The organism is Streptomyces soli (genome assembly GCF_003999195.1).
Taxonomy (GTDB): Bacteria; Actinomycetota; Actinomycetes; order Streptomycetales; family Streptomycetaceae; genus Actinacidiphila; species Actinacidiphila soli.
The window spans coordinates 1-54559 of the sequence record NZ_RJVR01000317.1 but is presented as its reverse complement, the minus strand read 5'-3'; the positions used below and the strand labels follow the sequence as shown (position 1 = coordinate 54559).

Genomic DNA, 54559 nt, shown 5'->3' with positions numbered 1-54559 from the left:
GCACCGATGGCGAGATCACTTCCAGGGAAGCGGCCAGGCCCGCCCCCCAGCCCCTCCTGGCGCGCGTGCGCCCCGTCAAGATCGGACTGCGCTGGAAGCTGAGCGCCGCGATCGCCGCGGTCTCCGCGCTGGTCGCGATCATGCTCAGCCTGGTCGTCCACAACGCGGCCCGCGCCAGCATGATCGACAATTCCCGTGATGTGCAGAACGAGCGCGTGCAGTTCGCCGAGCGGATCTACGAGTCCACCGGCCGGCTCACCATCAATGCCCGCCTCGACGACCCTGCGCTGCCCGCCCCGCTCAAGCACCTCGCCCAAAAGGGCAAGCGTGCCACCTACGTCCAGCAGACGAGCCACTCCCCCGTCATCTGGGCCGCGACCCCGGTCCCCGGGGGCCGGATCATCTCCCTGCACGCCGGCTTCGCCGACACCTTCTCCGTGCTGACGGACCTCGACCAGGCCCTGACCGCCGGCTCGGCCGCCGTGGTCGGCGGAAGCACGGCCCTGGGTGTCCTCATCGGTGGCCGGCTGTCGCGCCGGCTCCGCAAGGCCGCCGAGGCCGCCGGCCGGGTGGCCGACGGCGAAACCGATGTACGGGTCCGCGACGCCATCGGCGGCCGGGTGCGCGACGAGACCGACGAGCTGGCCCGGGCCATCGACGCCATGGCCGACGCCCTCGCCGGCCGCCTCGAAGCCGAGCGCCGCGTCACCGCCGACATCGCCCACGAGCTGCGGACTCCCGTCACCGGCCTGGTCACCGCCGCCGAGCTGCTGCCCCCGGGCCGCCCCTCGGAGCTCGTACACGACCGGGTCGCCGTCCTGCGCACCCTGATCGAGGACGTCCTGGAGGTCTCCCGCCTCGACGGCGCCGCCGAGCACGCGGACCTGCAGGACGTGGCGCTGGGTGAGTTCGTACGCCGCCGGGTCGTCGTGGCATCGCCGTCCGCGCATGTCGCCATCCGTGGGGACGCGGTCGTACGCACCGACCCGCGGCGCCTCGAACGCGTCCTGGCCAACCTGCTGGCCAACGCCGTCCGGCATGGCAAGCCGCCGATAGAGGTCACCGTCGACGGGCCGTCCGTCCAGGTCCGCGACTACGGCCCCGGCTTCCCGGACGACCTGCTCCGCGACGGCCCCAGCCGGTTCCGCACCGGCTCCGCCGACCGCGCGGGCAGTGGCCACGGCCTGGGCCTGACCATCGCGGTCGGCCAGACCCGCGTGCTCGGCGCCCGGCTCACCTTCCGCAACGCCCCGCCGCAGGATGGCGGCGGGGCGATCGCCGAGCTAGTCCTGCCGGGCGAGTAGCGAGTCGGCCGGCGGAGCCTCTTCCTCGGCCGGCTTCGGCAGGGCCCCGCGGAGCGGGATCTCCTTCACGAAGAACGACGCCGCGAAGCCCACGACGCTGACCGCCGCGCCCCACAGGAAGACGTTGTGCGTACCGGACGCGACCGCGTGCAGGTACGCGTCCTTCACCGCCGGCGGCAGCTTCGCCAGGCTGGCCATGTCCAGCTGCGCCGACCCCGAGGTCGCCGACGCGCCTGCCTGGCCGGACCGTGCCGTCATCGTGGCGCTGACCTGGTGCGTGAAGATCGCGCCGAAGAGCGAGACGCCGAACGAGCCACCGATGGTCCGGAAGAGGGTCGAGGACGACGAGCCCACGCCCATGTCCTTCATCTCGACGCTGTTCTGCGCGATCAGCATCGTGATCTGCATCAGGAAGCCCATGCCCGCGCCCAGCACGGCCATGTACAGCCCCGAGGTGAAGCGGGTGGTCCCGGTGTCCATCGTCGACAGCAGGTAGAGCCCGACGGTGATCAGCGCGCCGCCGACGATCGGGAAGACCTTGTAGCGGCCGGTCTGCGTCGTCACCCGTCCGGCGATCAGCGACACGACCATCATCGCCAGCAGCATCGGCAGGAGCAGCAGGCCGGAGTTCGTCGCCGACGCGCCCTGCACGATCTGCTGGAACAGCGGCAGGAAGGTCATCGACCCGAACATCACGAAGCCGACTTGGAAGCCGATCACCGAGATCAGCGAGAAGTTGCGGCTGCGGAAGATGTGCAGCGGCAGCACCGGCTCCGCCGCCCGCGTCTCGGCGTAGAGGAAGGCCGCGAGCGCGGCGACTCCGAGCACCAGCAGCCCGATGATCTGGGCCGAGCCCCAGGCGTACTGGTTGCCGCCCCAGGTGGTGAGCAGGACGAGCGAGGTGATGCCGACGGTCAACAGGGCGGCGCCGAGGTAGTCGATGCGGGCCTCGACCCGCTTCTTCGGCAGGTGCAGCACCGCTGAGATCATGAACAGGGCGACCGCGCCGAGCGGCAGGTTGATGTAGAAGCTCCAGCGCCAGCCCCAGTTGTCGGTGATCGTGCCACCGACCAGCGGGCCGCCGATCATCGCCACGGCCATCACGCCGGCGATCATGCCCTGGTACTTGCCGCGCTCCCGGGGCGGGATCAGGTCACCGATGATCGCCATCACACCGACCATCAGGCCGCCCGCGCCCAGGCCCTGGATGGCGCGGAAGACGATCAGCTGCCCCATGTCCTGCGCCATGCCGGACAGCGCCGAGCCGATCAGGAAGATCACGATCGACGACATGAAGATGCCCTTGCGGCCATACATGTCGCCGAGCTTTCCCCAGATCGGGGTCGAGGCGGCGGTCGCGAGGGTGTACGCGGTGACCACCCACGACAGGTGGTTCAGACCCCCCAGTTCACCGACGATGGTCGGCATCGCGGTGCCGACGATCATGTTGTCGAGCATCGCGAGCAACATCGCGATCATCAGCCCGAACAGCACCACCCGCACGCTGCGCTGCGGTGGCTGCTGTGTCGTCGCCATGTCCAGCTCCCCTTACTTGCCGACCGGCTAGTTGTTTTATTGTGTGACAGTAGGCAATCGCTAGCCGGTCGTCAAGTAAGTTAAAGTTTGCGCATGGCTACGCCGCATGTACGCAAGGGTGATACGCGACACCGCATCCAGGACGTCGCGCTGTCGCTCTTCGCCGAGCAGGGGTACGAGAAGACCTCCCTGCGCGAGATCGCCGAGCACCTCGACGTCACGAAGGCGGCCCTTTACTACCACTTCAAGACCAAAGAGGACATCCTCATCAGCATCGTTGACGACCTGGCCAGGCCCGTCGACGAGCTGATCGACTGGGCCGAGGGCCAGCCCCGCACTCTCGCCACCAAGCAGGAGATCCTGCGCCGCTACAGCGAAACCCTCTGGGGAGCGGCCGAGCTCTTCCGCTTCATGCAGGAGAACCAGGCCACGGTGCGCGAGCTCAGCATCGGCGAGACCTTCAAGTCAAAGATCCAGGCCCTGGGCGAGCTGCTCAAGGAGCCCGAGTACTCCATGACCGACCAGGTCCGCTGCATCACCGCGCTCTTCTCGATGCACGCCGGCATGTTCGCCATGCAGAGCATCGAGGGCGACCCCGACGACAAACGCGCCGCCATCCTCGAGGTCGCCCAGGGCCTCATCGCCGACGCCCACCGCGACGCCCACCGGGGTCAGACCGACACGCCCTGATGCCGCAGGAAGGGCAGCGCCGCTGGTAATTACCCAGGACCAACGGGCAATTCCCCCGGGACCAGGTCCCCGGCCCGGCAGGACCTGACGGCAGACAAAAAGGGGCTGCCCCGGACCGTACGAAACGGTCCGGGGCAGCCCCTTTGATCGGTGCCTGAGCGCTGGGCGCTTACGCTTCCTTGCTCAGGTTCGGGCCGGCGCCACCGGAGCCGGCGGCCGCGACCGGCGGAGCGTCGGCCACGGCGACCTTTTCCTCGCCGCGGAAGGTGAACTTGGCGGCATCGCCTTCACCCTCGGTGCCGACGACCACGATGTGGCCGGGACGGAGCTCGGAGAAGAGGATCTTCTCGGAGAGCGCGTCCTCGATCTCGCGCTGGATGGTCCGGCGCAGCGGCCGGGCGCCCAGCACGGGGTCGTAGCCCTTCTTGGCGAGCAGCGACTTGGCGTCGGAGCTGAGCTCGATGCCCATGTCCCGGTCCTTGAGCCGCTCGTCCACCCGGGCGATCATGAGGTCGACGATCTGGATGATGTCTTCCTCGGTGAGCTGGTGGAAGACGACGATGTCGTCGACACGGTTCAGGAACTCGGGGCGGAAGTGCTGCTTGAGCTCTTCGCCGACCTTGGCCTTCATCCGCTCGTACCCGGTCTTGACATCACCCGCGGCCGCGAAGCCGAGGTTGAAGCCCTTGGAGATGTCCCGGGTGCCGAGGTTGGTGGTCATGATGATGACCGTGTTCTTGAAGTCCACGACCCGGCCCTGGGAGTCGGTCAGGCGACCGTCCTCCAGGATCTGCAGCAGGCTGTTGAAGATATCCGGGTGGGCCTTCTCGACCTCGTCGAAGAGGACGACGGAGAAGGGCTTACGGCGCACCTTTTCGGTGAGCTGGCCACCCTCTTCGTAGCCGACGTATCCAGGCGGGGAGCCGAAGAGCCGGGAGACCGTGTGCTTCTCCGAGAACTCCGACATGTCGAGCTGGATGAGCGCGTCCTCGTCACCGAAGAGGAATTCGGCGAGCGTCTTGCTCAGCTCCGTCTTTCCGACGCCCGAGGGGCCGGCGAAGATGAACGAGCCACCGGGACGCTTCGGGTCCTTCAGACCGGCCCGCGTACGGCGGATGGCCTGGGAAAGGGCCTTGATGGCGTCCTTCTGGCCGATGACGCGCTTGTGGAGCTCGTCCTCCATGCGCAGGAGACGCGAGGACTCCTCTTCCGTGAGCTTGAAGACGGGGATTCCGGTCGCGGTCGCCAGGACCTCGGCGATCAGCTCGCCGTCGACCTCGGCGACGACGTCCATGTCGCCGGCCTTCCACTCCTTCTCCCGCTTGGTCTTCGCGGAAAGCAGCTGCTTCTCCTTGTCACGGAGAGAGGCTGCCTTCTCGAAGTCCTGGGAGTCGATCGCGGACTCCTTCTCCCGGCGCACGTCGGCGATCTTCTCGTCGAATTCGCGCAGGTCCGGCGGGGCGGTCATCCGGCGGATACGCATCCGGGAGCCGGCCTCGTCGATCAGGTCGATCGCCTTGTCCGGCAGGAAGCGGTCCGAGATGTACCGGTCGGCCAGGGTGGCGGCCTGGACGAGGGCCTCGTCGGTGATGGAGACGCGGTGGTGGGCCTCATAACGGTCCCGCAGACCCTTGAGGATCTCGATGGTGTGCGGGAGCGACGGCTCGGCGACCTGGATGGGCTGGAAGCGGCGCTCAAGGGCCGCGTCCTTCTCCAGGTGCTTGCGGTACTCGTCGAGCGTGGTGGCGCCGATGGTCTGCAGCTCGCCTCGCGCCAGCATGGGCTTGAGGATCGAGGCGGCGTCGATCGCGCCCTCGGCGGCGCCCGCACCCACGAGGGTGTGGAGCTCGTCGATGAACAGGATGATGTCGCCTCGGGTGCGGATCTCCTTGAGGACCTTCTTCAGGCGCTCCTCGAAGTCACCGCGGTACCGGGATCCGGCGACCAGGGCGCCGAGGTCCAGGGTGTAGAGCTGCTTGTCCTTCAGCGTCTCGGGCACCTCGCCCTTGACGATGGCCTGAGCGAGGCCCTCGACCACGGCGGTCTTGCCGACGCCGGGCTCGCCGATGAGGACGGGGTTGTTCTTGGTACGGCGGGACAGCACCTGCATGACCCGCTCGATCTCCTTCTCGCGCCCGATGACCGGGTCGAGCTTGGACTCACGAGCAGCCTGGGTCAGGTTGCGGCCGAACTGGTCCAGGACGAGGGAGGTCGAGGGGGTGCCCTCGGCCGGGCCGCCTGCCGTGGCGGCCTCCTTGCCCTGGTAGCCGGAGAGCAGCTGGATGACCTGCTGCCGGACCCGGTTCAGATCGGCGCCCAGCTTGACCAGGACCTGGGCGGCGACGCCCTCGCCCTCGCGGATCAGGCCGAGCAGGATGTGCTCCGTACCGATGTAGTTGTGGCCGAGCTGGAGGGCCTCACGGAGCGAAAGCTCCAGGACCTTCTTGGCACGCGGGGTGAAGGGGATGTGCCCGGACGGGGCCTGCTGCCCCTGTCCGATGATCTCCTCAACCTGCTGGCGGACCGCCTCGAGCGAAATCCCGAGGCTCTCCAGGGCCTTAGCGGCGACACCCTCACCCTCGTGGATGAGACCCAGGAGGATGTGCTCGGTGCCGATGTAGTTGTGGTTGAGCATCCGGGCTTCTTCCTGAGCCAGGACGACAACCCGCCGCGCGCGGTCGGTGAACCTCTCGAACATCGTTAATCGCTCCTCAGAGCGGTCGGGCAGTTAGGGGTCGGTCCCCTCCCTGTCCTTCCGCATGCTAGTCCCGCACAGCGGGGCAGCTCTTCTCAACCGTCGCACCTGCCCGGGACCGTTTGGCCCCGCACAGCCGACAACAGCTCCAACCCGATGGTGCGAGACGATGTTCCCGCAGGCCAGGCGGATGCACCTTTATCCAGTACGCCCAGGGCGAACGCCCGCCTCGCCGACACGCCAGTCGTCCCTTCCCACTAGGACTTTCTTACCCGCTCGCACTGACACTCCATGCCGTATTCACCGTAGGTGTCTGCTAAGGGCGAACACGCTTGCGCGGGAATGACCGGCGAGTTGATTACGATGGGTAACAATCGGATACTCCTCGTAACCTGACGCGCCCGTGTCAGTTGCACGGGGCATGGGCTGCTACGAGGATGCGTACGACGTGCTCGACGTGCCCGCCGAGGCGGGGTTCCAGGTGCTGGACCGCTTCACGGCCACCGGGCCGGTCGCTCTGCGGGGGCGGCGCATGCAGTTCCTGGTGGCGCCGGACAGCGCCGAAGATCTGCCCGGGCTGCTGGAATGGCTGGAGTGGAGCGGGATTCCACTCGATCTCGTGCCGCTCAACGGCAGGGAGGCCGCATGCCACCGATATGCCTCGGCATGGCTGCGACCTCCCGGACCCGATGTACAGCTCCCCGCCCTGAGCCTGGGAGCCGGCACTGCGGGCGTTGGTCTGGCGGCGCTGGTGTCCGCGCTGGCGAACGCCTGCCACCGGCTCCGGCTACGGGAATTCGTGCCGGATCAGCCGTGCGCCTTCTCGTACGCCTCACGGATGGTCGCGGGGACGCGGCCACGGTCGTTGACCTCATAGCCCTTCTCCTTGGCCCAGGCGCGGATCTTCGCGGTGTCCTGGCCCGCAGAGGAGCCGCCACGAGCGGCCTTGACCGCACGGCCGCGGCCGGCCCGGCCACCGGTGCGGCGGCCACTGTCGAGATACGGGGTCAGCAGACCCCGGAGCTTGTCGGCGTTGGCGGTGGTGAGGTCGATCTCGTACGTCACTCCATCGAGCGCGAACGTCACGGTCTCATCCGCCTCGCCGCCGTCGAGGTCGTCAACAAGAAGGACCTGAACCTTCTGTGCCACCGGCTTTCCTTTCATCGAATACGGATAACCCGTAAAAGCAAAGCGCCTTTTCCCGGAAAACACAAACCCCTTGGACGAACTCATCCTGATCCCCATGCTTCGATGAGGGGACGATTCGGACATACGGTTCTGCGATCAGTCCGGTTAGAGGTGCAGCAGCATGCGGCTGTTACCCAAGGTGTTGGGTTTCACCCGTTCGAGGTCCAGGAACTCCGCGACACCCTCGTCATTGGAACGCAGCAGCTCACCGAAGACATCGCCGTCCACCGGCGTCTCGCCGATCTCGACGAAGCCGTGCTTCGCGAAGAAGTCCACTTCGAAGGTGAGACAGAAAATTCGGCGTACTCCCAGCCAGCGCGCGGTCTGCAGCAGCTTCTCCAGGACGAGATGACCGATACCCTTCCCGTGCTGCGTGGGATCGACCGCGAGAGTGCGTACCTCGGCGAGATCCTCCCACATCACATGGAGTGCGCCGCAGGCGATGACTTCGGCGTCCTGATCCCGTTCGGCGACCCAGAACTCCTGGATGTCCTCGTAAAGCGTCACCGTCGCCTTGTCGAGCAGGATGCGATCGCGCACATAGGAGTCGAGCAACCTGCGGATCGACCGCACATCGCTCGTACGGGCCCTTCGGATGGTCACGTCTTTTGATGCGACAGGCATGAGCGGACGCTATCGCCCGTTCGATCCATCGGACGCTCCGGGGTCGGTGGACTGCACCACGCGCATTGCGTCCCGGAGTGCTTCCCGCTGTTCCGGCGACATCATCCCGAAGAAGGCCACAAGGGCCGCGGCGGGGTTGTCACTGGCCGACCAGGCCTCGTTCATCAGAGCCGCCGAGTAAGCGGCCCGGGTGGAAACGGCCTCATAGCGATAGGCGCGGCCTTCGGCTTCCCGCCGTAGCCAGCCCTTCTGATGGAGGTTGTCCATTACGGTCATGACCGTCGTGTACGCGATCGTACGGTCACGACGCAGGTCTTCCAGCACTTCGCGAACCGTCACCGGGCGGTTCCACTCCCACACCCTGGTCATGACGGCGTCTTCGAGGTCTCCCAATGGACGTGGCACACCCGAATAGTAGTGGCCTGGGCCGCGTCAAATGCCGGAAATACTCAAAATGCCGGATCTTGTCGCCGGATCTTGAATTTCAGACCCGGGGTCCGGCGCCGTTCGCCTGCCGGGTGGCCTCCGCCTGCGTGAGGGCGGAGTCCACCGCGGCGTCCTCCTTCGACTTGTTCGCCCCGCCCTGGCTCTTGATCAGGGTCCGGATGAGGAAGGTGAAGGCGACGGCCATCACTGCGGGGGGCACGAGTGCGGAGACATAGTCCATGGGTCCAGAGTAGCCAGGCCCTTTCCGGGCGGGACCCAGGGCCCCTGCGCGCGTTCAGCCGGTGGCGCGCTCGTGCTGCTCCTCCGGCGGGGGCGGCGGGCCGGGCGGGACCTGTGGGGCCTCGCGGCGGCGCTTGGGCCAGATCTCGGCGGGCGTCGGCACCTTGCGCTTGGGGTCGGACTCGGGCTTGGCCGGCTGGGGCCTCGGCTTGCGCTCGTCGGCGTCGTTCCGGCCACCGGGCAGGGCGAGGAGCCGGGGCCTGGCCGGAGCCGGGATGCGGGCCGGGAGACGGGCCGCCAGGCGGGCCCGTACGTCCAGCTCCGCCACGTGCTCGCAGCGCCGCAGCATTCCGGCCCTGCGGCGGGCCTCGACGGCTCCGCAGGGCTCGTCGCGCAGGTGACGCAGGGCCGCGAGGTCGTCGGGCCCGGGGACGTAACCGGTGTCGAGCGCGCCGCGCAGCCGTTCGAGATAGCCGGCCGCGCTGCCCGGGAGCGCGGCCCGGTAGCGGGCGAGCTCGGCGAGCAGGAACGTCCGCAGACGCCCGCCCTCCCGGCTCGCCTCGTCCACCGCCTCGGCGAGCCGGAGGCACTCCTGGACGTCCTCGGGGGTGGGTGTGGTGGGCTGGAGGGCCGCTGCGAGGGCGCGCCGGAGCACGCGCAGTTCATCCGCGCTGAACGCCATGCCGCCTCGGGACCCGTGTGGCGTGGGCATGGAATGACTTTACGTACTAACCGGACAAAATTCGCGTAACCAGATATGCCCGGGCGCGCCGCGGGGCCACCACGTCTGCGTCTACGTCGTGGACACGTTCCGCTCGTACACCAGCCGCAGCCCGATGAGGGTCAGCCAGGGCTCATGGGCGTCGATGACCGCCGACTCGCCCAGGACGAGGGGTGCCAGGCCGCCGGTGGCGATGACGGTGACGTCGTCGGGGTCGTCCGCCAGTTCGCGGGCCATGCGTTCGGCGACGCCGTCGACCTGTCCCGCGAAGCCGTAGAGGATGCCGGACTGCATCGCCTCGACGGTGTTCTTGCCGATGACGCTGCGGGGGCGGGCCAGCTCGATCTTGCGGAGCTGGGCGCCGCGCGCGCCGAGCGCGTCGACGGAGATCTCGATGCCGGGGGCGATGGCGCCGCCCGCGTACTCACCGCGCGAGGAGACCGCGTCGAAGGTGGTGGCAGTGCCGAAGTCGACGACGATGCAGGGGCCGCCGTAGAGGTGGACCGCCGCCAGGGCGTTGATGATGCGGTCCGAGCCGACCTCCTTCGGGTTGTCCATCAGGATCGGGACGCCGGTCTTGATGCCGGGCTCGACCAGGACGGCCGGGACGTCGCCGTAGTAGCGGCGGGTGACCTCACGCAGCTCGTGCAGGACGGCGGGGACGGTGGAGCAGATGGAGATGCCGTCGATGCCGTCGCCGAGGCCCTCGCCGAGCAGGGGGTGCATCCCCATGAGGCCCTGGAGCAGCACGGCGATCTCGTCGGCGGTGCGGCGCTGGTCGGTGGAGATCCGCCAGTGCTCGACGATCTCCTCACCGTCGAAGAGGCCCAGGACGGTGTGGGTGTTGCCGACGTCGATGGTGAGCAGCATCAGTTCCCCGCGCGGAGGTCGAGGCCGATGTCGAGGATCGGGGCGGAGTGGGTGAGGGCGCCGACCGCGAGGTAGTCGACGCCGGTGTCGGCGTAGACGCGGGCGTTGGCCAGGGTGAGGCGGCCGGAGGACTCCAGGGCGGCGCGGCCGGCGACCAGGGCGACGGCCTCCTCGGTCTCGGCGGGGGTGAAGTTGTCCAGCAGGATCAGGTCGGCGCCCGCGGCCAGGACCTCGCGGACCTGGTGGAGGGTGTCGGCCTCGACCTCGATGTCCAGGTCGGGGAACTGCTCCCGTACGGCCTTGAAGGCCTCCGCCACCCCGCCGGCCGCGACGACGTGGTTGTCCTTGACCAGGGCGGCGTCCGACAGCGACATGCGGTGGTTGACGCCGCCGCCGCACCGGACCGCGTACTTCTCCAGCGAGCGCAGGCCGGGGGTGGTCTTGCGGGTGTCGCGGACCCGGGTCTTGGTGCCGGCCAGGGCGTCGGCCCACGCGCGGGTGGCGGTGGCGATGCCGGAGAGGCGGCACAGCAGGTTGAGGGCGCTGCGCTCGCCGGTGAGGAGGTCGCGGGTACGGGCGCGTATGGTCAGCAGCACCTGGTCGGCCTTGACGTGGTCGCCGTCCTCGACGTGCCGCTCGACCTCGAACTCGTCGGTGCAGACCACCGACAGGACCGCCTCGGCGATCCGGAGTCCGGCCACCACGCCGGCCTCGCGGGCGGTGAAGTCGCCGGTCGCGACGGCGTCCTCGGGGACGGTCGCGACGGTGGTGACGTCCACGCCGCCGGCCAGGTCCTCGGAGATCGCCATGTGCGCGATGTCCTCGACCTCGATCGGGTCGAGGCCCGCATCAGTGAGGAGCTGGGCGAGCGCGGGGTCGAGGCCGCATTCGTACTCCTCGCCCTCGTGGCCCGAGGCGCAACCGCAGTCGTCGCCGCAGCCCTCGTCGGCGGGGAGGAGGGGGAGGTCGGGCGTGCTCATCAGAACTGCTCCGTTTCGGTGGTGTGCACTGCGAGCGTCCGCTCGGGGGTCAGGCGTACGACGAGGTGGCGGCGCCACGCCGCGTCGTCGCGGTCCGGGCGGTCCTCGCGCCAGTGGCAGCCGCGAGTCTCCTCGCGGCGCAGGGCGGCGGCGACCAGGACGCGGGCGACGAGGCTGAGGTTGGACGCCTCCCAGGTCTCGACGCAGGGCTCGGCGGTCTTGCCGTCACGTTCGAGCTCCTCGGCGGCGTGGTCGTGGATTCGCTCCAGGTCGGTGGCGGCCTGCGTGAGGCTGTCGGCGCTGCGCAGCACGCCCGCGCCCCGGGTCATGATGCGCTGGATCTCGTACCGGGTCTCGTACGAGAGCAGCGGGAGGCGGCTCGGGTCCGGGATGACCGGCTCGCCGGGGGCGGCCTCGGCGTGGGCGGTGATGTCCCCGGCGATGCGCTCGGCGAAGACCAGGCCTTCGAGGAGGGAGTTGGAGGCGAGGCGGTTCGCCCCGTGGACCCCGGTGCAGGCGACCTCGCCGCAGGCGTACAGGCCCGGGACGGTGGTGCGGCCGCGCAGGTCGGTGCGGACGCCGCCGGAGGCGTAGTGGGCGGCCGGGGCGACGGGGATGGTCTCGGTCACCGGGTCGACGCCGTTGGAGCGGCAGGCGGCGAGGATGGTCGGGAAGCGGTTCTCCCACTTCTCGGCGCCGAAGTGGCGGCCGTCGAGATACATGTGCTCGGTGCCCTGCTCGCGCATCCGGCGCATGATGCCCTTCGCGACGATGTCGCGGGGCGCCAGCTCGGCCAGCTCGTGCTGATCCTGCATGAAGCGCACGCCGTTCGCGTCCACGAGATAGGCGCCCTCGCCGCGGACCGCCTCGGAGACCAGGGGCTGCTGGCCCTCGGCGTCGGGGCCGAGGAAGAGCACGGTGGGGTGGAACTGGACGAATTCCAGGTCGCTCACTTCGGCGCCGGCGCGCAGGGCGAGGGCGACGCCGTCGCCGGTCGAGACTGCGGGGTTGGTGGTCGCCGAGAAGACCTGGCCCATGCCGCCGGTGGCGAGGACGACCGCCTTGGCGCGGACCGCGCCGACGCCGTCGCGCTGGCCCTCGCCCATGACGTGCAGGGTGACTCCCGCGGTGCGGCCTGCGGCGTCGGTGAGCAGGTCCAGGACCAGCGCGTTCTCGATGAACTCGATGCGACCCTGGCCTTCGGCATGGGGAACCCCAGCGGCGCGCACCGCGTCTATGAGCGCGCGGGAGATCTCGGCGCCGGTCGCGTCGCCGCCCGCGTGCGCGATCCGGCGGCGGTGGTGGCCGCCCTCCCGGGTCAGCAGGATTTCGCCGGTTCCGGGGGCGGTGTCGAACTGCGCGCCGGTCGCGATGAGGCGGCGTACGGCGTCGGGGCCCTCGGTGACGAGGATGCGGACGGCTTCCTCGTCACAGAGCCCGGCACCGGCCACGAGGGTGTCGGCCTGGTGCTGCTCGGGGGTGTCGCCCTCGCCGAGCGCGGCGGCGATCCCGCCCTGGGCCCAGCGGGTCGAGCCGTCGTCGAGGCGGGCCTTGGTGACGACGGTGACGCGTTCGCCCGCGGCCGCGCAGCGCAGCGCCACGGTGAGCCCCGCTACGCCGGAGCCCACGACCACCACGTCGGCGTCCAGGGACCAGCCGGGGGCGGCGGCGTGCAGGGTTATGCCGGTAGCTGTTCCTGTGCCGCTCATGGGCGGGCTCCGAACTCCAGGGGAATGTTGTCGATCAGCCGCGTCGTGCCGACCCTCGCGGCGACGGCGAGGACCGCCGGGCCGGTGTGGTCGGGCGCGGCGTCGGCACTGCTGTCTCCCGGGGGGCGACGCCCCCTCGCTTCGCTGGGGGGACCCCCACCCGTACCCCCGCGACCAGCCTCGCCGGGCCAGACCTCGGTGAAGTCGCGGGGGTCGACAAGGGCGACGTAGTCGAGGGCCAGGCCGTCCGCCAGGTCCAGGACGGCGCGGGCGGCGGCCAGTACGGCTTCGGGCCCGGCGCCGGCGATGTCGCGGCCCGCGAAGAGCGCGCGGGAGAGGGCGAGCGCGGTCTGCCGATCGGCGACCGACAGATACCGGTTACGGCTGGAGAGGGCGAGGCCGTCGGGCTCACGGACGGTCGGGACGGCGACGATGTCGACCGGGAAGTTGAGGTCGGCGGCCATCCGGCGGATCAGGGCGAGCTGCTGGGCGTCCTTCTGGCCGTAGAAGGCGGCGTCGGGCTGCGTGAGGTGCAGCAGCTTGGCGACGACCGTGAGCACTCCGTCGAAGTGGCCGGGGCGCGTGGCGCCTTCGTACCGCTCGCCCATGGGGCCGGCCGTGAGCCGGACCTGGGGTTCGCCGCCGGGGTAGACCTCGTCGGCGGAGGGGGCGAAGACCATGTCGGCGCCGGCCTGCTCGGCGAGCTTGAGGTCGGCTTCGAGGGTGCGGGGGTAGCGGTCGAGGTCCTCGGCCGGCCCGAACTGCAGGGGGTTGACGAAGACGGTGACGACGACCTCGCCGTCCTCGCCCGCATGGTGGCGGGCCGTACGGATCAGGGTGGCGTGGCCCTCGTGCAGGGCGCCCATCGTCATGACGACGGCCCGCCTGCGGCCGGGGTCGCGGGAGGCCCGCAGTTCCTCGGCGGTCTCGAGCAGCTGGACGCTCATCGTTCCCCTCCATCGGCCAGGACGTCGAGCAGTGGCTCGGCCAGTTCCGGCTTGAGCATGCCGTTGGCAAGGGCTCGGTCGGCGGTGGCGCGGGCCATTGCCAGGTAGGAGGCGACGGCCTGCGGTGAGTGCTTGCGCAGCTCGTCCAGATGGGCGGCGACGGTGCCCGCGTCGCCGCGCGCCACCGGGCCCGTCAGCGCCGCGTCGCCGGAGCGCAGGGCGTTGTCGAGGGCGGCGCCGAGCAGCGGGCCGAGCATACGGCCGGGTTCCGTGACGCCGGCGGCGCGGAGCAGCTCCATGGACTGGGCGACCAGGGTGACCAGGTGGTTCGCGCCGATGGCGAGGCCGGCGTGGTAGAGCGGGCGGGCGGATTCCTCGATCCATTCGGGCTCGCCGCCCATCTCGATGACCAGGGCCTCGGCGGCCATCCGCAGCTCATCGGGCGCCGTCACGCCGAAGGAGCACCCCACGAGCCGCTGGACGTCCACCGACGTGCCGGTGAAGGTCATCGCCGGGTGCAGGGCCAGCGGCAGGGCCCCGGCCCGGCGCGCGGGGTCGAGCACCCCGGTCCCGTGCCGGCCGGAGGTGTGGACGAGGAGCTGGCCGGGCCGTACGGCGCCGGTCTCGGCGAGCCCGGCGACCAGGCCGGGGAGGGCGTCGTCGGGCACCGTGAGCAGCACCAGCTCGGCGCGAGCGAGGACCTGGTCGGGCTCGACCAGGGGGACGCCGGGCAGGAGTTCGGCCGCGCGGCGGCGGGAGGCGTCGGAGACGCCTGAGGCGGCTACCGGCTGGTGCCCGGCGAGTTGCAGGGCGGCGGCGAGCGCGGGGCCGACCCGGCCCGTGCCGACGACGCCGACGGTGAGGCGCGCTGGGCGCGCGCCTGCTCCCTCGGCCCTGAGGGGCATCTGCCCCGGGTTGTGTGACGCGTTCACGCTTGTGTTGGCCTTCCGTTCCAGTCCTCGCGGGGTACCGGACGTACGGCTTCATGCTACGGGAGTGTTTCCTGCCCTCTGCCGGGCGTTCAGGCCAGGAAGCGGTACCGCCCGCGGAAGTAGAGCAGCGGGCCGCCGTCGGCGCTGGGGGTGCGGGCGGTCAGTACGCGGCCGATGACCAGCGTGTGGTCCCCGGCCGGCAGCCGTTGCTCGGTCTCGCACTCCAGGACGGCCAGTGCGCCGCCGAGTATCGGCGCACCGGACTTCTCGCCCCGGTAGTACGCCACGTCCTCGAAGAGCAGCCGGTCGCTGATGCGGCCGCGCATCGCGAAGCGCCCGGCGATGTGCCGCTGGCTCTCGCTGAGTACGGACACCGCCCAGCGGCTCTGGCGTTCCATCAGCTCGTCCATGCGGGAGTCTTCGCGCAGGCTGATCAGCACCAGCGGGGGTTCGAGTGACACGGACATGAAGGCGGTCGCCGTCATCCCGACGTCCTCGCCGCGCGGACCCTCCTCGGGGTCGTGCGCGCTCACCAGGACGACGCCGGCCGCGAGGCGGGACATCGCGGCGCGAAAGGCTTCGGGGTCGACTTCAACGGGCTGGGCCACGGTCTCAGGATGCACGCCGGGAACGCTAGCCGGGCCCTGTCCGCAGCCGCATCGGGCCCGGGACCGAGAAGCGGACCCCGGGAGTCCTAGGACCAGCCGCTCATCACAGGGGCTTCACATGACCTGTCAGAACCGATCAATCGTGTTCAACACGTGAAGACATCGATCCGCAAAGCTATACCGTCCGTAGTCAAGATCTGACAAACTCCTGTGACTTGAGTCACAAGAGGCATGAATTGTTGACCCTGTGTACCGGCCGAACTGCTCGCTGTGATTCAGTTGCGACGGGAAATCGGAAGCCAAGCAGGCAATCAGCGTCACAAGCAGTCTCAGGAGTTGTTGTCGAGGGCTCGGGGAGAGCGATGGGCACCGAGTCGGAGCCATACGTCCAACTCGCCACCCTGCGCCAAGTGCACCAGGTCGTGGCGGAGCTGAATACCGCGCGCAGTCTGGCCGACACCCTGCAGGCCGTCACCGACGGCGTCGTCAAGGGCCTCGGCTTCGAGCTCGCCGCCGTCAACCTGGTCCGCCAGGACGGTGACCTGGTCGTCGCCGCCTTCTCCGGCAGTGCCGCCGCCGAAACCCTGCTGGCCGGCCGGGTCGGCAGCCGCGCGTCCTGGGACCGCCGCCTGAACATGGCCCAGCACTGGGGCATGCTCCGCTTCATACCCCACACCGAGGGCTGGGTCCTGGACGGCGACGACGTCCCCACCTGGCACACTGAAGGCCCCCCGCCGCGGTTCCCCGACGAGTGGCACCCCGACGACCGGCTCTACGCGCCGATGTACGCCTCCCCCGCCGGCGGCGGCGAGCTGATCGGCGTCATCTCCGTCGACAAACCCGTCAACGGCCGCCACCCCGGCCCCTGGGCCTGTGAAGCCCTGCAGATGTACGCCTTCCAGGCCGCCATCGCCATCAGCAACGCGCGTCTACGTGCAAATATGCAGCGCGCCCTGGTCCGCCTGGAGCGGGAGCAACAGGCCCTGCGCGCCAGCGAGGAGAGCTTCCGGCAGGCCTTCGAGTACGCCCCCAGCGGCATGGCCATCGCCGAGATGGGCGGCGACCAGCACGGCAGGGTCGTACGCGCCAACGACGCCCTCTGCCGGCTGCTCGGGCGGCCCGCGGCGATCATGCGCCGCTACTCCTTCTCCGACCTCGTCCATCCGGAGGACGTCGGCGTCCTGCTGCGCACCAGCGCCGAGGGCGGCCGGGCCGAACTGCGCCTGTCGCGGCGCGACGGTACGCACCTGTGGGTCTCGCTGCGCAATTCGGTGGTCGCCGACACCACCGACGGGCCGCGCTTCCTGCTCACCCACGTCGAGGACATCGAGGAGCGCAAGAGCCGCGAGCTGGCCCTCGCCCACCGTGCCAGCCACGACTCGCTGACCGGCCTGCCCAACAGCGCCGAGCTGCGCGCCCGGCTCTCCGGCAAGCTCTGCGACCGGCCGCACCACAACGGCGCCGCCCTGCACGCCGACGCGTACAGCTACGGCTACGGGCCCGAGGAGAGCGCGGCCCCGCTGGTCGGCTACGACCACCACACCCACACCATCGCCCCCGAGGGCGACGCCGTCGCGGGCAAGGGCCTGGCCGTGCTCTTCTGCGACCTGGACGGCTTCAAGTCCATCAACGACCGCTTCGGCCACCACACTGGCGACGCCGTCCTCATCGAGGTCGCCCGGCGGCTCACCAGCGTCGTGCGCGACGGCGACACCGTCGCCCGGCTCGGCGGCGACGAGTTCGTCGTCCTGGCCGACGGGCTGGCCCGCGACGACGCCGCCGACCTCGCGGAACGCCTGCGCAACGCCATCATCCCGCCGATCCGCGTCGAGGGCCGGGCGGTCCGGGTCGGCGCCAGCTTCGGCATCGGCTGGGCCGGCTGCGGCATGACCGCCGAACAGGTCCTGCAATCCGCCGACCAGCGCATGTACCTGGAGAAGCGCTCCCGCTCCGGCAACCGCAACCACCGCCGCGCGGGCTGACGGCCGCCCACCGGGCTCCACCCTGCGGAGTAGGACAGATCGCTCTGCCGACTGACTCCCCGACGAGGGTGGCGTGCATACGCTGGGTGACGTGCAGCGCCTCTACGACTTCCTCCGCAGGCATCCGACCGGTGTCGACACCTTCTGGGCTTTCGTGCTGCTCGGATTCTCCTGCCTGTGGATCGCCTCGGAGGGGCGCCATCTCACGGCGGCCGCGACGACCGCCCTCGCCCTTTCCGTCGCCGTCGCGCTGCGCCGCCGGGCACCGGAGCGGATGCTGCTGCTCGCGATAGCCGCGGGCCTGGCCCAGATCGCCACTAATGTCCAGGTCAACCCGGCCGACTTCGCCATGCTGGTGATCATCTACACGGTCGCCTCGAACGGCCCCGGCTGGGCCTCCCGGCTCGCGCTCGTCGGCGGCCTGTGCGCCTCGCCCATCGCCACGCTGCGCTGGCCCGGCAGTCACGAGGACCACTGGGGCAACCTCATCTCCATGGTCTTCCTGACCATCCCCTTCGCCCTCGCCTGGGTCATCGGCGACAGCCTGCGCACCCGGCGCGCCTACTACGCCCAGCTGGAGGAGCGTGCCGCCCGGCTCCAGCGGGAGCGCGAGGCGCAGTCCAAGGCCGCGGTGGCGGCCGAGCGGGCCCGTATCGCCCGCGAGCTGCATGACGTCGTCGCCCACAACGTCTCCGTGATGGTGGTGCAGGCGGACGGCGCCGCCTATGTCCTGGACGCCTCGCCGGAGCAGGCCAAGCAGGCGCTGGAGACCATCTCGTCGACCGGACGGCAGGCGCTGGCCGAGATGCGCCGGCTGCTCGGGCTGCTGCGCTCGAGCGACGACGCGGGCGGTGAGTACGTCCCGCAGCCCGGCGTCGACGAGCTCTCCGACCTCATCGAGCAGGTCCGGGGGGCCGGGCTTCCGGTGCGGTTCGAGGTGGCGGGCGAGTCGCGCCCGCTGCCGAGCGGGGTCGAGCTGACGGCGTACCGCATCGTGCAGGAGGCGCTGACCAACACCCGCAAGCACGGCGGCCCCGAGGTGAGCGCGAGCGTACGGATCGGCTTCGGCGAACACGAACTGGCCCTGCTCATCGAGGACGACGGACGCGGCGCCCAGCACGAGCTGTACGAGGAGGGCGGCGAGGACGGCCTCGGCCAGGGCCTGATCGGCATGCGTGAGCGGATCGGCATGGTCAGCGGCACCCTCGACGCGGGACCGCGGCCGGGCGGCGGCTTCCGGATCAGTGCCGTACTGCCCATCAAGACCACCCGCTAGAGCGCTAGAGAAAGAGGACCTGACACCCATGGCGATCCGCGTAATGCTCGTCGACGACCAGGCACTGCTGCGCACCGGCTTCCGCATGGTGCTGCAGGCTCAGCCCGACATGGAGGTCGTCGCCGAAGCGGGCGACGGCGCGGAGGCCCTGGAGGTGCTGCGGGCCACCAAGGTGGACGTGGTGCTGATGGACGTACGCATGCCGAAGATGGACGGCGTCGAGGCGACCCGGAAGATCTGCGGCGACGCGGCGGAGCGGGAGGGTGGCCCGCGCGTGCTGATCCTGACCACCTTCGATCTCGACGAGTACGCCTTCTCCGCCCTCAAGGCGGGCGCCAGCGGCTTCATGCTCAAGGACGTGCCGCCCAGCGAGCTGCTCGGCGCGATCCGGGCCGTCCACAGCGGCGACGCCGTCGTCGCCCCCAGCACCACCCGCCGCCTCCTCGACCGCTTCACCCCCATGCTGCCGAGCACCGCCGTCCAGCCCGGCGCGGAAGGCATCGACCGGCTCACCGAGCGTGAGCGCGAGGTGCTGCTGCTGGTCGCCCAGGGCCTGTCCAACGGCGAGATCGCGCGGAAGCTGGTGCTGTCCGAGGCGACCGTGAAGACCCACGTCGGCCGCATCCTCACCAAGCTCGACCTGCGCGACCGGGTACAGGCGGTGGTGCTGGCGTACGAGACCGGGCTGGTGCGGGCCGGCAGCAGCGGCGTCTAGTCCCCGGAAGTGCCCTGGTCCTCGCCGAGCACGAGGTCGAGCAGGCCGGGGAAGCGGGCGTCGAACTCGGCGCGGCGCAGGCGGTTGACGCGCCTGGCGCCGAGGTCGCGCTGCTCGATCAGCCCCGAGGAGCGCAGCACGGCGAAGTGGTGGCTCAGCGCCGCCTTGCCGACCGGCACGTCGAAGGTGCCGCAGGCCCGCTCCCAGTCGGCCGCCCGGGCCAGCTCCCGGACAAGCCGCAGCCGTACGGGGTCGGCGAGGGCGGCGAGGGCCGCCTGGACGGGTACGTCGTCGGGGTGGGTGTGCTCGGGCGCGGGCCGGTGGCTCACGGGCGGGGGTCCTTCCGGGGTTTCTGCTTGCAGAGTGTTCGATGAGATCCGTACACTCCAAAGCGCTAGGTGTTCGCTTTTCATTAAACACTCTGGGGGTAGTGCCATGCGCGCGGTCGAGATCGGTGAATACGGCGGCCCCGAGGTCCTGACGGTGGTCGAGGCGCCCGTCCCTGAGCCCGGGCCCGGGGAGGTGACGATCGACGTCGCGTACGCCGGGGTCAACTTCGCCGACCTCAAGTCCCGCGCCAACGGCTACCGGGTACCCTCCCTGCCCTTCCGGCCCGGGCTGGAGGTCTCCGGGCGGATCCGCGCGGTGGGCGCCGTGGTGGAGGGGCTGGCGGCCGGCCAGGAGGTCGCCGCACTGACGGAGGGCGACGGCTACGCGGAAGTGGTCCTGGCAGCCGCTTCCACGGTCTTCGCCCTCCCGGACGGCCTGGACCTGCGCACCGGCGCGACTTTGCCGACCGTCCTGCCCACCGCGCACGCCCTGCTGCACGAGGTCGGCCGCCTCCGCGCCGGCGAGACGGTGCTCGTACAAAGCGCGGCCGGGGGCGTCGGCACGGTGCTCGGCCAGCTCGCCAAGGCGGCCGGCGCGGGTGCGGTCTACGGGGTCGTGTCCAGTCCCGGCAAGGCCGAGTACGCGCTCAAGTACGGCTACGACCAGCTCTTCACCGGCGACGGCTTCCCGGACGACGTCCGCCGCGCCACCGGGGGCCGTGGCGTCGACCTCGCCCTCGACCCGGTCGGCGGCGACACCCTGCGCGGCAGCCTCGCCTCGCTCGCCCTCTTCGGCCGCCTCGTCTCGTACGGCAACGCGAGCGGCGCCGCCCCCTGGCAGGTCGGTCAGCCCGAGCTCTACCCGGGCGCGGTGTCCGTCGCCGGCTTCTCGATCCTCACTCTTGCGCAGACCGAGCCCCAGGCGCTGCGCGCAATCGCCGACCGGGCCTTCCGCACGGTCGCCGAGGGCGCGGTCACGCTCCCGGTCACGGCGGAGTTCCCGCTCGCCGAGGCGGCGGAGGCCCACCGGCTGATGGACACCCGGACGACAACGGGCAAGCTGCTGCTGCGGGTCGGATCCTAGGGCCTGTCCGGTCGATCTCCGTGGGAGCAGGAGCGGCCCGCCGCGCCAGCGGCTGATGTCCGCAGCGGCGCCTGCGATCGCCAGGCGCCGGGATGCCCTTGATGGGGTCCCCCCTGCTCGAGCGAAGTCGAGAGCTTGGGGGTGGGGGTACCTCCCGGCCGAAGGCTGGGGGAGAGCTACTAGGGCATTTTGGCAACGCCGCGAGTGCTGGTGCCTGGGGGCACGCCCCCAGCCTTCGACCGGTGGGTGTCCCCCCGGCGAAGCCAGGGGGAGGACCCCCACCCAGCCGCCAGGCTGGGGGAGGCACGCGACGCCGCGGAGATTGACCGGACAGGCCCTCTAGGCCTCGGCCCTGTCCGACCCTCCGACGAACGCCAGGAAGTCGGCCACGCCCGCCGTCACGTCCGACGCCGTCCACTCCAGGGCGGAGGCCGCGACCGTCATCTCCGTCGCCGAGAGGCCGGGCACCTCCGTGGCGAACCACCTGCCGAAGACCTGGGACTTGGTCTCCTCCGCCTGCCGCAGGCACGCCGCGTCCAGCACGTCGGCCGGGTAGGGCAGCCAGACCTGGAACTGGTGGGTGTACGGCGTCTCCGGGTGGACCTGGAAGAAGGGCACGGCTCCGGCCAGGCCCTCCCGCAGCGCCGCCGCGACGACCTTCGCGTGAGCGACGTACTCCGGCAGGCGGGGCAGTTCGTGATCGAGGCCGTGGAGCGCGGCGACGGCGGCGGGCCACTGCTGGAAAAGGAGGCCGCCGTAGCGGTGCCGCCAGGTCTTGGCCTCGGCGATCAGGTCGGCGGACGCGGCGAGGCAGGCGCCGGAGATGCCGTCGAGGGACTTGTAGAAGGAGACGTAGACGCTGTCGGCGAGCGCGGCGATCTCGGGGAGGGAACGGCCGAAGTGCGTCGGGCACTCCCAAAGCCGGGCGCCGTCGAAGTGGACGACGGCGTCGCGCTCGCGGGCGGCGGCGACCGTCTCGGTAAGGCCTTCCCAGGTGGGCAGGATGAACCCGGCGTCGCGCAGCGGGAGTTCGAGCATCAGGGTGCCGAAGGGCTCGTCGAGGTCGCGGACCTCGTCCGCGTCCGGAAGGCGCCGCTCGGTGGTGGGGTGCACGGTCCGCAGCCCGCTCAGCGCGGACAGCGCGCCACGCTCGTGCATCTCGGGGTGCGCGAGCGGGTGCAGGGCGACCGTGGAGTTGCCCGTACGCCCCGCCCAGCAGCGCAGGGCGGCCTGCTGGGCCATGGTCCCGGTGGGGAAGAAGGCCGCCGCTTCGGTCCCGAGCAACTCGGCGACCCGGCGCTCCAGCTCGGCGACGACCCCGTCGCCGTACATGTCCGGGCGCCCGTCCAGGCCCTCGTACGCCGAGAGCCGTGCGAGGTGGTCGCCCATCGACCGCGGCTTGCCGTACGACAGCACGCGGTCGCAGGCGCGTATCGCCGCGAACCGCCGTGCCCTCAGGTCGTCTTCGTCGCTCATTCCCGCGCTCAGCCCCAATCCTTGCCGGTACGGCCGCGCTTGGTCTCCGCGCGGTGCTTCTTGTGCTGCAGGCGCCGCTCGTTGATGCCGCGGGGGACGCGGGTCGCGCGGCGCGCCTTCGGCGGGGGCGCGGTGGCCTCCGCGAGAAGGGAGGAGAGGCGGGCGGCGGCGGTCTCGCGGTTGCGCCACTGGGAGCGGTGCTCGGAGGCGCGTACGGAAAGGACGCCGCCGGTGAGGCGGGAGGCGAGCCGTTCGAGCGCACGCTCCTTCCACACCGGCGGGAGGGATTCCGTGTTCGCCAGGTCGAAGCGCAGCTCGACCTGGCTGTCGCTGGTGTTGACGTGCTGGCCACCGGGCCCGGAGGAGCGGGAGAAACGCCACATGAGCTCGGCCTCCGGGATGGAGACCGAACCGCGGATGAGAATGGGCCCGGACATGTGTCCCATGATCCCGTGTTCCACCCCTGTCCGTCACACGCTTTTTGGCCGGGTAACGGAACCATGCGGTCCCCTGACCGCGTTGTGACCCTTGAAGGTAGCGTCGTCGGCAGCAACAACCGACATCACGGAGGGGACCCCATGGCTGTAAGCCTGTCCAAGGGCGGCAACGTCTCGCTCACCAAGGAAGCCCCGGGCCTGACGGCCGTCACGGTCGGCCTCGGCTGGGACGCCCGTACCACCACGGGCACCGAATTCGACCTGGACGCGAGCGCCATCGCGGTCAACGCGGGGGGCAAGGTCTACTCGGACGGCCACTTCGTCTTCTTCAACAACAAGACGTCCCCGGACCAGAGCATCGTCCACACCGGCGACAACCGCTCCGGCGAGGGCGCGGGCGACGACGAGGCCATCAACGTCAACCTGGCGGGGCTCCCCGCCGACGTCGACAAGATCGTCTTCCCGGTCTCCATCTACGACGCCGAGACCCGCAGCCAGAACTTCGGCCAGGTGCGGAACGCTTACATCCGCATCGTCAACCAGGCCGGCGGCGCCGAGATCGCCCGCTACGACCTCAGCGAGGACGCCGCCACCGAGACCGCCATGGTCTTCGGCGAGCTCTACCGCAACGGCGCGGAGTGGAAGTTCCGCGCCGTGGGCCAGGGCTACGCCTCCGGCCTGGTCGGCATCGCGACCGACTTCGGCGTCAACCTCTAGTCGCGGCCACGGCCGAGCCTTCATGCCCCGCACGGCACTATCGTGCGGGGCATGCTGCTGCTCGAACCGCTCGAGCCCGTCGACGGCTCCCTCCCCGCCGGCCTGCTGGCCGAGCTGACCGACCTGTACGCCTCCAACGCCGCCTTCCACCGCCTCAGCGGCGACTTCCCGGACCCGGAGGACGTCCGCCCGGAGCAGGTGTCCTCCAGCATCAACGCCGAGCTGGTCCATCCCGCGTCGGAGGTGCTCCTCGCCCGCGCCGGCAACGGGCTGGTCGGCCTCGCCGTCACGCTGGCCGAGCACCCCGACCCGCTCGACACGTACCCGTGGATCGGCCTGCTGATGGTGCACAGCCAGCACCACCGGGCCGGATACGGCCGCGAACTCGCCGCCCTCGTCGAGGACCGCCTGCGGGGCGCCGGCCGCGACGGCGTACGCCTCGCGGTGCTGGAGAACAACCCCGGGGCGCTGCTCTTCTGGACGGCGCTCGGCTACCGGGCCATCGACCGCCGCGAGGACCGGCAGCTGGGGCGCCCCTGCGTCGTCCTCCACAAGGACCTGCCACCATCGTCCCCGTGATCGATATCGGCTACTCACTGTCCCGCCGCTTCCCGGACCCACCGCAGACGGACTACCGCACCGCGGACGTGCACGCGCTGCGCCACGACCTCTTCTGCGGCGACGTCTACCTCGCGGACGTGAAGGCTGACCGTGAGTTGTCCACAGCCTGGGGATGGGTGCCGGTCCTCGACTTCGCCTGGGCCCTGTGCGATATCGTCGAGCAACTCGACCGCGACCCCTTGGGCAGCCGGGCCGCCCGCCCGCAGTACGCCGAGCTGGACTTCACCGAGTCCACGGACCGGCTGCGCTTCGAGCGCCGCTTCGGCTGGGTGGACGTCGTGGCCGACTGGGCGCCGGACGATCCGCCGCTTGCCTTCAACCACGCCGAACTGCGGCGTGAGGCCCGCGATTTCTTGCAGGACCTGGTGGCGGACCTGACGGACATGCACGACCGGCTCGACCAGAATCCGGTGATCTGGGATCTGCTGGCGCGGTACCCGCGGACTTGACCTCAAGTCCGGTTGAGGTCGGAGGCTTGTGCGCGTACGCGCTGCCGCTCACCCCTCAAGGAGTCCCGCTGTGCACGCCATCCGCCTGTACTCCTTCGGACCGGCCGAGAACCTCCGCTACGAGAAGGCCGACGACCCCGAGCCGGGTCCCGGCCAGGTCCGGATCGCGGTCGCGGCGTCCGGCGTCCACGTCATCGACACCGCGATCCGCGCCGGGGACCCCAAAGGCCCGTACGCCCTGCCCGAGCTGCCGACCATCCCGGGCCGCGAAGTAGCCGGGACCGTGGACGCCCTCGGCCCCGGCATCGGCCCCGAATGGCTCGGCCGGCGCGTCGTCGCGCACCTCGGCATGGTGCCGGGCGGCTACGCCGAGCTGGCCGTCACCGACACCGATCGGCTGCACGTCCTCCCGGACGGCCTGGACTTCGCCGAGGCCGTCGCCATGATCGGCACCGGCCGTACGACCATGGGCATCCTCCGCCAGTCCGGGCTCGGCCCGGACGACGTCGCCCTCGTCACCGCCGCCGCCGGCGGCATCGGCAGCCTGCTCGTCCAGGCGGCGCGCAACGCCGGCGCCACTGTCGTCGGCCTCGCCGGGGGTCCGGCCAAGACCGAGCGCGTACTGGCCCTCGGCGCTGACGCCGCCGTCGACTACACCGCCCCCGGCTGGACCGACCTCGCCCGCGCCGCCCTCGCCGGGCGCCCCGCCACGGTCGTCTTCGACGGCGTCGGCAGCGACCCCGCGCGGGGTGCGGTCGACCTCCTCGGCCCCAGCGGCCGCCACCTCGTGTACGGCTGGGCCTCCGGCGGCCCCCTCCAGTTGGCCGCGGGCGACCTCGCCGCCCGCCGCATCACCTCCGCCGTCCTCCTCGGCCCCTCCATGCTCCGCGCCGCCGGCCCCGACGGCCTCCGCGCCCTCGAATCCGCCGCCCTCACCGAAGCCGCCGCCCGCCGCCTCATCCCCGCCCTCCACCCCTTCCCCCTCGCCCAGGCCGCCGCCGCCCACGCCGCCCTCGAGTCCCGCCGCACCTTGGGCAAGGTCGTCCTGCGCCCCGAGCTCTGACGCGCCTCTCGCACCGCTCGGCCCCAGGGGACTTGCGGGCTTCGAGCCGCTGCGCCGGACTCCGTCCGCCGTGCCGGGGGCGCCGCCGCGCCTGCCGGGTCGGTGGTGGCGGTCCGTCGGCGGCTGCGCGCCCGTGGGCGGGGTGGGGGAATCAACCCGCCGGCGGGATCAAGGCTGGGCGGTGCCGTCCGCGGAGCGGGCCGTGGCGGCCCAGCGTTCTTCTACGCGGGCGGCGCGCCAGTAGAGGAGGGCGGCGGCCCAGACGACGACGAAGAGGGCGACGATGAGGAAGCCGACGTTGCCGAGGTCGATGGTGGCGATCCACCCGGTGAAGGGGTCGGAAAGGTCGAGCTTCTGGTGGAGGACGCCCACGAGTTCGATCGTGCCGATCAGAAGCGCGACGGCGATCGACAGCCCGGTGATGGTGAGGTTGTAGAAGACCTTCCGCACGGGGTTGGAGAAGGCCCACTGGTAGGCGAAGTTCATGAACGTGCCGTCGAGCGTGTCGAAGAGGCTCATCCCGGCGGCGAAGAGCAACGGCAGGCACAGCACGGCGTACCAGGGCAGCCCGGCCGCGGCGCCGCTGCCGGCCATGACCATGAGGGTGACTTCGGTGGCGGTGTCGAAGCCGAGGCCGAAGAGGAAGCCGAGCGGGAACATCTGCCCGGGGCGGGTGATGGAGCGGGTGAAGCGGCCGAGCAGGCGGTTCATGAAGCCGCGTGAGTCGAGGTGCGCCTCGAGCTCGGCCTCGTCGAACGAACCGGCGCGCATGACCCGGTAGACCCGCATGATGCCGACGAGGGCCACCAGATTGAGCGCGGCGATGAGGTAGAGAAACAGCCCGGAGATGGTCGTCCCCATGACGCCCAGCACTTCATGCGTGCGGGAGCCCTCGTTCATGATCCGCCCGGCGAGCCGGGTGCCACCGGCGATGAGAGCGGCGAGGACGACTACCACGCTGGAGTGCCCGAGGGCGAACCAGAAGCCCACCGAGACGGGCCGTTTGCCGTCGGCCATGAGCTTGCGGGTGGTGTTGTCGATGGCGGCGATGTGGTCGGCGTCGAAGGCGTGCCGCATGCCCAGGGTGTAGGCGGTGATGCCCAGGCCGACGCCGTAGACCTGGGTGCCGACGGTGTAACGGTGGGGGACGACCAGCAGGAAGAGCACGCCGAAGGCGACGACGTGCATGGCGGCTATTACCGCCAGCAGTCCGGCCGTTCGAAGGGAGTCCTGGCGTCGCCAGCAGAAATCGGACGCAGCAGTCATTCGTCGATCACGCTCCAGCACCTCGTGGAATTGCTCGTGAGATGCCGTGGCCGGTCTCCTGGCTTACGGGTGTAAGCGCGCCGCCCCTGCCTTCCCAGCCACCTTGCGGCGGCCAGTGGCACGTACGGTTGGGGCGGAGCTCCCGATCACAGTGGCGAGGGCCGCTCCGGGCTGGGACCCCTGAGGGTCTGTCACCGGTCTTCCCGAGCACCACGGCCCGACCACCTTAACCGCAGCGCCTTCACAGCCATGTCACAGGCTCCGCCGCTACGTGCCCGCACATGCCGCTCGCCCACGCCGCCGTACAAGCGATCGCCGCAGGCGCAACGGCGCGACACCCATCCGCTCAGCCCAGCCGCAGCACGGCCCCCAGCACATCCACCAGCCACGCCTCCGGCTCGGGCGGCAGCCCGGGGGCGCGCCAGGCGACGAAGCCGTCGGGGCGCACCAGAACCGCGCCGCTGTCCGTGATGCCGTGAAGGGCGGCCCACTCCGCGTCGGGCTCGGGGACCAGGTCGGCGTCGGGGCCGAAGCCGATGCGGTGGACGGCGAGGGGGACGTAGCGGCGGGCGGCGGCTGAGCGGGCGGCGTCGCACCAGGCGGCGCCGGGGTCGCCGTCGCCGACGAGGAGGACGGGGGAGCGTTCGTACAGGTCGAGGGTGGAGCGGCGGACGCCGCCCCCGTCGGTGACCCAGAGGTGCGGGGCGCGGCTGCCCGGCTCGCCGGTGGGGCGGAAGGCCTCGGGGACGACGGGCAGGCCGGGGTCGGCGCCGACGACGGCGCCGTCGGGGTAGCGGTAGCCGAGGGCGACGGCCATGACGTTCTTCTGGGGGCCGCCGCCGGCCGGGGCCGCGTAGCCGGGGTGGCTGTGCTCGGCGGAGCGGGCGGAGGCGCGTTCGCCGGTGGCGATGGCGACGGGGCGGCGCTCCTGCTCGTACGTGTCCAAAAGCGCGGGCCCGGCCCAGCCGCCGAGCACGGCGGCGAGCTTCCAGGCCAGGTTGTGGGCGTCCTGGATGCCGGTGTTGGAGCCGAAGGCGCCGGTCGGGGACATCTCGTGCACGGAGTCACCGGCGAGCAACACCCGCCCGACGGCGTAGCGGTCGGCGACGCGCTCGGCGGCGTGCCAGGGTGCCTTCCCGGTGATCTCGATCTCCAGGTCGGGCAGGCCGACTGCGGCGCGGATGTGCTGCGCGCACCGGTCGTCTGTGAAGTCCTCGAGCCTCTCGCCCCGGTCGGGGTGCCAGGGGGCGTGGAAGACCCAGTTCTCCAAGTTGTCGACGGGCAGCAGGACACCGTCCGCGTCGGGGTTGGTGAGGTAGCAGGCGATGAAGTGGTGGTCGCCGACCGCGTCCACGAGCCGCTTCGCCCGGAAGGTGACGCTGACGTTGTGGAAGAGTTCGCCGCGCCCGGTCTGGCCGATGCCGAGGGCCTCCCGGACGGGGCTGCGCGGGCCGTCCGCGGCGATCAGGTAGTCGGCCGTGATCTGCCGCCGCTCGCCGCTCTCGCGGTCCAGCAACTGCGCCGTCACGCCGGTCCCGTCCTCGGACTGCTCGAAGGACAGCAGCTCGGTCGAGAAGCGGATGTCCCCGCCCAACTCCCGTGCGTAGCGCAGCAGAACCGGCTCCAGGTCGTTCTGGCTGCACAGACACCACCCGGAGGGGCTGATCCGGGCCAGCTTGCCGCCCGCGTCGATCTCCCTGAAGAGCCATTCGGCCTCGGCGTCGACCAGCGACGCAGCCTGCAGGATGCCCTGGTTGCCGGCGAGGACGGCGGCTGCCGCGCGGATCTGCGGCTCGGCGCCGGCCGTCCGGTACAGCTCCATGGTCCGGAGGTTGTTGCCCCGGCCGCGCGGGTGGATGGAGGTGCCGGGGTGCTTCTCGACGACGAGATGCGGGACGCCCAGGCGGGCGAGGAAGAGCGAGGCGGAGAGCCCGACGAGGGAGCCGCCCACGATGAGGACCGGGACGCGGTCGTCGGCCTGTGTGGTCATATGTAGCTCAATGCCCGATTACGGAGGGATTTGTCGCAATTCACCCGAGTGGATCACATATCTCGCCCCATCCGGCTCACCGAACCACGATCAGTGGACGACGGACCCTCACGAAGGACCGCACGAAGGACCGCACGAAGGATGAGGTGGACCATGACACCGCCGGTCGAAAAGGTCTCGCAGTCCGCGCTGGACGGCTCCCGTACCCGCGTCGTACTGCTGCTTGAGGTCGAGGACGGCGCCGAGCAGCGTCTGCTCGAAGCGTACGACCAGATGTGTCAGCGGGTGGCGGCCGTCCCGGGCCACATCAGCGACCAGCTGTGCCAGTCGATCGAGAACCCCTCGCAGTGGCTGATCACGAGCGAGTGGGAGAGCGCGCTGACCTTCCTGGCCTGGGTGGACAGCCCGGCGCACCTGGAGATGGTCGAGCCGCTGCACGGCTGCGTACGCGACACCCGGTCCCTGCGCTTCGGCGTGCTGCGCGAGACCGCCGAGCGCACCAGCGCCGGCGGCACCCTGCAGACCACCCCGCGCATCGGTGACGGGATGGTCCGGCACGCGATCACCTTCACCGTGAAGCCGGGCAGCGAGGCCGCGGTCGCCGAGATCCTGGCCGGCTACAGCTCGCCGCAGGCGCGGGTGGACGACACGACCTCGCTGCGCCGGACCTCGCTCTTCATGCACGGCAACCGGGTCGTACGGGCCGTCGAGGTGCACGGCGAGCTGGTGAAGGCGCTGCGCCACGTCGCGGAGCAGCCCGAGGTGCGGGCGGTCGAGGAGGCCATCAACCCGTACCTCGAGGTGGACCGGGACCTGAGCGACCCGCACTCGGCCCGGGAGTTCTTCACCCGGGCCGCGCTGCCGGCCGTGCACCATGTGGCGGCGCGCGCCGACGGACACTCCCCGGACCTGCGGCGGCACGCGCTGTTCTACCCCACGAAGGAGGGCTGCGGCCAGGCGCTGGCGCGGCTGCTGGCCCGCCAGGACGAGAGCGCGGTCGACGACCCGAAGAGCCCGATCGCGGGCAGCACGGTCTTCCTGCGCGAGCACGAGGACATCGTCGTACGCCTGGTGGACCTGCGGGTGCCCATCGAGGAGGCACCGCTGGCCGCCGTGGGCGCCGAGGGACCGCACAGGACGGGCGTCCTGGCCCGGCTGCTCGCCGAGGGCGTGGACCTGACGGACGCGCAGGGCATCAAGCGCTTCCTCACCGACTACGACATGCGGCTCGTCACCGACCGCCGGGCACCAGGGGATTGATCTGTCTCACACCACCCCGCAGGCACCGGCTGAGGAGGAGGCAACCATGGCTAGGACTTCCCGGAGCTCCATACGCCGGGTGGCGGTCACCGGGGCCGGTGTCGTCGCCCCCGGCGGGGTCGGGGTTCCCGCCTTCTGGGAACTGCTGACCGCAGGTCGTACGGCGACCCGCGGCATCACCCTCTTCGACCCCGCCGGCTTCCGTTCGCGGATCGCCGCCGAGTGCGACTTCGACCCGGTCGCACACGGGCTCACCCCGGCCGACACCGAACGGGCCGACCGCTACGTGCAGTTCGCGCTGGCGGCGGCCGCCGAGGCGGTCCGCGATTCCGGGCTCGACCTGGACCTCGTGGACCCCTGGCGGCTCGGCGTCTCGCTCGGCACCGCGGTCGGCGGCACCACCCGCCTGGAGCACGACTACGTACGCGTCAGCGAGCGCGGCGCCCACTGGGACGTCGACCCTCGGCAGGCGGGCCGGCATCTGCACCGGGCCTTCGCGCCCAGCGCGCTGGCCTCCGAGATCGCCGAACGGCACGGCGCGCGCGGCCCGGTGCAGACCGTCTCCACCGGTTGTACGTCCGGCCTCGACGCGGTCGGCTACGCCTTCCACACCATCGAGGAGGGCCGCGCCGACATCGTGCTGGCCGGCGCCTCGGACTCGCCGATCTCCCCGATCACGGTGGCCTGCTTCGACGCCATCAAGGCGACCTCCGCCAACAACGACGACCCGGCCCACGCCTCCCGCCCCTTCGACGCCAACCGTGACGGCTTCGTCATGGGCGAGGGCGGCGCGGTGCTCGTCCTGGAGGAGCTGGAGCACGCCAGGGCCCGGGGCGCGACCGTCTACTGCGAGGTCATGGGCTATGCCACGTACGGAAACGCCTACCACATGACGGGGCTGACCTCCGAGGGCCTGGAGATGTCCGAGGCCATCGACCGCGCCCTCGACCACGCCCGCCTCAACGCCGGGGACATCGACTACGTCAACGCCCACGGCTCCGGCACCAAGCAGAACGACCGCCACGAGACGGCCGCCGTCAAGCGCTCCCTCGGCGCGCACGCCTACTCGACGCCCATGAGTTCCATCAAATCCATGGTGGGCCACTCGCTGGGCGCGATCGGCGCGATCGAGCTGGCCGCCTGCACCCTGGCCCTGGCCAACGGCGTGGTGCCGCCGACCGCCAACTACGAGACCCCGGACCCGGAGTGCGACCTCGACTACGTGCCTCGCACGGCCCGGGAGATGAAGCTGCGGACGGTCCTGTCGGTGGGCAGCGGATTCGGCGGCTTCCAGTCCGCCGTCGTACTCAACCGATCGGAGGGGTCATGAACAGGCAGGCCGTCATCACCGGCATCGGGGTCGTCGCGCCCAACGGCATCGGCACCGACGCCTTCTGGAAGGCGACCCGCGAAGGCGTCAGCGTCCTGGACCGGGTCACCCGGAAGGGCTGCGAGGGCCTGCCGCTGCGGGTCGCGGGCGAGGTGCACGGCTTTGACGCGGCGTCGGCCATCGAGGAGCGCTTCGTCGTCCAGACCGACCGCTTCACGCACTTCGCGATGGCCGCCGCAGACCTGGCACTGGCCGACGCCCGGCTGAGTACGGATCCCGACGAACCCTTCGCCGTGGGTGTGGTCACCGCCGCCGGGTCCGGTGGCGGTGAGTTCGGTCAGCGCGAGCTCCAGCGGCTGTGGGGCCAGGGGCCGCGCTTTGTGGGCCCGTACCAGTCCATCGCCTGGTTCTACGCGGCCAGTACGGGCCAGATCTCCATCCGGGGCGGCTTCAAGGGCCCCTGCGGGGTCGTCGCCAGCGACGAGGCGGGCGGCCTCGACGCCATCGCCCACGCGTGCCGCAACCTGCACCGCGACACCGGCACCGACGCGGTCGTCGTGGGCGCCGCCGAGGCCCCGCTCGCGCCGTACTCCGCCGTCTGCCAGCTCGGCTACGCGGAACTGAGCCTCGCCGCCGAAGCCGACCGGGCCTATCTGCCCTTCACCGCCCACGCCTGCGGATTCGTACCGGCGGAGGGCGGCGCGATGCTGGTGGTCGAAGCCCTGGACCACGCCCTGGCGCGCGGCGCCGAACCTCGCGCCGTGCTCGCCGGACACGCCGCCACCTTCACCGGGCCCTCGCGGTGGGCGGAGTCCCGGGAGGGGCTGGTCCGGGCGATCCGCGGGGCCCTGGACGAGGCCGGGTGCGTGCCGGCCGACATCGATGTCGTCTTCGCCGACGCGCTGGGCACCCCGGACGCCGACCTCGCCGAGGCACAGGCCATCTCCGACGTCTTCGGCCCCCACGGCGTCCCCGTCACCGCCCCCAAGACCGGCACCGGCCGCGCCTACTGCGGCAGCCCGCTCCTCGATACGGCCGCCGCCGTACTCGCCATAGAGCACGGCACCGTACCGCCGACCCCCCAGGTCACCGAGGTCCGCGACGACCTCGGCCTCGACCTGGTCACCGGCCGGGCGCGTAGCGCTCGACTGCGTACCGCGCTGGTCCTCAGCCGCGGCCTCATGGGCTCCAACGCGGCCCTCGTAGTGAAGGAGTACACCCCGTGAGCAACGATCAGATCATCCAGGCACTGACCTACGACGAACTGGCCTCACTCATGAAGTCCAGCGCCGGCATCACCGTCGACCCCCAGCACCTCACCGCCTCCCCCGACACCCCCTTCGCCGAGTACGGCCTCGACTCGCTCGGCCTGCTCGGCATCGTCGGCGAACTGGAGAACCGCCGCGGGGTGGCCATCACCGGCGAGGCCGACTCCTGCAAGACCCCCGGCTCCTTCATGGAAGTCGTCAACGGCTCGCTGAAGGCAGGTGTCATATGATCGACGAGACCCACAGCAGCCCACGCGTGCACCGCGCCTACCGCACGCTCATCGTCGCCCGTATGAAGCCCGACTCCGCCGCCGACATCGCGGAGATCTTCGCCGCCTCCGACCGCGGCGACCTCCCCGGCCTCATCGGGGTCCGGGGCCGCAGCCTCTTCCACTTCGGCGACGACCTCTATCTGCACCTGGTCGAGGCCGACCACCCGCCGGGCCCCGAAGTCGCCCGCCACAAGGGCCACCCCGACTTCCGCGACATCAGCGATCGCCTCGCCGCCTTCGTCCAGCCGTACGACCCCCTGACCTGGAGCGAACCCAAGGACGCGATGGCGGTGGAGTTCTACCGCTGGGAGCGGGAGTCGGACGGGGACCGCTGATGGCGATCACCGACGAACGCCCGCCGCCCCCACCGGAGTCCGAAGAGCCTCCCTGGGTCCGGTGCGAGCGCTGCGCCGCCCTCGTCTACGGCAAGCGCCTCGCCCGGGCCCTCCACGTCTGCCCCGAATGCGGCGCCCACGGCCGCCTCACCGCCCGGCAGCGCCTCGACCGGCTCCTCGACCCCGGCTCGGCCGTCGCCCTGGACACGGGGGGCGGCGTACGGGCGTTGCACGATCCGCTCGGCTTCACCGACACCCAGCCGTACCCCGACCGGCTCCGCGCCGCCCGCGCCGCCACCGGGCTCGACGAGGCCGTCCTCTGCGTCCGCGGCACCATCGAGGAACGGCCCCTCGTCGTCGCCGCGATGGACTTCCGCTTCCTCGGCGGCAGCCTCGGCTGCGCGGTCGGCGCCCACATCACGGAAGCCGCCCACACCGCCCTCCGCCTGCGGGTCCCCCTGCTCCTGGTCACCGCCTCGGGCGGCGCCCGCATGCAGGAGGGCGCCCTCTCCCTCATGCAGATGGCCAAGACCGCCCAAGCCCTCGCCGAACTCGACGAGGCCGGCATCCTCACCCTCTCCCTCATCACCGACCCCACCTACGGCGGCGTCGCCGCCTCCTACGCCACCCTCCCCGACGTCATCCTCGCCGAGCCCTCCGCCCGCCTCGGCTTCGCCGGCCCCCGCGTCATCCAACAAACCACCGGCCAATCCCTCCCCGAGGGCTTCCAAACCGCCGAATTCCTCCTCGCCCACGGCCTCATCGACGACGTAGTGCCCCGCCCGGCGCTGCGAGCGACCCTGGGCAGGTTGCTGCGGGCGGTTGATTCCCCCACCCCGCCCCTTCCCGAAACCGGGCTCTCCCCCAAACCTTCGTTTGGGAGGTTCCCCCACCCGGACCCGCTGGGGCCCCACCCCAGACCCTCCCCCAGCCTGGCGGCTGGGAGGTGCCCCCAGTCCTCAAACGCCGGACGGGCTGGTTCCACCGGGTTGTGGGAGAACGTTCCGCAAGGCGAGCGAAGCGAGATGGGGGCACCCGAAACCACACACCGGCCCGAGGGCGCAGACGGCTCCGCCGCCTGGGCGACCGTGCGCCTCGCCCGGCACCCGCACCGGCCCACCGCCGCGGACTACGCCGCCCTCCTGCTGGACGACTTCCAGCCCCTGCACGGCGACCGCCTCACCGCCGACTGCCCAGCAATAATCGGCGGTCCCGGCCGCCTCGCCGGGCGCCCGCTCATGCTGGTCGGCCACCACAAGGGCGGCCCCGGCCTCCCCGCGCGCCAGGCGCATCACTTCGGGATGGCGACGCCGCCGGGATACCGCAAAGCGGCGAGGCTGATGCGGCTGGCCGCCAAGCTCGGCCTGCCGGTGCTGACGCTGATCGACACACCCGGCGCCAACCCCGGCCCGGACGCGGAAAGCGGGGGCCAGGCCTTCGCCATCGCGGAGAACCTGCGGCTGATGTCCCGCCTCCCCGTGCCGATCGTGGCGGTGATCACCGGCGAGGGCGGCAGCGGCGGCGCCCTCGCCCTGGCAGTCGCCGACCGGGTCCTGGTCAGCGAGAACGGCGTCTACTCGGTCATCAGCCCCGAAGGCTGCGCCGCCATCCTGTGGAAGGACCCCGCCGCCGCCCCCGCCGCCGCCGCGGCGCTCCGTCTCGACGCCCGCGACCTCTCCCGCCTCGGCATCGTCGACGGCAGCGTCCCCGAACCGCCCGGCGGCGCCCACCAGGACCACACCGCAGCCGCCGCGCTCCTCGGCGAAGCCGTCACCGCGGCCTTCGAAGACCTGCTCCCGTACGAGCCCGATCAGCTGCTGCGCGACCGCCGGGACCGTTTCCACCGCTTCGGACTGGAAGAGGAAGCACCGTGACACTCAACAGCGACAAGAAGACGGACCACAGCCCCGCCAAGGGGCTCAACGGCGAAAGCCGCTCCGCCCCACCGCCCGCGCAGGCCGTCCTGGACTCGGTTTGCCGCAGCGCGACCGAGCTCGCCAGGGCCGTGCCGAAGCCGCCGCAGCGGATCCGGCTCCAGTACGGCCAGACCTCCGTCGAGGTCGAGTGGCCTTCCGAGTCGGCCGAGGCTGCACCGCAACCCGCCGCACAATCCGCCGCCGACCCCGGCGCACAGCAGGCGCACTCGGCGCAGGAAGCGCAGACCCCCCGGGGCACGCACTACCTCTGCGCCCCCACTGTCGGCACCTTCTACCACTCCCCCGAGCCCGACGCGCCGCCGTACGTCGCCGTGGGCGACCTGGTCCGTCCCGGCCAGCCCGTCGGCGTACTGGAGGTCATGAAGATGATGAGCACGGTGGAGGCCGACGCGGCGGGCCGGGTCGTGGAGATCCTCGTCCCGGACGCGCATTCCGTCGAATACCAGCAGCGGCTGCTTGCCCTGGAGCCGGTCGAGGAGGGATGACCGCCGTGTTCTCCACCGTCCTGATCGCCAACCGTGGCGAAATCGCCCTCCGCGTCGCCCGCGCCTGCCACGAGCTCGGTATCCGCACGGTGGCCGTCCACTCCACCGCGGACCGCGACTCCGCCGTCGTACGCCTGGCCGACGAGGCCGTCCACATCGGGCCGCCCCCGGCCAAGGCCAGCTATCTCAACATTCCCGCCATCATCGAAGCCGCCCACCGCACCGGCGCCCAGGCCGTCCACCCCGGCTACGGCTTCCTCTCCGAGGACCCCGACTTCGCCGAGATCTGCGCCGACAACGGCCTCACCTTCATCGGTCCGCCGCCCGACGTCATCAGCCGCCTCGGCGACAAGGCCGCCTGCCGCGCCCTCATGGCCGAAGCCGGCCTACCCGTACTCCCCGGCACGAACGGCCCGCTCGCCTCCCCCGCCGACGCCAAGGAGGCCGCCCAGCAGGCCGGTTACCCCGTCATCCTCAAGGCCGTCGCCGGTGGCGGCGGTCGCGGCATGGCCGTCGTACGCGACCCCGACCAACTCCTCACCGCCTACGCCGACACCCGCGCCCACGCCCGCGCCGTCTTCGGGGACGACCGCCTCTACCTTGAGCGGTACGTCGACCACGCCCGCCACGTCGAGGTCCAGATCCTCTGCGACCGGCACGGCACCGCCCTCCACCTCGGCGAACGCGACTGCTCCGTCCAGCGCCGCCACCAAAAGCTCATCGAGGAGTCCCCGGCGCCCTCGCTCCCGCCACGCCTGCGCGCCGCCATGTGCGAGGCCGCGGTGCGGGGCGCGCTCGCGGTCGGCTACGAAGGTGCCGGCACCTTCGAGTTCGTCCTGACCCCCGACCACGACTTCTACCTCATGGAGGTCAACTGCCGCCTCCAGGTCGAGCACCCGGTCACCGAACTCGTCACCGGCATCGACCTCGTCCGCGAGCAGATCCTCATCGCCGCCGGCCTCCCCCTCGCCTTCGGCCAATCCGACATCACCCCCCGCGGCGTCGCCATCGAATGCCGCCTCAACGCGGAAGACCCCGCCCGCGACTTCGCCCCCACCCCCGGCCTCCTCACCGAATTCACCCCTCCCGGCGGCCCCTTCGTCCGCGTCGACACCCACGCCTTCCCCGGCTGGCGCATCGGCCCCGACTACGACTCCCTCCTCGCCAAAATCTGCGTCTGGGCCCCCAACCGCGACCGCGCCCTCGCCCGGGCCGACCGCGCCCTCGCCGAATTCCGCGTCGCGGGCGACGGCGTCCACACCACTGCCGACTTCCTCCGCACGGTGCTGGCGCATCCTGCGTTCCGGGCGGCGGCACACACGACGGGGCTCGTCGGCGAACTCTGACGCCGCCGGGTTGGGGGTAGACCGCTCGCCTCAGGCAAGCGGCCTACCCCCAACCCGGCGGGAAGGGGTCCAGGGACGGGGTGGGAAACGGAACCGCCCTCAGCCCACCACGGAGTGGAAGGCGTGGAGGTAGGCGTTGACCGGGGTGACGGCGTCGACCCGAAGGCCGGCCTCGGCCATGAGCCCGCCCAGGCTGTCGCGGGTGTGCTTCTGACCGCCGACGTTGAGAAGAAGCATCAAGTCCATCGAGGTCGTGAACCGCATCGACGGCGTGTCGTCGACAAGGTTCTCGATGACGATGACCCGCGCACCCGGCCCGGCCGCCGCCACGGCGTTTCGGAGGGTGCACCGCGTGCTCTCGTCGTCCCACTCCAGGATGTTCTTGATGATGTACATGTCGGCCCGCACCGGAATCGCCTCCCGGCAGTCACCCGGCAGGAGCCGCACCCGCCCGGACAGGGCGCCGCCGTCCCGGAGGCGGGGGTCGGCGCCGGCGACGACCTTGGGGAGGTCGAGGAGGGTGCCGCGGACGCCGGGGTGACGTTCGAGGAGCGCGGCGAGGACGTGGCCCTGGCCGCCGCCGATGTCGGCGACTTCGCCGACGCCGGTCAGGTCGAGCAGCTCCGCGATGTCCTCGGCCGACTGGCGGCTGGAATGGGTCATCGCCCGGTCGAAGATGTGGGCGCTGTCCCCGGCGTCGTCGTGGAGGTAGTCGAAGAACTCCTTGCCGTACAGCTCGCGGAAGATGTTGCGCCCCGAGCGCACCGCCTCGTCCAGTCGGGGCCAGGCCTGCCAGGTCCAGGGCTCGGTGCACCAGAGGGCGATGTAGTGGAGGCTGTTGGGGGCGTCGACGCGGAGCATGCGCGACATGTCCGTATGGGCGAAGCGGCCGTCGGGCAGTTCCTCGAAGACGCCGTACGAGGAGAGGGCCCGGAGCAGCCGCGCCAGCGGCCGGGGCTCGGTGTGCACGGCGGCGGCCAGCTCGTCGGGCGTGGCCGGGGCCTCGCCGAGGGCGTCGGCGACGCCGAGCCGGGCGATGGCACGTACGGCGGCGGCGCAGGCGGCCCCGAAGACCAGCTCGCGGAGCCGCATGGCGCCCTGGGCGCCCGGAGCGGCGGCGGCCGGGGCGCCCTGCCGGGGAGCAGCGGTATCGGTCATAGCGCCGCGCACCGCCCTGTCGGTTCGGAGGCGCGGCAGGAGTTGCCGCTGAAGGTGTTGCCGGCGCCGGTGTCGCGGTCGGCCAGGTCGGCCGGGGCGTTGCCCTGGACGATGTTCTGGCGGATGGTGTTGCCGGAGTTGGCGACCCCGACGTTGCTGCGGAAGAGGACGACGCCGCCGGACATGGGCGAGGTCCCGGCGTTGCCGAGCACCTGGTTGCCCGTCACGAGGGTGTTCTCGGCGCCGGTGAGGAGGATGCCGACGCCCTGGATGAAGGGCAGGCGGCCGTTGGGCTTGCAGTACTTGTTGTTCTCGGCGACCAGGTTTCCCCGGACCGTGAGCGAGCCCGCCCGGGGGACGCCTTCGTCGCCCACGACGAACACGCCACCGCAGTTGTCGGTGATCCGGTTGTTCTCGACGACCATGTTCCGTACCCGGCGCAGGACGACGCCGACCCGGTTGCCGGTCAGGCGGTTGTCCCGTACGACGGCGCCCTGGGTATCGAGGGCGCCGCCCTCGCTGTCGACGGTGTTGGCGAGGAGGATGCCCGACTCGCCGTTGTTCTCGGAATCATTGTTCCGGAAGGTGCCGTGTACGGACTTCTCCAGACTGATGCCCTGTTGGCCGTTGTCGCGGGCGGTCACTTGCCGGACCTCGATGCGGTCGGCCCAGGTGGCGTTGACGCCGTTCTTCTTGAAGCCGACGACGCTGAACTCCCGCAGCCGTACATCGCTCGCCTCGTGATCAGCCGTCCCGGTGACGCAGAGGCCATGCCCGGCCACCGCGCACGCGTTCTCGGTGCCGGCCGCGCTCGGCGCGATAACTGTCCCCGGCCCGGAGCCCGTCAACGTCAACCGGGGCACCGTCACCTGGACGCTGCCCCGGTAGACGCCGGGTTCCACGGAGACGACGTCCCCGGGTTTCGCCCGGTCAACCGCCGCCTGGATGGACTCCCCCGGCCGTACGACGATCCGATCCGCCGCATGAGCGGCCATGGGGACGACGTTGACCAGACCCAGAACAACGGTGGCCGCGACTGGGCCCGCCCATCGTGGTGGCATGCCGCACCTGCCTTCCGGCGGCATACCGAGGCTACGAATTGATCACAGAGCCGCCGAAAAGGACGCTAAGTGTGATCTTCAGCCCTCGCCACTCGCGACCAGCACCATGAGTGCTCCCGAGTCGTCCCGGACCACGGCCTGCCGCCCGTACGGCGCGGGTGCTGCCGGCACCACCACGGCGCCGCCGCCCTGTTCAGCCTTGCGCGCCGCCCCGTCCGCGTCGTCCACCGAGAAGTAGGTGTTCCAGTACGAGGGGGTGCCCGCGGGGATGTATGACGGCTGGCCGGCGATACCGCCGACCGGGCGGCCGTCGACTTTGATCATCGCGTATTCGCTCGACGGGTCGGAGGGGTCGGCCACGACCTCGTACTCGTAGCCGAAGACGTGTCCGTAGAACTCCCGCGCGGCGAGGGGATCCGTCGAGAGGTTGTCGTTCCAGGTGAAGGCGCCGGGCTCGTTCGCCAGGCCCGAGCCCAGGTGGCCTCGGCCCTGCCACAGCCCGAACATCGCGCCGGCCGGGTCGTTGGCGATGGCCATCCGGCCCTGGTCCATGACGTCCATCGGTTCCATGAGGAGGGCGCCGCCCGCGTCCAGGATCTTCTGCGCCGTCCCGTCGGCGTCGTCGGTCCACAGATACGTCATCCAGGCGCTCTGCGCGGGCCAGTCGGGTTGCTGCTCCATGATCCCGCCGACCGTCTTCCCCTTGAGGATGGCCAGTTGGTAGTGGCCGCTCTCCTCACCGGTGTCGACGTAGTCCCAGCCGAAGAGCGCGGCGTAGAAGTCCTTGGCCCGGCCCACGTCCGGGGTGCCCAGGTCCACCCAGCAGGGCACGCCGTCCCTGTATCCGGTCATCTCCGCCATGATCACCCTCCAGAGGGTGCGTACGGCCCCTACGGCCAGCCTTGACCCGGCGCCCCGCTCAGGCAACCGCTGCGCCCATCTCCGCCAGCTCGGCGTGCGCCGCCTCCGCCAGCCGTCCCAGGTCAGCGGCGGCCTGGCCGTCGCCGACCAGCCCGAGGTGGACCCGGCCCCGGTACGTGGTCATGGCCACCGCCAGCGACTGCCCCCGGGCCAGCGGGGCGAGCGGATACACCTCCAGCAGCGGGCAGCCGCCCACCGTGAAGCCCAGGTCCGGCACGGGGACGCTGGTCACCAGGATGTCGAAGAGCAGCCGCACCGCGTGCCCGGCCAGCGGCGCGCCCAGCCGGCTGGCCATCGGCAGCATGTAGTCGGTCAGCAGGGCCACCGCGCCCGCGCCACGCCCCGGGCCGGCCTCCTTGTTACGGTCCATCACCTTCCGTACGGCGCACAGCCGCGCCAGCGGGTCGGGCTCCGCCACCGGCAGCTCCGCCAGGTAGCCCGACAGCTGGTTCCCCGCCGCCCGCCGCCCGTCGGAGCGGCGCCGGGCCACCGGCACCAGCGCGCGGGGCGCGACCCGGGTCACGTCCTCCCCGCGCTCGCTCATCCAGCGCCGCAGCATGCCGGCCACCATCGCGATGAGCACGTCGTTGACCGTGCCCCCGGCCGTCTTGCGGATCCGCTGGATGGCGTCCAGCTCCAGCACGGCGGTCGCCAACTGCCGCGACCCGCTGGACGGCGCCGCCAGCGCCGGCACCGTACGCGCCCCCAGCGACGCCCGTGCCAACGACACCCCGATCCCCAGCGCCTGCCCGGCCTCCCCCACCGCGGCCCCGACCCGCGACCGCACCGCTCCCGCCAGCCACCACAGATCCTGCACCGGGATCGCCGGCGCCTCGCCACCCTTCCGCCCCGTCCGCGGCGCCGTCAGCCGCGACAGGCTCGGGCTTTCGTCGAACAGCACCGCCCCCAGCGACACCGCCCGCAGCCCGTCGGCCAGCGCGTGATGGATCTTCAGCAGTACGGAGAAGGGCGCGTCCTCCGTCGCCCCCTCGATCACATGGATCTCCCACGGCGGCCGCCCCCGCCGCAGCGGACGCTCCATCAGCTCACCCAGCAGCTCCGGCGAATCCCGGTGCAGATACACATGCCGCCGCACCTCGAAGTGATCGTCCTGCACCCACGCCGCCCCACCCGGCGGCATCCACACATCCCGCACCCTCATCCGCATCCGCGACACCCCCGCCGCCCGCCCCGCCAGCAGCTCCGCCACCTCCCGCGCCCCCACCCCACCCACAGGAGCCAGCACCGCCAGCGCAGCCAGATGCAGCGGATGGTCCGGCGACTCCGCATGCCAGAACGCAAGATCAAGTGGGCTCAGCTGCTCATTGGCCATGCATCAGTGAACTGGTTGCGGACCGCTACGGTCAAGCACGCTCGCCATTACGTACCGTTACCAAGGAGTACGTAAACTGCCCGAAAGGTGCACGAAACCTTCGGGACCCGTGGCGGCCCCTGGCACGCCGGGGCCCCTCAGCTTGGTCGGCGGCTGGACCCGCGCCTGCCGGGTAACCGCCCAGCATCCGCAGGAACTGGATCACTGGCTGGCCCAACTCGGCGTCCTGCTCGGCCGATTTCTCGGCCGTCCGTAGCCCGGGTAGACGAGGTCCTTGTCGATGGCTGGGCCTTGCGAGCGGAGGCGCAGGTCCCCGGGGTCGGCGCACTGCCACCAGCCGGCTGAGCACGAGGCCGCCCGTTCAGCCCCCGCTCTCTGTGATCGGGCGGCTTGTCCGGTTGTGGGGTTCAGGCCGTTGGCAGTGGTTTTGGTTTTGCCGTCACCAGCCGCGGCCGCCGCTGTTGTGGACGAGCGCCAGGGCGGTCGTTGTCAGTATCAGCCACCGGACTGGGGGACATTTAGGCAGTAGTGCTGCCGTGGCCCAGGCGGCGGCTGAGTACCAGGGCATCGACCAGGGGGCCGCCAGGATCCAGGCGAGGGTGACCGCGAACGGTGCCGTCATGGTCAGCGGGGTTTGTGGGGAGATCCGGTGGTGGATCAGCCAGAACAGGGCGAGCGTCAGGATGGGCCAGATGATGCTGATGGCGGTGTTGGTTGCGGCTTGGCCGAGGGCGGTCTGACTGACTTGCTGGAAGGGGATCCACAGTGAGGGCACGGAGATCAGATGGGAGGCTGCCGAGAGTGGGGCGAGTGCGTGCAGCCCGTATGGTCCGTAACCACCGGCAACGACCAGAGCCCAGGTCAGCGCTTGTCGGGTGACTCGCCCCCAGGCACGATCGCGCACCAATGGCACCATCAGGGCCAGGCCGGGAAGGGCCGCGCTGATCTTGATGCCGCAGGCCAGCCCGATGAGCAGCCCGACGATCAGGTCGTGGCGCGGCCTGGTGGTGCGGCCGGCGTAGTGGACGGCGCAGACCACGAGGGCGGCCACAGCGGTGTCCAGATGGCCGCCTGCGACCAGCACCATAACCAGCAGGGGATTGGCGACCCACAGCAAGCCGGCGCGGACCGGGTCGCCGGCCGTGCGCATCAGGAAGTACCCGGTGGCAAGAAACACCGCACCGTTGGCGAGCATCAGCAGCCAGATGGTCAGCCAGGGCCGACCGCCGCCGATGTGGGCGGCAGCCGATTGCATCCAGGTCGCGACCGGCCCGTACACCGAGGGCGTCTGGAGCCAGGAGGGGCTGACCAGATGTAGGTAGGCCCCGCCGAGTTGCGCGGGTGTGGTCACGTACGGGTCGCCGCCAAGGGCGGCGATCCGGCCATAGGCGGCGTAGCTTGCTGTATCGGAGGAGCCGACCGGTGTCAGGCTGGTGACGACGGCCACCGTGACGGCGCCGACGGCGAACAGCTTTCGGGGGCTGGGGTGCCAGCCTCGGCTGTGCGCCTCCAGCAGGCCCGCCAGCCCCAGACACGACAGTGCGATGGAGGCAATGGTCAATGGGATGGAGGCGACCGCCGGCATAGGGCTCAGCAGGGGCAACGGGACGGGCGCCACGAGGGTGTTGAGGTTGGGCGCGCTGGCTCCTACAAGGACCAGAAGGACGATGCCGGCCGCCGATACGGATGTGGCAACCCTCGGACGGCTGAACACGCCGCAGCACAGCCAGTAGAGCAGTGCCAAGTCCAGTGAGCTGGGGGAGGCCGTCGTCGCCCGCATGGGCCCAGTGCGTTGGGCGACCGTCACATGTGATGACTGGGTGCTTTCCGGATCATCTCCGCGTTGCGTACCGACCCCGACTCTCACCGGACGGCCGTCAGGGTGAGGCAGGGGATCGGTGCTTGGTCGTCGGTCGTCACGGTCGCTCTCTGAGTCACATGCGAGGGGATGGGGAGTCACGCGCCGAGGCGGGACGGCCGAACTCGTTGCGCAGATGACCGCAGCGGGATCACGCTCGGCCACACCGGGAGTGCGATTTCCGAGGCAGCACGAACGGCTGCGAACGCCTTGCGCGTGGTACTGCCGGCCTGCTCTGCGGCCCTGACGAATCCGGAACTACGCCAACCGCGGGGTCGAGCCGGCAGTAAGGCGATGCTGTTCCCCGCAGCACCTGGAAGAGACGAGCACAGGCCATCGCTGCCAGGCCGCGCGACGATGCCGGATGGGGGCACCACCATCTCCGCACCGCCTCCTACGTCCACTGGCATCCGGATGGCCCATGAGCGGGGCGCAACCATGACCAAACTACTGCATGCATGTAAACCCAATTGCTGTCGCCCGACACGGCTGCGCAACGCTGCCGGCCACGGCCGGGGTCGCGCCGCGAGTGGTGATGGAGATCCTCGGACACAGCCAGATCAGCCTCACCATGGATGCGTACACCCACGTGGCGCAGGACACGCAGCGCGAGGCCATCAGCCATATGGACCGGCTGCTCAGGCGCCGCCTCGATCGCGGGTGAACCGTGGGTGACCGCCCCGGTTGATGTCATCCGTAGGTGTCAGACGCCCCGGACCGATCATGGTCCGGGGCGTTCCGACTGTTCAGGGAGAGAGCCGCCTGTCGGATTCGAACCGACGACCTTCGCTTTACAAGAGCCACTAGCGTCTCCCCTGTCTGTGATGATCCTCACCCGATTTCACCGTTCTGGCTGGTCAGAGCGATCCGGCCTTCCGGCCCCGTTGGATCGTTCCCTACCTTTACCCGGCCTTCCGTTCCCATGACGTTCCCATGGAGGCCCCCGCTGACCCGTGGGAACGAGGGCGGGAGAGTCGGCCGAGGTCAGCTGCGGTCGTCGAAGCGGTGAGCAGCGCAGATCCTTTGGGGGCGACAAAGGCCCCACCCCCCATCAGGGGGCGGGGCCTTCGGCCGTCTACGCGGGCCGTCCATGGCCGCTGAGCACAGGTTAGCGGCTCGGGCTGAGCTGCGGGACCAGTCCGTACAGGACGCTCGGGCGGATCTCCGGCTGGCCGACGTAGCCGCAGGCGTGCGGGCACGGCACCCACTTCCAGGCCTCGCCCATCCCGCCACGGCCGATTACCGTGTCCAACCGGTACCACTCCGCCACCAGCACCCGCATACCACCCTCGATTCGGACCAGTCAGCCCGACGGGCCGCAGGCCCAACTTCCCCCGCCCCGGCCATCAGGCACACGGAGAGTAACGCGGTCAGCGTACAGACCGCCGGGCGCACCGCCGGCCGGGCAGCAGGTTGCGAGCGGGAAGCCCCGGTCGTCCGCCACGGGGGGGGAGGCGGACGACCGGGGCTGCCATGTGCCGCACCAGGATGCGGCCCCGCCCCGACCGGCATTTCCCCCCACGGGAACGCCAGACCGGGACAGAAACTCGCCCACGGTCGGGGGGCCGGGGCGAAGGACGGTCACTGCCTGAGCAGCGCGTCCATCTATTCAGCGCCGCCGGGCCCCGAAGTGTCACACCTGGCAGCGGCGATTTCTGAAAAATCGCATCGCTCGATGCCCTCGCCGCGGCCGCCCCTCTGTCGGTCCCGACCAGGGTTCTGCCCCGTCGTCCGGTTCTGGGTGGTCACCACCCACCCCTCCACCTGTCGGGGGACGGCGCGATCGACTTCCGCCGGTTTCCGGTCGCAGGGGGTGACGCGGTGGGCGGCCAGGGCGGCGAGGTCGTCGTCGCGGGTGCCGTGGACGTAGGAGCGCAGGTCGTGGTGGAGGTGGTCGAGGAGCTGGCGGGGCGGGGCTGAGGCCCATGGGCGGATGCGCTGGGTGAGGGGGTAGAAGGTCCCGGTGCGGTCGCGGGTCTCGCTGACGCCGTCGGTGAACAGCAGCAGGCGGTCGCCGGTGGCGAAGGGAATGGTGTCCACCTGGTAGTGGTCGCCGAGGAGGTCGGCCATGTTGATCGGTGGTGACGGCGCGCTGGGTTCCACCTCGCGCACTTCGCCGCGGTGCAGCAGCAATGGCGCGGGGTGCCCGCAGTTGAGCACGCGGGCGATGGGTTCCCCGGCGGGGATCTCGACCAGCACGACGGTGACGAAACGCTCCACCGCGCCGTCGGGGACGTTCAGGCAGTACTGGCTCATGACGGTCTCCAGCTGGCGTGCCAGGGACGGCAGGTCGGGCGCGGCATGCACGTGTACCCGGAACGTGCTGAGGATGACCGAGGCGGCTTCGACGGCGGGAAGTCCCTTGCCGCGCACGTCGCCGATGATCAGCCGTACCCCGTGCGGGGTCTGCATCGCGTCGTAGAAGTCGCCGCCGATGCGGGCCTGCGCGGCGGCGGCCTGGTAGAGCACCTCGACGTCGATGTGCGCGAGGTGCTGCGGGGGCGGGCGCAGCAGCACCTGCTGCGCGGTCTCCGCCACGGCGCGGACCTGGGCGAGGGTGTGCTCCCGGTGCTGGCGTACCCGGCTTGCGTAGGTGGCGGCCAGGGTGATGGCCGTGATCGCGAGCAGGGTGAAATTGGCCGGTGTCCGGCCCAGGTCGTGGTTGGCGGCGGAGAGGGCGACGCTGACCGTCAGGGCAAGCAGTCCGATGCCCAGCGTGCCGGCCATGGAGAACATGGCGGCGGCCAGCGCCGGCGCGGCCCCGAGCAGCCGGTAGAACTGCAGGTTGGGGGTGAGCAGGGCCGCCACCGCGATCAGCCCGATCACCAGCAGCGGAGTGAGGAGAGCCAGCTCGAACGGCCGGCCCTCCTCCTGCATCCGCCGGCAGAGCCCCTTGGGGGCGGCGATCACCCACCCGGGCGACCGAACGGTTGTGCTGCGGCTTGCGCTGGGCTCCCTGACTTGCCCCAATGTTTTTGTCCTTTAGGTGGAGACGGCTCGTAGACGCCAGTTTGCAGACATAACTGACTAGATTATGCCTAATGCTTGAATGAGGTTGATATGACCCAACTCTCAAGTGACGGGCTTCACGTGCGACTAGCTATGGATCATGGGGGTTGCACTGCGTGATGACGGTTATCGCCGCTCTCTCGGACGATGTGCTGTGCCCGTGGCACACGCCTCGGGCGCGCGCGGCAGCACCCGCTGAGGCACACTCGACCTGAGGCCCCGCCGCATCCCCCCCAGCGGCGGGGCTTCGCCGCGTCACGACGCCGTCACGCCCCTTCCCACGCGTGCGCCGCTCGGGCAGCCTGGGGCGACTGATCACCGCGAACCGCCCGGGGGCCATGTACCAACCACCACAGCCGCAGAGACAGGTCGTCAAGCGCGGCGCCAACCACGGCCTACACATCGTCCTGACGATCCTCACGTGCGGGATCTGGGCCATCACGGGCTGGCCGATCGCCGCCGCCATGGGCCGCAAGACCGTGATCCAGAGCTACCCGCAGCAGCAGCCCTACCCGCCGCAGCAGTACCCGCCCACGGCCTACCCGCCGCAGGGCCAGTACGGGCCGCCGCAGCCGCCGTATGGGCAGCAGCAGCCGCCCGGATACGGATACCCGCCGCAACAGCCTCCGGGACCGTGGCGGCCGTAGCTGCGTCATGGACGCATGCGCACCCAGCAGCCCCGCCTCGTCGACGCCCTGGCCGCCGCCATGCAGGCGCGCCGCGCGCCGGACGTCCTTGGCGCGCGGCTAGACCGTGCAAGCCTGTTCCAGCCGCGCGGTGAGGACCTCCACAAGCGCCGGAACGATGGTCAGCAGCACAAACGACGCCGACTCAGGCACTACGGAGTCTTACGGCTCAACGCGGTGAGCGTCGCACCTTTGTCAGGCGGGCGAAGTGAAGCCTCCGGAGGGCTGGTCATCGCTGTATCCGCAGACCCAGGCCAAGGCATCGTGGACCCCCTGGACATAGTCACGCGGGACCGTGCGCAGGGTCTGGTCCGCCAACTGCATCACGCTGGCGTCGATCTCCCCCGTGAGTTGCCCCAGGTTCGGAGTGCCGTGACGGTGAGAGCCGGTGACCGGAGCGGACGTGCCGCGGCCCAACGCCCACACGTAGCCGGTCAAAGCACCTCGGGAGAACTGCGTCTGCGTCTGGGGCGCCGCCGCCACCGCCTCCAGCGCATCGTGCGCCCGCTCGACGTCGACCTGCGGTCGCACGCCAACCAGATCGGAGACTTTCCGGGATACGAGGGGGTCCGCCATACCAGGACGTCTAGCCGTTCTGCCGCCATACATGCCGGGCGGGGCCCGCGATTCCAATGGTTGGTGGCCAGTTGCTCGCGCTAGCCGCTGTCATTTCCATGATCGGAAGAAATTCGGCCTACACGCCGGTACCGCGATGGTGCGCTTCGGACGCAATCTCGTGCCGCTCACTGCCCCACTTCATCATGATCGCGGTGTGTACCGTCGCACTGGACGGGGGACGTGTCGGGCCAAGGGCATGCGCGAGAACCATCCGGGACCAGACGCGGATGATCTCCGGCTCCACCGGCCCCGGCAGGTCCGACGGCGCGGACGGCGGCGGAAGTCGCCGCGGAGCGGCTGGGACCAGGGCGGCGGCGACGCGCAGGAACGCGGCCATGCCCTTGGCTACCAGCACGGCGAGCCCGTGCTGCGGGCCACCGGCCGCGTCACGGAGCCGCTCGTACTGCTCGACGCCTGCGGCAACTGCCGCTTCAGGAACGGGTTATGGGCTCCTCGGGATCGCTCGGCTCACGCCGCCGGGCCAGGGCCCGCTCGAGGGAACGCGGATGGACCGGGAACCCGAACTCCTCTTGAACCCTGGCCGCCAGGTCGCGGGATTTCAGGGACGGCTCGGCGGCCAGCCAGTCCTCGACGCGGTCCATCACCGGGCCGGTGAGCTTGCGCGGGCCCTTCGGCCCGGGCTTGCCAGCAGCCAGGGCGCTCGGCCCGCCGGTGTCCAGGGCGGCGGCGACCTCATAGAATGCCTGCCGGCAGTAACCGAACGCTCTCGCGGCTTCGGTGACCGGCACCCCGTCGATGCGGACCCGGCGCACCATCTCGTACTTGACCTGCACGACGTCTCTGGGGTCGCAGAACCGCGAGGCCAGGAACACGGCATCGGTCACCTTCTCCGGGTGCGGGTTCAGCGACCTGGTCGCCACCAACGCCGCCACCTTCGGGTCTGCTGCCGCCGTCGCCATCAGGTCGCCTCCCTGCCGGAATCCCTGTCACCAGGTTCGCGCCGACACCGGCTGCCGCCAAGACTGCTTACGGGGCGCGCGGGAGCAAACCAGCAGGTGGAATGCGCTCCTGCTGGCTCATCCCGCGCGCCTCACCATCAGAAGGACACCGATGGCGGCGTGGATCAGACGACGCTCACGGCGCCAACCCGCCGACAGCCCCGGACTTGAGGGAGTCCAGGAGATCCGCGACGGCCAGCAGATCCGCAATGCGGAACGGGCAACGTCCGGCTGCCATCACCACGAACGGGTCCACGGGATCGATATCGGTCCACGCCGCAGGCAGCGAGGCCACCGCCCCGTCCTCGCCGACGACCGAGACCCGGTCCTCGTCCCAGGCCAGACGCCGGTCCACGAACGCGAACTCACGCCCGAACCACGGGTGGAACCGGTGCGTGACCCTCACGAACCCGGGCGGAGCGACCCGATCCGGTGCAGTCGACGACTCGGTCCAACGCCCACGCCGAAAGGGCCATACGCACGGTCCGGGCCGAGTGCGCCGACCGGTTACTGATCTACAACGAACAACACCTGAGGCACGTCCTCGCCGAATACGCCGAGCACTACAACACCGGCCGACCCCACCGCGCCCTGCAACTCCGCTCTCCCGGCGATGACCCAAACGTCATCCCCTTCCCCGCACAACGCATCCAGCGCCACAACATCCTCAACGGACTCATCCACGAGTACCGCAACGCCCCGTGAGGAAGACCAGCGAAGCTGACAGACGCCCAGGTCAGCGCATGCGCACGACTTTTGGAACCCCACAGGCTGCCAGGGTGAACCGGATGTGGAGCGAGTTGAAGGGAGCCGAGGTAGCGGAGGTCGAGCTGCCGATTCCCGGCTACGGCGAGCTGACCGGCATCGACGTCACCTACCGGCTGCCGCGCCTGGCCCAGGTCGAGCTGGCCACGATCGAGGGCTATGAGCGGGCCCATACGGGCCGTTCCACGATCCTGAACAAGATCGCGGACCTGCGCGGGAGCGAGCCCTGGCCCGGTTACGACTCCATGAAGGCCGACGAGATCCGCACCCTGATGCACGTGGCCGACGCCGACCTCGCCCGGCAGGTGCTCGACAAGGCGGGTTTGTGCTCGGCAAACTGCCGGCCGGGCGCCGGGTCTGAGTCCCGGTTCGCGGCGCCGGCTTCCGCAGGCCGGGACCGGCCGCGCTGCGGGTGAAGCGGGTCAGGGCCGCGGTGGCGCGGTGGCCTGGTGCGGGATCTGGGTGGTGTCGAACGTGCCGTTGGCGATTTCGCGGGCCAGCTGGCCGAGCTGGTGGTGGTGGGCGCGGGCGTAGGAGCGGAAGGCGGCGAACGCCTCGTCGACTGAGACGTGCCAGCGTTCCGCGAGGATGCCCTTGGCCTGTTCCAGGACGATGCGGCTGGTCAGCGCGTATTGGAGTTGGCCGCGTTCCAGCTCGCTGTGGGCCAGCGTGCGCTGCTGGAGGATGGCGATGGTGGCCACGTCCGCCAGGGCCTGGGCCAAGGTGATGTCCTGGTCGCGCAGTGGGTCGGGGTCGCTTTGGAACAGGGCCAGGACGCCGATGACCCGGCCGCGCAGCCGCAGCGGCAGCGTGTTGGTGGCCACGAATCCGGTCTCGGCGGCGCGGGCGGCGAACGCGGGCCAGGCGGCGGTGACCTTCGGGTCGGTGAGGTTGATGTTGGTGCGGGCGGCTCCGCTCTTGTAGCAGTCCACGCACGGGCCCTGGTCGTGCTGCAGGGCGAAGAGCTCCAGCAGCCGGGTGTGCTCGTCGGAGGCTGCCATGGTCTGCAGGATGTCGTGCTGGTCGGCCAGCAGCACGCCGACCGCCGCCACGTCCAGGAGTTCCATGCAGCGCACCGAGAGCTGCTGAAGGAAGTCGATGAGGTCGAAGTCGTCGATCAGGGAGTCGGCGACTTCCACGAAGACCTCGGTCATGCGTTGCTCGCGGGTCATGGCGATCAGTCCTTGTCTACGGTGGGCGGAGGGGTGCCGTTGCCGTTGGGGTCCAGCCGCAGCCGGCGGTCCACCACGTCCTGCGAGATGTCGGTGATGGAATGCCCGCTGCTGTAGGCGTGGGCCCGCAGCCGCAGCAGAGCTTGGGGCAGGGGCAGGGCGAGCTGGACGCTCACCATGCCCGTCGCCTGGTGGATCACCGCGTGCTGCAGGGTGTGCGGGGAGTCGGCGGGGGAAGGCCCGTCCAGGCGTGGTTCACCGCTGCCCAGGCAGCGGGCGGTGAGCGAGTCGGCCAGCAGCACAGCGTCGTCGGCCTGCTGGGCGGTCAGCGCACCCGGGGTGCGGCGCACCGCAGTCAGGACGCCGACCCTGATGGCGCCGATGCCCATCGGGAAGCAGAACACCGCGCGGGCCGACAGATCGGGGGCCTCCATCGCCAGGGCGGGCCAGCGGGCCATGCGGACGGTGGCCAGGTCCGGCACCGACACCATGGTGCCGGTGCGTGCCGCGTCGAGGCCCGGCCCCTCTCCGAGGGTGAGCTGCAGGTCCTCGAAGTGGCGCGTGGTGGCGTCGGAGCACCACAGGAGCTCGGTCAGGTCGCCCTCGGTGACCAGGGAGACGGCGAGGCCGTCCACGCCCAACGCTTCGGCGCCCGCCGCGGTGACGTCCGCGACCCCGTCGGACCAGTCGTCGAGCTGCAGCAGACGCAGGACCCCGACCATGCGGTCACTGATCACCCGCGACCACCGCGGGCCGTGCTCACGAGGCCAGCGCTTGGGACACGACGGCCGGGGCCGTGCGTGAGGGGAGGAAGCTCAGCTTCCCGGGGCTGGCCGTGCACGAGGAAGCCGGTGCCGGTGAGGTCCAGGAGACGGGTCAGCATCGGACACGGATGGTGCAGACACAGCAATCCCCCGGCGGTGGCCGTGCGCTCGGCAGCGGCCAGGAAGGTATTGAGGCCGCTGACATCGCAGAAGGTCAAAAGGGTCAGGTCGATGTCGATGGTGCGGATTCCGCCTCGCAGACAGTCCTCGATCATCACGCACACCGGTGGCGCCGTGTCCATGTCGAGCTCACCCGCCAGGGTGATCGTCGTGTGGTTTCCTCGGTCGTGCCGGTAGAGGTTCAAGCTGAGCAGAACAGGCATAGCGCCTCAGTTCTTGTGACCACCTGGTGCAGCGCCAGCGGGCCGGCTTCCCGGTCCCGCCTGGCACGCATCCCCTGCGGTCGGACGCCTGGACAGGTCAGGCGAAGCACACCGGTCCGGCAACCCGCGCAGGGCTGTGAACGAAAACCGGCTTCGCCTCGAAGGTAGTGCCCGAGGCGGTCGGACGAATCGTCCGCTCCCCACAGGCACCTGCACTACAACCGCGCTTGCCACGCCGGGGTCCGGGACGTCCATCGAAGCATAGCCCCCACGCATACCCCGGTCATCGATTCCTAGTGCTGGATACCTCAAGCGTCCGTGGCACACGAGCAGGACGGATGATTAATCGGCACCCGCAAAGTCGGCGACGACGGGTACGCCGGTCGGCGGGCGAGTTTCTCGCGGAGGCCTCCCAGGGCGCCCGCGGCGCGCGGAGCTGACGCCCACCATCCGGGCGACTGCGTCGTGGGAGGTGAAGCCCGGGCTGGGCGACGACCCCAGAAGCGGAATATTTGCTACGCCAATGGCCGCGGAGACTTTCACTGGCTGATACCGGCCCAAAACAACCATGACCGACGATATGCTGAACTCATGTTCGAATGGCCTCACCGTGCCGGGGCAGACGACCAGGGATGTCCACCAAGGATCACCTGCGCGAACAACGGACCCTCACCCCGAACGAACTGCTCCGCCGTCTCACCGCCGTGCTGCGGCACCCCTGGCGTTACCTGCGCACCATCGGAAGGCCGACCGCCCAGACCGCCAAGGTCACCGTGGCATGCGCGCTCTCCTGGCAACTCGCCTCCTGGCTGCTCGGCTCCGACCACCACCCGGTACTGGCCCCACTGACCGCGCTGTTCACCGTCCAGCTGACCATCTACGGCACCCTGCGGCACGCCGGCCGGCAGATCGCCGGCGTGCTGATCGGGGTGGCGGTCGCCCTGCTGTTCTTCCAGCAGTTCGGCGTGAACTGGCTCACCGTCGGCGGCGCGGTCGGGACCTGCCTGACCGCGGGCCGGCTGCTCCGACTCGGCGCCCAGGCGCACGAGGTCCCCACCACCGTGCTGCTGGTGGTCGGCTCCGGCGCGTCGTACGGCACGAGCCGGTTCCTGGACACCCTGATCGGGGCGGGGGTGGGCATCGCGGTGAACCTGCTGGTCTCCCCGAACCACCTGCGGCGGGCGGGTCGCAGCGTCCGGTCCGCCAGCGACGCGCTGGCCACGACCGTACGCTCGATGGCGACCGGGCTGGCCGGCGAGTGGACCGCGGAACAGGCCCAGGACTGGCTCTCGCAGTCGCACCGGGCGGCGGCCGAACTGGACCTAGCCAGGTCCGAGGTGGGCGACGCCGCCGAGGGGGTACGGCTCAACCCGCGCCGGCTCAAGCGAGCGATCACCGCGACCCCGTTGGTGGAGGCGGTGCTCTGCCTCAGCCATGTCTGCGACCAGGTGCAGGCGATGGCCCGCGGGCTGTACGACCTGGCGGCCGGCGACCGGGTCCTGCCCGGCCCGCCATCGGAGGAAGCGGAGGAGGGCGAGGGGTCCGGGGCGGACGGCCGGTCCGGTCGGCGGGAGGTCCTGCTGCCGCTCGGGCACCTGCTGGCCCGCACCGGGGACTGCCTGGAGGCCTTCGGCCGGGTGCACACCGGCCGAGCCGACCTGGAGGAGCCGGTCAGGGCGCTGTGCGAGGCGATCGACTGGGCGCACGAACGGCACGCCGAGGCCGCCCGTGCCCTCACCCCGGGGCCCGACACCCCCGCGACGCTTTGGCCGCTCTACGGCACCCTGCTCGACGAGGCGCACCGGATCCTGCGCGAGCTCGACCCCGAGCATGGCCCGCACCGGCAGTCCATCCATCCGCAGCCGGACCGGATCCCGCTACCCCAACGATGACCAGCCGTCATGACGGGGAGGACAGCACGTTGTCACTGCTGCTCGGCCGGCGGGACGATCGGCTCGGCCTGGTGCTGCTCGCGTAGTCGGCTCTGGGCCACGATCAACTGGCTGCGGATCTGCGTCGTGTAGGCGCGGGTGATGACCTCCTCGATGTCGTCGGGGTTGGTCCCGCGCGCCTGCGCCAGCTTGTCCAGGTGCTCGACCAGGTAGGCCGTGTCCTTGTCGGCGCCGTCGAGCAGCTGCTCGATGCTCAGTTCGCCCAGCTTCGCCATCGTCTTGTCCTCGTTTCGTGTCTGCCGGTCGGTGGGTGGGTCAGAGGGTGCGGCGGACCATGCGCTGTTGGGCGGGGTCCCAGTCGCACTCCATGTAGAGGCGGTTGATGTCGGGGAGGGGTTCGAGGTCGGGGCTGGCGTCGGGGCCGGGCTTGATGAGGAAGCCGTACTCGAAGCACTCGGCGTCGCCGGGCCACAGGCCGGTCCAGACGGTGTTGCAGCGGATGCCGCCGTGGCCGCAGCCGAGGCGCTGCAGGCCGGTGTCGGCGCAGCGGGCGACGTCGCAGCCGTGGAGGTGGAGGCGGCCGGGGCGGACCGCGCAGTCGGGGCATGGAGTGAGCTTGGGTTCGGGCTTGGGATCGGTGTCGGGTTCGGTGGCCATGGGTGTCCTCTCGGTGTGGGCCGGGCCGCCCACCTGGTGGGGTGGGCGGCCCGGGTGGTGGTGGGTCAGGAGGTGGCGGGCTTGGTGGTGGTGCGCTTGCGGGAGGGCCGGGCGGGCTTGACCTTGGGCTCGCCGGCGGGGGCCGCGGGGTCGGGCTTGGCGGGGGCGCGCTTGCGGGCGGGGCGCGGCTTGGGCTCGCCGGCGGTGGGGTCGGG

Annotated in this window: 57 protein-coding genes, 1 pseudogene and 1 riboswitch; of the genes and pseudogenes, 24 read left to right on the top strand and 34 right to left on the bottom strand. The window is 71.0% G+C overall.

What is annotated here, in order from left to right; translation table 11 throughout:
- Positions 1-140 precede the first annotated feature (140 nt).
- Positions 141-1304, top strand: coding sequence for a sensor histidine kinase (locus EFK10_RS36530; protein WP_407647222.1), 1164 nt, complete (start codon positions 141-143; stop codon positions 1302-1304).
- Here EFK10_RS36530 and EFK10_RS36525 read toward each other — a convergent pair.
- Positions 1284-2840, bottom strand: a complete 1557-nt coding sequence (locus tag EFK10_RS36525; protein ID WP_206305729.1) for an MDR family MFS transporter — start codon at positions 2838-2840, stop codon at positions 1284-1286. The genes EFK10_RS36530 and EFK10_RS36525 overlap by 21 nt on opposite strands.
- Positions 2841-2933: 93 nt before the next feature.
- Between EFK10_RS36525 and EFK10_RS36520 the strand changes: the two genes are divergently transcribed.
- The gene (locus EFK10_RS36520; RefSeq protein ID WP_127359936.1) at positions 2934-3530 is read left to right on the top strand and encodes a TetR/AcrR family transcriptional regulator; all 597 of its coding nucleotides are present in this window, start codon (positions 2934-2936) and stop codon (positions 3528-3530) included.
- A gap of 169 nt (positions 3531-3699) precedes the next feature.
- Here EFK10_RS36520 and EFK10_RS36515 read toward each other — a convergent pair whose 3' ends face one another.
- The gene (locus EFK10_RS36515; RefSeq protein ID WP_127359935.1) at positions 3700-6228 is read right to left on the bottom strand and encodes an ATP-dependent Clp protease ATP-binding subunit; all 2529 of its coding nucleotides are present in this window, start codon (positions 6226-6228) and stop codon (positions 3700-3702) included.
- A 400-nt stretch (positions 6229-6628) separates the two neighbouring features.
- Between EFK10_RS36515 and EFK10_RS36505 the strand changes: the two genes are divergently transcribed.
- The gene (locus EFK10_RS36505; RefSeq protein ID WP_127359934.1) at positions 6629-7102 is read left to right on the top strand and encodes a hypothetical protein; all 474 of its coding nucleotides are present in this window, start codon (positions 6629-6631) and stop codon (positions 7100-7102) included.
- On the opposite strand, the gene EFK10_RS36500 is transcribed toward EFK10_RS36505, so the two are convergent.
- The 11 genes from EFK10_RS36500 to EFK10_RS36450 all read right to left on the bottom strand — a co-directional run bounded on the left by EFK10_RS36500 (position 7033) and on the right by EFK10_RS36450 (position 15425).
- Entirely contained in the window at positions 7033-7374 is a 342-nt protein-coding gene (locus EFK10_RS36500) for a histone-like nucleoid-structuring protein Lsr2 (protein ID WP_127359933.1), read from the bottom strand. The genes EFK10_RS36505 and EFK10_RS36500 overlap by 70 nt on opposite strands.
- Positions 7375-7518: 144 nt before the next feature.
- Positions 7519-8037, bottom strand: coding sequence for an amino-acid N-acetyltransferase (locus EFK10_RS36495; protein ID WP_127359932.1), 519 nt, complete (start codon positions 8035-8037; stop codon positions 7519-7521).
- Between the two features lie 9 nt (positions 8038-8046).
- Complete coding sequence (locus EFK10_RS36490; RefSeq protein ID WP_127359931.1) at positions 8047-8442, bottom strand: BlaI/MecI/CopY family transcriptional regulator; 396 nt, start codon at positions 8440-8442, stop codon at positions 8047-8049.
- Positions 8443-8521: 79 nt separating this feature from the next.
- Positions 8522-8704, bottom strand: coding sequence for a hypothetical protein (locus EFK10_RS36485; protein WP_127359930.1), 183 nt, complete (start codon positions 8702-8704; stop codon positions 8522-8524).
- A gap of 54 nt (positions 8705-8758) precedes the next feature.
- Positions 8759-9415: a hypothetical protein gene (locus tag EFK10_RS36480; RefSeq protein ID WP_127359929.1), complete on the bottom strand. Its 657-nt coding sequence runs from the start codon at positions 9413-9415 to the stop codon at positions 8759-8761.
- Between the two features lie 81 nt (positions 9416-9496).
- Positions 9497-10294 (bottom strand): type III pantothenate kinase, encoded by a 798-nt coding sequence (locus EFK10_RS36475; protein WP_127359928.1) that lies wholly within the window; start codon positions 10292-10294, stop codon positions 9497-9499.
- On the bottom strand, positions 10294-11274 hold the full coding sequence (nadC, locus tag EFK10_RS36470; RefSeq protein ID WP_127359927.1) for a carboxylating nicotinate-nucleotide diphosphorylase: 981 nt from the start codon (positions 11272-11274) through the stop codon (positions 10294-10296). Before nadC ends, EFK10_RS36475 begins: the two co-directional genes overlap by 1 nt.
- Positions 11274-12983, bottom strand: coding sequence for an L-aspartate oxidase (locus EFK10_RS36465; RefSeq protein ID WP_127359926.1), 1710 nt, complete (start codon positions 12981-12983; stop codon positions 11274-11276). The genes nadC and EFK10_RS36465 overlap by 1 nt, the downstream gene beginning before the upstream one ends.
- Entirely contained in the window at positions 12980-13930 is a 951-nt protein-coding gene (gene panC / locus EFK10_RS36460; protein ID WP_127359925.1) for a pantoate--beta-alanine ligase, read from the bottom strand. Before panC ends, EFK10_RS36465 begins: the two co-directional genes overlap by 4 nt.
- Positions 13927-14835 carry a Rossmann-like and DUF2520 domain-containing protein gene (locus tag EFK10_RS36455; RefSeq protein ID WP_127359924.1) on the bottom strand — a complete coding sequence of 303 codons (909 nt, stop codon included), beginning with the start codon at positions 14833-14835 and terminating at the stop codon, positions 13927-13929. Before EFK10_RS36455 ends, panC begins: the two co-directional genes overlap by 4 nt.
- Positions 14836-14951: 116 nt before the next feature.
- Entirely contained in the window at positions 14952-15425 is a 474-nt protein-coding gene (locus tag EFK10_RS36450) for a flavin reductase family protein (protein ID WP_127359965.1), read from the bottom strand.
- A gap of 407 nt (positions 15426-15832) precedes the next feature.
- Here EFK10_RS36450 and cdgB point away from each other — a divergent pair, with 407 nt between their 5' ends.
- From cdgB to EFK10_RS36435, 3 genes are all read left to right on the top strand, one after another.
- The gene (gene cdgB, locus EFK10_RS36445) at positions 15833-17452 is read left to right on the top strand and encodes a diguanylate cyclase CdgB (protein ID WP_127359923.1); all 1620 of its coding nucleotides are present in this window, start codon (positions 15833-15835) and stop codon (positions 17450-17452) included.
- 91 nt (positions 17453-17543) lie between these two features.
- Complete coding sequence (locus tag EFK10_RS36440) at positions 17544-18728, top strand: sensor histidine kinase (RefSeq protein ID WP_127359964.1); 1185 nt, start codon at positions 17544-17546, stop codon at positions 18726-18728.
- Positions 18729-18756: 28 nt separating this feature from the next.
- Positions 18757-19443: a response regulator gene (locus EFK10_RS36435; RefSeq protein ID WP_127359922.1), complete on the top strand. Its 687-nt coding sequence runs from the start codon at positions 18757-18759 to the stop codon at positions 19441-19443.
- Here EFK10_RS36435 and EFK10_RS36430 read toward each other — a convergent pair.
- A complete protein-coding gene (locus EFK10_RS36430; RefSeq protein WP_240677690.1) occupies positions 19440-19772 on the bottom strand; it encodes an ArsR/SmtB family transcription factor in 333 nt (110 codons plus the stop codon). The two genes, EFK10_RS36435 and EFK10_RS36430, sit on opposite strands and share 4 nt — an antisense overlap.
- Before the next feature lie 106 nt (positions 19773-19878).
- On the opposite strand from EFK10_RS36430, the gene EFK10_RS36425 reads away from it, so the two are divergent.
- Positions 19879-20856 (top strand): quinone oxidoreductase family protein, encoded by a 978-nt coding sequence (locus tag EFK10_RS36425; protein ID WP_127359920.1) that lies wholly within the window; start codon positions 19879-19881, stop codon positions 20854-20856.
- Between the two features lie 339 nt (positions 20857-21195).
- Here the strand turns inward: EFK10_RS36425 and EFK10_RS36420 are convergent, their stop codons facing one another.
- Together EFK10_RS36420 and arfB are read right to left on the bottom strand one after the other, a co-directional pair.
- The gene (locus tag EFK10_RS36420; protein ID WP_127359919.1) at positions 21196-22332 is read right to left on the bottom strand and encodes a threonine aldolase family protein; all 1137 of its coding nucleotides are present in this window, start codon (positions 22330-22332) and stop codon (positions 21196-21198) included.
- Between the two features lie 8 nt (positions 22333-22340).
- The gene (gene arfB / locus EFK10_RS36415) at positions 22341-22778 is read right to left on the bottom strand and encodes an alternative ribosome rescue aminoacyl-tRNA hydrolase ArfB (protein WP_127359918.1); all 438 of its coding nucleotides are present in this window, start codon (positions 22776-22778) and stop codon (positions 22341-22343) included.
- 132 nt (positions 22779-22910) lie between these two features.
- Between arfB and EFK10_RS36410 the strand changes: the two genes are divergently transcribed.
- From EFK10_RS36410 to EFK10_RS36395, 4 genes are all read left to right on the top strand, one after another.
- The gene (locus tag EFK10_RS36410; protein WP_127359917.1) at positions 22911-23486 is read left to right on the top strand and encodes a TerD family protein; all 576 of its coding nucleotides are present in this window, start codon (positions 22911-22913) and stop codon (positions 23484-23486) included.
- Positions 23487-23537: 51 nt separating this feature from the next.
- On the top strand, positions 23538-24065 hold the full coding sequence (locus EFK10_RS36405; RefSeq protein WP_240677689.1) for a GNAT family N-acetyltransferase: 528 nt from the start codon (positions 23538-23540) through the stop codon (positions 24063-24065).
- Entirely contained in the window at positions 24062-24556 is a 495-nt protein-coding gene (locus EFK10_RS36400) for a hypothetical protein (RefSeq protein ID WP_127359916.1), read from the top strand. Before EFK10_RS36405 ends, EFK10_RS36400 begins: the two co-directional genes overlap by 4 nt.
- Before the next feature lie 70 nt (positions 24557-24626).
- On the top strand, positions 24627-25619 hold the full coding sequence (locus tag EFK10_RS36395; RefSeq protein WP_127359915.1) for a zinc-binding dehydrogenase: 993 nt from the start codon (positions 24627-24629) through the stop codon (positions 25617-25619).
- A gap of 168 nt (positions 25620-25787) precedes the next feature.
- Here EFK10_RS36395 and nicT read toward each other — a convergent pair whose 3' ends face one another.
- Both nicT and EFK10_RS36385 read right to left on the bottom strand, forming a co-directional pair.
- A complete protein-coding gene (nicT, locus tag EFK10_RS36390) occupies positions 25788-26885 on the bottom strand; it encodes a Nickel transporter NicT (protein WP_127359914.1) in 1098 nt (365 codons plus the stop codon).
- Between the two features lie 31 nt (positions 26886-26916).
- A riboswitch (cobalamin riboswitch) is annotated at positions 26917-27115 on the bottom strand.
- A 116-nt stretch (positions 27116-27231) separates the two neighbouring features.
- A complete protein-coding gene (locus EFK10_RS36385) occupies positions 27232-28875 on the bottom strand; it encodes an FAD-dependent oxidoreductase (RefSeq protein WP_127359913.1) in 1644 nt (547 codons plus the stop codon).
- A gap of 153 nt (positions 28876-29028) precedes the next feature.
- On the opposite strand from EFK10_RS36385, the gene EFK10_RS36380 reads away from it, so the two are divergent.
- From EFK10_RS36380 to EFK10_RS36345, 8 genes are read left to right on the top strand one after another with little or no spacing between them, the layout of a single operon-like run.
- Positions 29029-30135 carry a SchA/CurD-like domain-containing protein gene (locus EFK10_RS36380; RefSeq protein WP_127359912.1) on the top strand — a complete coding sequence of 369 codons (1107 nt, stop codon included), beginning with the start codon at positions 29029-29031 and terminating at the stop codon, positions 30133-30135.
- Positions 30136-30181: 46 nt separating this feature from the next.
- Positions 30182-31465, top strand: a complete 1284-nt coding sequence (locus tag EFK10_RS36375; protein ID WP_127359911.1) for a beta-ketoacyl-[acyl-carrier-protein] synthase family protein — start codon at positions 30182-30184, stop codon at positions 31463-31465.
- Complete coding sequence (locus EFK10_RS36370) at positions 31462-32691, top strand: ketosynthase chain-length factor (protein WP_127359910.1); 1230 nt, start codon at positions 31462-31464, stop codon at positions 32689-32691. Before EFK10_RS36375 ends, EFK10_RS36370 begins: the two co-directional genes overlap by 4 nt.
- A gap of 11 nt (positions 32692-32702) precedes the next feature.
- Positions 32703-32963 carry an acyl carrier protein gene (locus EFK10_RS36365; RefSeq protein WP_206305733.1) on the top strand — a complete coding sequence of 87 codons (261 nt, stop codon included), beginning with the start codon at positions 32703-32705 and terminating at the stop codon, positions 32961-32963.
- Positions 32960-33340 carry a TcmI family type II polyketide cyclase gene (locus EFK10_RS36360; protein WP_127359909.1) on the top strand — a complete coding sequence of 127 codons (381 nt, stop codon included), beginning with the start codon at positions 32960-32962 and terminating at the stop codon, positions 33338-33340. The genes EFK10_RS36365 and EFK10_RS36360 overlap by 4 nt, the downstream gene beginning before the upstream one ends.
- Positions 33340-35214 carry an acetyl-CoA carboxylase, carboxyltransferase subunit beta gene (gene accD, locus EFK10_RS36355; protein WP_127359908.1) on the top strand — a complete coding sequence of 625 codons (1875 nt, stop codon included), beginning with the start codon at positions 33340-33342 and terminating at the stop codon, positions 35212-35214. Before EFK10_RS36360 ends, accD begins: the two co-directional genes overlap by 1 nt.
- A complete protein-coding gene (locus tag EFK10_RS36350; RefSeq protein WP_127359907.1) occupies positions 35211-35762 on the top strand; it encodes an acetyl-CoA carboxylase biotin carboxyl carrier protein in 552 nt (183 codons plus the stop codon). Before accD ends, EFK10_RS36350 begins: the two co-directional genes overlap by 4 nt.
- A 5-nt stretch (positions 35763-35767) precedes the next feature.
- The gene (locus tag EFK10_RS36345) at positions 35768-37108 is read left to right on the top strand and encodes an acetyl-CoA carboxylase biotin carboxylase subunit (protein ID WP_127359961.1); all 1341 of its coding nucleotides are present in this window, start codon (positions 35768-35770) and stop codon (positions 37106-37108) included.
- Between the two features lie 99 nt (positions 37109-37207).
- Here EFK10_RS36345 and EFK10_RS36340 read toward each other — a convergent pair whose 3' ends face one another.
- The 5 genes from EFK10_RS36340 to EFK10_RS36320 form a co-directional block, all read right to left on the bottom strand.
- A complete protein-coding gene (locus tag EFK10_RS36340) occupies positions 37208-38266 on the bottom strand; it encodes a methyltransferase (RefSeq protein WP_127359906.1) in 1059 nt (352 codons plus the stop codon).
- Entirely contained in the window at positions 38263-39261 is a 999-nt protein-coding gene (locus tag EFK10_RS36335; RefSeq protein ID WP_240677688.1) for a right-handed parallel beta-helix repeat-containing protein, read from the bottom strand. Before EFK10_RS36335 ends, EFK10_RS36340 begins: the two co-directional genes overlap by 4 nt.
- Before the next feature lie 144 nt (positions 39262-39405).
- Positions 39406-40179 (bottom strand): VOC family protein, encoded by a 774-nt coding sequence (locus tag EFK10_RS36330; protein WP_164836292.1) that lies wholly within the window; start codon positions 40177-40179, stop codon positions 39406-39408.
- A gap of 67 nt (positions 40180-40246) precedes the next feature.
- Positions 40247-41581: a wax ester/triacylglycerol synthase family O-acyltransferase gene (locus tag EFK10_RS36325; RefSeq protein ID WP_127359903.1), complete on the bottom strand. Its 1335-nt coding sequence runs from the start codon at positions 41579-41581 to the stop codon at positions 40247-40249.
- Between the two features lie 439 nt (positions 41582-42020).
- Positions 42021-43361 (bottom strand): putative hexosyltransferase, encoded by a 1341-nt coding sequence (locus EFK10_RS36320; protein WP_127359902.1) that lies wholly within the window; start codon positions 43359-43361, stop codon positions 42021-42023.
- A 556-nt stretch (positions 43362-43917) separates the two neighbouring features.
- Between EFK10_RS36320 and EFK10_RS36315 the strand changes: the two are divergent.
- Positions 43918-44103: pseudogene (locus tag EFK10_RS36315) on the top strand (tyrosine-type recombinase/integrase); the annotation flags it as partial.
- A gap of 444 nt (positions 44104-44547) precedes the next feature.
- Here EFK10_RS36315 and EFK10_RS48060 read toward each other — a convergent pair.
- Positions 44548-44721 carry a hypothetical protein gene (locus EFK10_RS48060; protein WP_164836291.1) on the bottom strand — a complete coding sequence of 58 codons (174 nt, stop codon included), beginning with the start codon at positions 44719-44721 and terminating at the stop codon, positions 44548-44550.
- A 323-nt stretch (positions 44722-45044) separates the two neighbouring features.
- On the bottom strand, positions 45045-46349 hold the full coding sequence (locus tag EFK10_RS36310; protein WP_240677687.1) for a PP2C family protein-serine/threonine phosphatase: 1305 nt from the start codon (positions 46347-46349) through the stop codon (positions 45045-45047).
- A gap of 383 nt (positions 46350-46732) precedes the next feature.
- Between EFK10_RS36310 and EFK10_RS36305 the strand changes: the two genes are divergently transcribed.
- Positions 46733-47095, top strand: a complete 363-nt coding sequence (locus EFK10_RS36305) for a hypothetical protein (RefSeq protein ID WP_127359901.1) — start codon at positions 46733-46735, stop codon at positions 47093-47095.
- Positions 47096-47329: 234 nt separating this feature from the next.
- On the opposite strand, the gene EFK10_RS36300 is transcribed toward EFK10_RS36305, so the two are convergent.
- The 4 genes from EFK10_RS36300 to EFK10_RS36285 all read right to left on the bottom strand — a co-directional run bounded on the left by EFK10_RS36300 (position 47330) and on the right by EFK10_RS36285 (position 49117).
- Positions 47330-47710, bottom strand: a complete 381-nt coding sequence (locus EFK10_RS36300; RefSeq protein WP_127359900.1) for a hypothetical protein — start codon at positions 47708-47710, stop codon at positions 47330-47332.
- A gap of 118 nt (positions 47711-47828) precedes the next feature.
- Complete coding sequence (locus EFK10_RS36295; protein ID WP_127359899.1) at positions 47829-48107, bottom strand: hypothetical protein; 279 nt, start codon at positions 48105-48107, stop codon at positions 47829-47831.
- 76 nt (positions 48108-48183) lie between these two features.
- Positions 48184-48672, bottom strand: a complete 489-nt coding sequence (locus EFK10_RS36290) for a helix-turn-helix domain-containing protein (protein ID WP_127359898.1) — start codon at positions 48670-48672, stop codon at positions 48184-48186.
- A 175-nt stretch (positions 48673-48847) separates the two neighbouring features.
- Positions 48848-49117 carry a DUF5372 family protein gene (locus EFK10_RS36285; RefSeq protein WP_127359897.1) on the bottom strand — a complete coding sequence of 90 codons (270 nt, stop codon included), beginning with the start codon at positions 49115-49117 and terminating at the stop codon, positions 48848-48850.
- A gap of 26 nt (positions 49118-49143) precedes the next feature.
- On the opposite strand from EFK10_RS36285, the gene EFK10_RS36280 reads away from it, so the two are divergent.
- Together EFK10_RS36280 and EFK10_RS36275 are read left to right on the top strand one after the other, a co-directional pair.
- Positions 49144-49416, top strand: a complete 273-nt coding sequence (locus EFK10_RS36280; protein WP_127359896.1) for an integrase core domain-containing protein — start codon at positions 49144-49146, stop codon at positions 49414-49416.
- Positions 49417-49499: 83 nt separating this feature from the next.
- The gene (locus EFK10_RS36275) at positions 49500-49892 is read left to right on the top strand and encodes a hypothetical protein (protein WP_127359895.1); all 393 of its coding nucleotides are present in this window, start codon (positions 49500-49502) and stop codon (positions 49890-49892) included.
- A gap of 6 nt (positions 49893-49898) precedes the next feature.
- Here EFK10_RS36275 and EFK10_RS36270 read toward each other — a convergent pair whose 3' ends face one another.
- Genes EFK10_RS36270 through EFK10_RS36260 form a run of 3 tightly spaced genes read right to left on the bottom strand, consistent with a single transcriptional unit; the run spans position 49899 to position 51795 of the window.
- The gene (locus EFK10_RS36270; protein ID WP_164836290.1) at positions 49899-50648 is read right to left on the bottom strand and encodes an ANTAR domain-containing protein; all 750 of its coding nucleotides are present in this window, start codon (positions 50646-50648) and stop codon (positions 49899-49901) included.
- 5 nt (positions 50649-50653) lie between these two features.
- Complete coding sequence (locus EFK10_RS36265; protein WP_127359893.1) at positions 50654-51385, bottom strand: GAF domain-containing protein; 732 nt, start codon at positions 51383-51385, stop codon at positions 50654-50656.
- Positions 51382-51795, bottom strand: a complete 414-nt coding sequence (locus EFK10_RS36260; RefSeq protein ID WP_127359892.1) for an STAS domain-containing protein — start codon at positions 51793-51795, stop codon at positions 51382-51384. The genes EFK10_RS36265 and EFK10_RS36260 overlap by 4 nt, the downstream gene beginning before the upstream one ends.
- Positions 51796-52427: 632 nt before the next feature.
- On the opposite strand from EFK10_RS36260, the gene EFK10_RS36255 reads away from it, so the two are divergent.
- Positions 52428-53687: an FUSC family protein gene (locus EFK10_RS36255; RefSeq protein WP_164836289.1), complete on the top strand. Its 1260-nt coding sequence runs from the start codon at positions 52428-52430 to the stop codon at positions 53685-53687.
- 32 nt (positions 53688-53719) lie between these two features.
- Here the strand turns inward: EFK10_RS36255 and EFK10_RS36250 are convergent, their stop codons facing one another.
- Together EFK10_RS36250 and EFK10_RS36245 are read right to left on the bottom strand one after the other, a co-directional pair.
- Positions 53720-53962 carry a hypothetical protein gene (locus tag EFK10_RS36250; protein WP_127359890.1) on the bottom strand — a complete coding sequence of 81 codons (243 nt, stop codon included), beginning with the start codon at positions 53960-53962 and terminating at the stop codon, positions 53720-53722.
- Between the two features lie 40 nt (positions 53963-54002).
- A complete protein-coding gene (locus tag EFK10_RS36245) occupies positions 54003-54344 on the bottom strand; it encodes a hypothetical protein (RefSeq protein WP_127359889.1) in 342 nt (113 codons plus the stop codon).
- Positions 54345-54559 lie beyond the last annotated feature (215 nt).

Excerpts from the sequence above, each read along its gene's own strand:
- EFK10_RS36370 (WP_127359910.1), top strand. The coding sequence starts at position 31,462 with ATGAACAGGCAGGCCGTCATCACCGGCATCGGGGTCGTCGCGCCCAAC.
- EFK10_RS36520 (WP_127359936.1), top strand. The coding sequence starts at position 2,934 with ATGGCTACGCCGCATGTACGCAAGGGTGATACGCGACACCGCATCCAG.
- EFK10_RS36495 (WP_127359932.1), bottom strand. The coding sequence starts at position 8,037 with ATGCCTGTCGCATCAAAAGACGTGACCATCCGAAGGGCCCGTACGAGC.
- EFK10_RS36450 (WP_127359965.1), bottom strand. The coding sequence starts at position 15,425 with ATGTCCCGCCTCGCGGCCGGCGTCGTCCTGGTGAGCGCGCACGACCCC.
- EFK10_RS36360 (WP_127359909.1), top strand. The coding sequence starts at position 32,960 with ATGATCGACGAGACCCACAGCAGCCCACGCGTGCACCGCGCCTACCGC.
- EFK10_RS48060 (WP_164836291.1), bottom strand. The coding sequence starts at position 44,721 with ATGCGGGTGCTGGTGGCGGAGTGGTACCGGTTGGACACGGTAATCGGC.
- EFK10_RS36260 (WP_127359892.1), bottom strand. The coding sequence starts at position 51,795 with ATGCCTGTTCTGCTCAGCTTGAACCTCTACCGGCACGACCGAGGAAAC.
- EFK10_RS36375 (WP_127359911.1), top strand. The coding sequence starts at position 30,182 with ATGGCTAGGACTTCCCGGAGCTCCATACGCCGGGTGGCGGTCACCGGG.
- EFK10_RS36525 (WP_206305729.1), bottom strand. The coding sequence starts at position 2,840 with ATGGCGACGACACAGCAGCCACCGCAGCGCAGCGTGCGGGTGGTGCTG.
- EFK10_RS36455 (WP_127359924.1), bottom strand. The coding sequence starts at position 14,835 with ATGCCCCTCAGGGCCGAGGGAGCAGGCGCGCGCCCAGCGCGCCTCACC.
- EFK10_RS36250 (WP_127359890.1), bottom strand. The coding sequence starts at position 53,962 with ATGGCGAAGCTGGGCGAACTGAGCATCGAGCAGCTGCTCGACGGCGCC.
- nicT (WP_127359914.1), bottom strand. The coding sequence starts at position 26,885 with ATGACTGCTGCGTCCGATTTCTGCTGGCGACGCCAGGACTCCCTTCGA.
- EFK10_RS36480 (WP_127359929.1), bottom strand. The coding sequence starts at position 9,415 with ATGCCCACGCCACACGGGTCCCGAGGCGGCATGGCGTTCAGCGCGGAT.
- EFK10_RS36245 (WP_127359889.1), bottom strand. The coding sequence starts at position 54,344 with ATGGCCACCGAACCCGACACCGATCCCAAGCCCGAACCCAAGCTCACT.
- nadC (WP_127359927.1), bottom strand. The coding sequence starts at position 11,274 with ATGAGCACGCCCGACCTCCCCCTCCTCCCCGCCGACGAGGGCTGCGGC.
- cdgB (WP_127359923.1), top strand. The coding sequence starts at position 15,833 with ATGGGCACCGAGTCGGAGCCATACGTCCAACTCGCCACCCTGCGCCAA.
- EFK10_RS36385 (WP_127359913.1), bottom strand. The coding sequence starts at position 28,875 with ATGACCACACAGGCCGACGACCGCGTCCCGGTCCTCATCGTGGGCGGC.
- EFK10_RS36410 (WP_127359917.1), top strand. The coding sequence starts at position 22,911 with ATGGCTGTAAGCCTGTCCAAGGGCGGCAACGTCTCGCTCACCAAGGAA.
- EFK10_RS36330 (WP_164836292.1), bottom strand. The coding sequence starts at position 40,179 with ATGACCGGATACAGGGACGGCGTGCCCTGCTGGGTGGACCTGGGCACC.
- EFK10_RS36255 (WP_164836289.1), top strand. The coding sequence starts at position 52,428 with ATGTCCACCAAGGATCACCTGCGCGAACAACGGACCCTCACCCCGAAC.
- panC (WP_127359925.1), bottom strand. The coding sequence starts at position 13,930 with ATGAGCGTCCAGCTGCTCGAGACCGCCGAGGAACTGCGGGCCTCCCGC.
- EFK10_RS36270 (WP_164836290.1), bottom strand. The coding sequence starts at position 50,648 with ATGACCCGCGAGCAACGCATGACCGAGGTCTTCGTGGAAGTCGCCGAC.
- EFK10_RS36530 (WP_407647222.1), top strand. The coding sequence starts at position 141 with ATGCTCAGCCTGGTCGTCCACAACGCGGCCCGCGCCAGCATGATCGAC.
- EFK10_RS36320 (WP_127359902.1), bottom strand. The coding sequence starts at position 43,361 with ATGCGGGCGACGACGGCCTCCCCCAGCTCACTGGACTTGGCACTGCTC.
- EFK10_RS36290 (WP_127359898.1), bottom strand. The coding sequence starts at position 48,672 with ATGGCGACGGCGGCAGCAGACCCGAAGGTGGCGGCGTTGGTGGCGACC.
- accD (WP_127359908.1), top strand. The coding sequence starts at position 33,340 with ATGGCGATCACCGACGAACGCCCGCCGCCCCCACCGGAGTCCGAAGAG.
- EFK10_RS36435 (WP_127359922.1), top strand. The coding sequence starts at position 18,757 with ATGGCGATCCGCGTAATGCTCGTCGACGACCAGGCACTGCTGCGCACC.
- EFK10_RS36325 (WP_127359903.1), bottom strand. The coding sequence starts at position 41,581 with ATGGCCAATGAGCAGCTGAGCCCACTTGATCTTGCGTTCTGGCATGCG.
- EFK10_RS36425 (WP_127359920.1), top strand. The coding sequence starts at position 19,879 with ATGCGCGCGGTCGAGATCGGTGAATACGGCGGCCCCGAGGTCCTGACG.
- EFK10_RS36405 (WP_240677689.1), top strand. The coding sequence starts at position 23,538 with ATGCTGCTGCTCGAACCGCTCGAGCCCGTCGACGGCTCCCTCCCCGCC.
- EFK10_RS36485 (WP_127359930.1), bottom strand. The coding sequence starts at position 8,704 with ATGGACTATGTCTCCGCACTCGTGCCCCCCGCAGTGATGGCCGTCGCC.
- EFK10_RS36420 (WP_127359919.1), bottom strand. The coding sequence starts at position 22,332 with ATGAGCGACGAAGACGACCTGAGGGCACGGCGGTTCGCGGCGATACGC.
- EFK10_RS36335 (WP_240677688.1), bottom strand. The coding sequence starts at position 39,261 with ATGGCCGCTCATGCGGCGGATCGGATCGTCGTACGGCCGGGGGAGTCC.
- EFK10_RS36300 (WP_127359900.1), bottom strand. The coding sequence starts at position 47,710 with ATGGCGGACCCCCTCGTATCCCGGAAAGTCTCCGATCTGGTTGGCGTG.
- EFK10_RS36380 (WP_127359912.1), top strand. The coding sequence starts at position 29,029 with ATGACACCGCCGGTCGAAAAGGTCTCGCAGTCCGCGCTGGACGGCTCC.
- arfB (WP_127359918.1), bottom strand. The coding sequence starts at position 22,778 with ATGGGACACATGTCCGGGCCCATTCTCATCCGCGGTTCGGTCTCCATC.
- EFK10_RS36340 (WP_127359906.1), bottom strand. The coding sequence starts at position 38,266 with ATGACCGATACCGCTGCTCCCCGGCAGGGCGCCCCGGCCGCCGCCGCT.
- EFK10_RS36275 (WP_127359895.1), top strand. The coding sequence starts at position 49,500 with ATGTGGAGCGAGTTGAAGGGAGCCGAGGTAGCGGAGGTCGAGCTGCCG.
- EFK10_RS36465 (WP_127359926.1), bottom strand. The coding sequence starts at position 12,983 with ATGAGCGGCACAGGAACAGCTACCGGCATAACCCTGCACGCCGCCGCC.
- EFK10_RS36475 (WP_127359928.1), bottom strand. The coding sequence starts at position 10,294 with ATGCTGCTCACCATCGACGTCGGCAACACCCACACCGTCCTGGGCCTC.
- EFK10_RS36515 (WP_127359935.1), bottom strand. The coding sequence starts at position 6,228 with ATGTTCGAGAGGTTCACCGACCGCGCGCGGCGGGTTGTCGTCCTGGCT.